The sequence below is a fragment of the Streptomyces laculatispora genome, assembly GCF_017353455.1.
In the GTDB taxonomy this organism is placed as follows: Bacteria; Actinomycetota; Actinomycetes; order Streptomycetales; family Streptomycetaceae; genus Streptomyces; species Streptomyces laculatispora.
In genome coordinates, this window is the sequence record NZ_JAFMPZ010000001.1 from 1 (window position 1) to 57,671 (window position 57,671).

The window sequence follows — 57,671 nt, forward strand, 5'->3', positions numbered from 1 at the left end:
GCGAAGACCGCGGTCTTCGCTTCGAGCCCCTGCGCAGCGAACTCTTCGAGCCCACCGCCATCCGCCTCATCGGCTCCCGCATCCTGGACCCGACCAGCGACGAGGACAACGACCCGCACTGGCTCGACCTGCGCCTGCGAAACTCCGCCCTCCACGAAGTGCTGCGCCTGCTCACCATGAAGAAGGGCAAGCGCGGGGAACGTGGCGGATTCATTTCCTACCGCAACCTGGGCATCAATCAACTCGGCGCCGTATATGAGGGTCTGATGTCGTACACCGGCATCATCGCCGAGGAAGAGCTGTGCGAGGTCGCCAAGGGCGGCGACCCGGAGAAGGGATCCTGGCTCATCCCCTCGCACAAGCAAGACCAGTACCCCGACACGACCCTCATCCACTACAGCGAGGACGACGCCCGCAAGGGGCTGCGCGGCGTCAAGAAGTACGACAAGGGCTCCTTCGTCTACCGGCTCGCCGGCCGCGACCGCGAGACCTCCGCCTCGTACTACACCCCCGAGTCGCTCACCCAGGTCACTGTCGAGCTCACTCTGAAAAACCGGCTCGACCAGGAACGTGACGCCGACGGCAACATCATCAAGACCCGCGCGTCCGAGCTCCTCAAGTACAAGATCTGCGAGCCGGCACTCGGCTCCGGGTCCTTCCTCAACGAGGCCATCAACCAAGTCGCCGACGAATACCTACGCCGCCGCCAGGACGAACTCGGCATTCCCATCCCCACCGCCGACGCGCTCACCGAGAAGCAGAAGGCCAGGGCCTACATCGCCCTACACAACACCTACGGCGTCGACCTCAATGCCACCGGCGTCGAACTCGCTGAGGTGTCCCTGTGGTTGAACACCATGCACCCCGGCATGCGAGCCCCCTGGTTCGGGCTCCACCTGCGCCGAGGCAACTCCCTCATCGGCGCACGTCGAGCCGTCTATACGGGTGAGGAGGTCGCTTCACCAGCCAAAGCATGGCTGAAGAACAAGGGCGCTCTGGCACCGACTCCGCTGGCATTCCTTAAGGACGGCCAACTCCAACCACTGCCCCATGACGCGGTACACCAGTTCTTGCTTCCCAGTCCAGGATGGGCTGCGGTCGCGGGCTCGAAAGAGGCCAAGCAGCTGGCCGAGGAGCACGTCAAGCAGCTGGCCGAGTGGAAGAAGGGCCTTCTCCAACGCCCCAAGCGCAGCACCGCCCACCTCAACAAGGACGGCAGCCCAAAACTTCACCCCACGACCAAGCTACCGAAGGCGGAAGCGCCGTCACAGTTCACACGGTTGCGGGACGCCGCCCGCCGAGCCGAGTTCCTGTGGTCGCTCGTCGTCAAGCGCATGGAACTCTCCGAACAAGAGATCGCGCGCAGGATCGATGTCTGGCAGGCCGACCCGACGGATCCCGAGTACGCCTTCCTCCACCACCCTGATCAGGCCGTCCCCAAGGAGAAGGTTCTGGAAGACCTCTTCAACTCTGCCGACACCCCTTATTGGCGGTTGAAGAAGGTCATGGACGCCTGGTGCGCCCTGTGGTTTTGGCCCGTCGGTAAAGCCGGCCTACTGGATGGCACGGATGGCGACTACGCGGTCCGCACCGTGGTGAGCAGCGACAGCCTGAGCGAGCTACTGGGTCAAGTGCCTCTTACCGGCGAAGAGCTCAAGGAACAGGTGGCTCCCGAACCGTTGGCTGCCCCGACACCGAAGGCCGAGCCACGCTTCGTCGAAGCGACGGCACTTTTCGCGCTTGGCGCCGAGCAGACCTCCTTCGAAGATCTCGTACTGACCGCCGACGACGAAGCGATCATCGAGACCAAAGAGATCGGACCGAAGGCAGCGAAGCAGGTCGGCGCAAAGCCAAAGGGACCGATGCGCCGCCCGGTCATCCCACTCAAGGAGCTGGACGACTGGCTGGACTTCTTGGAATCCATGCTTGGAAGAGCCGACGTACCTGACGGAACTTTCCTCGACAACTTCAAAACCCTGGCAGATCTCAAAACGTACGAAGAGGCGCTCCCCGGCTTCATGGGAATGGACACCGGAAACCCGGAGGACGTCTTTCCATGGCTGCGCATTACTCGGGACATTGCCGAGGAGCAGGGATTTCTTCACTGGGAGTTGGAGTTCGCTCTCGTATTCGCTCGCAGCGGCGGCTTCGATCTCCAGGTGGGCAATCCCCCCTGGGTGCGCCCTGACTGGGATGAGGCAAGCGTCCTCGCCGAGCACGAACCTTGGTTTGAGTTGGCGGACAGGCCGTCAGCAATCGAGCAGAGCAAACGGCGATCCATTGCACTGAATCAGCGAAGGACGTTCGATTATTACATTCATGAGCGCGAGAAGGTAAGCGGCTGCTCCTCGTTTTACGGGCATGAGACCACCTATCCCTTGCTCGTAGGAACTCGCCCAGATCTTTATCGGGCATTCATGCTTCAGGTCTGGTCTCATCAGTCTCCGTCAGGTATGGCTGGGCTCGTGCATCCCGATACCCACTTCACCGGCGACAAGGAAGGGGCACTTCGCGAGGCCGCATACCACCGCTTGTGCGTCCACGGAGACTTCGTGAATGCCGGACAGCGCTTCTTCCCTCCGCCCGTCGGACATGCAGCACACTTTGGCGTGCATATTTACGGCAGCCCTTCGGAAATCAATTTTGACCACATGTCATGGTTGGTGTCAGCGGACGCTCTCCGCGATTCAGCCGCACATGATGGCTCCGGGGAAGTTCCGGGCGTGAGATGGCAAAATGGCGAATTCGATGAACGCCCTCACCGGTCACGCGTCATTCACGTGAACCGAGATCTCCTCGCCGAATGGCAGCGCCTACTGGATGAATCACACCTTCCAGTTGAACAATCCCGCCTTCTGTTCCCTGTCAGCACAGCCGAGGCGTCTGCCATCACAGCTCTTTCTCAATACCCATTGCGGCTTGGTAGGTTCAACCCGCCGATCACGCGCGGGCTAATGGAAAGTGACGCAAAGGCTGCTGGGTTGATCGATTACAACCGCCCGAGCAGCCCCACCGGTCATCCCTACCAGCCCGAGAGGTGGCGTAATGTCATCTTGAAGGGAACTCAACTGGGTATCGCCACGCCAGTATTCAAGTGCCATGACGCTAATAGTAACGACCCTTACGGTCGGGACTTGACTACCCTTGCGTCAGACTTCGTCCCGGACACTGCCTATGTGCGTGCCCCCGGGATGGCGCAGTCGTATCTCGCCAAGCAAGATCGTTGGGTAGACGGCCGAGCCCTGGAGCGACTACGTTCTGACGGTAGGGCGGTATCCAAGGCGCGTTCGCAAATTGCATTGACCGACAACGTTCCAGAAAGCGATGTCGATCCCGCCAAGATTGATGCCCTACTCGAAGAACGAGCGCGTCGCCGATACGTGGTCTTCCCTCGGCTTGCCTGGCGTCGCCAGATCGCCCCGGACACTGAGCGTGCACTTTATGCCGCATTGGTGCCGCCAGGTGTAGCGCACGTTCACTTGGTACACAGCCTGGCCATGCCGAATCTTCGGCTAACCGCATTGGTAGCCGGTTTCTGGGCCTCGCTCCCGCTCGACTACTTCCTCCGCGCTACTGGTCGTGGCGACTTGCAAGTGAAGGGTGCTAAAGCGATGCCCTCACCCGCCGGCGATCACCCCCTCGCTTCCTCGCTACTCCTGCGAACATTGCGGTTGAATTTCCTTACCAGTGCTTACTCGGGGCTGTGGTCAGAACTGTACGACCCAACTTGGACCACACGTGAGTCATGGGCGTGCGACTGGACTGGCCTACCGGCGTTGCACGAGGTGTCGCCAGTCTGGCGTCCGGAAACACCGCTACGCACCGAGCGGGCACGACGTTCCGCTCTGGTGGAAATTGATGCTCTAGTCGCAGTGTGGCTCGGAATGGAAGCCGACGCTCTTGTCGCGGCATACAAGGGCCGCTTCCCTGTACTGCAGAAGTACGAGGCAGTGACTTGGTTTGATGCCGAGGGATCGAAGATCGCAGGCAACGCACGCACCTTCGGTCAGCGCCAGACCAAGGAAAGCTGGGGCCAATTTGAGGCGTATCAAGCCGACCCGAAAAACTTGCCCGTGCCTGAGGGCTATGTCGCTCCCTTCTCCAAGGCGGATCGCGAAACGGAGATGCGAGAGGCGCACGCCGTCTTTCAGAAACGACTAGATGCCGCAGTCGCTCGCGGCGAGTGGGACCTGGAGAAGCAGGAGGTGCCGAAGCCGTGAGGCCGACGCTGGAGGCACGGGGGCTCAAGGAGAGCCTGTTGCAGTATCTGTCGACGACGTACGCGTTGACGGATGAGGGTGCACGTGAGGCGCTGCATCGGTTCCTGGGTGATGAGACGTCGGGGATGTTCCGGGGCCCGTATCTGCGGATCCGAACACCGTTCACAGTGGCCGGCGAGGAGTGGCGGCAGCATCTGGAGTGGCAGCGCGAGGGGTACACCCCATACGCACACCAGGCCGTAGCCTTCGAGCGGCTGACGTCCGCGAACGGGCATGTGCCGCAGCCGACTCTGGTGACGACGGGGACGGGCTCGGGTAAGACGGAGGCGTTCCTGTACCCGGTGCTGGATCACTGTCTCCGCGAGCGGGAGGCGGGGAAGACCGGCATCAAGGCGGTGTTCCTGTACCCGATGAACGCGCTGGCGACTGATCAGGCGCAGCGCATCAACGAGCTGCTCTCGGAGAACGATGCGCTGAACAAGTTGTCGGCCGGGCTGTACATCGGTGACAAGGCGGCCATGAAGTACGACAACGTTCGTACGCGCCGCTCAGACATGCAGCTCTCGCCGCCGGACATCTTGATCACGAACTACAAGATGATGGATCTGCTGCTGCAGCGTGCGGATGACGCGCCGCTGTGGCGTGGGTCGGACATCAGGTACGTGGTGGTGGATGAGTTCCACACCTACGACGGTGCGCAGGGCACCGACGTGGCAATGCTGCTGCGGCGGCTCGCGGCTGCCGTGGGGGCGTCCGAGGAGGGGCGTCCGCTGGGTTCGATCTGTCCGGTGGCGACGTCGGCGACGCTCGCGTCTGGGACGGATGCAGACGGAGTGGCCCAGCTGCTCGAGGTAGCGACGCAGGTCTTCGGTACAGAGTTCACGGCGGAGTCCATCGTCGGGGAGAACCGGCTGTCGGTGGAGGAGTTCATCCCACTGGCGGACGTACGGATGCAGGGGCTACCGACGCCGGACGAGCTGCTGGCCCTGCCCGATCCCGCGACGAGCGATGAGGCGATGCTGGACCTCATCGAGTCGGTGACCGGGGTCCGCAACGACCACCCCCTCGTATTGGGCGAGAACCTGAAGCGGCACCTGTTCACCCGGGCGGTGATGCAGGCTCTGGACGGTGAGGTGAAGACCGGCGCCGAAGTGCTGGACATCATGTGGCGTGCAGGCGCGGCCGGTTGGGCGGAGGCGGTGGCCCGCCAGCCGGAGAAGGCCGCCGAGGCGCTCGCCCGATTCGTGGCCCTGTTGTCGTACGCACGTGACCCGAAGTCGCCGGCGGGAGAGCCGCCGCGACCGTTCGTGCATGTCGAGGTGCACCAGTGGGCCCGGTCGGTCTCGCGGCTCCTGCGCGGCGTACTGCCATGGCCCAAGGCGGAGTTCCGCTGGGATGTGGCCGGTGCGGCCGATGCCAGTGCGGGAAGCGGAAACCGTTCGGCACCGGTGACCACGGCCACATCGGGGCAGAGCGCGAACCTGTTTCTGCCAGCGGTCTACTGCCGGGACTGCGGGCGGTCAGGCTGGGCGGTGTTCTCACCGGAGAGCGACGACCACGAGGTCCAGTTCGACACATACAAGATCCGTCGTGCCTCCTTGGGTCAGGACAAGGCCCGGGTACGGAACCTGGTCTCGGCGACCGAGCGCGAAGCGCGCGAGGGTTCTGGGGCTGCGGTGCTGCCGGCCAGCGGTCGGGGCGGCAAGGGGACCACCGCCCTGCAGAGTGCGGGCGGTCTGCTTATGGTGCTGGACGGGGCGCGCAAGCGGCTGCGGCTGCCCGATCCGCTCAACGATTACGACAAGGAGTCCAAGGAGCCGCGGCTGACGGCCCGCGATTCGGCGTTCGTCCTGGTCAACTTCGGGGATACGGCGAATACCGCGGCCAAGGAGGACTGGTGCCCGGCGTGCGGTGAGCGCAACGCGATCCGCTATCTGGGTACTGGAGCGGCTGCGATGACTGCGGCGTCGATCACCCAGTTGTTCACGGGCGGGGAGCTCGACAAAGATCGGCACGAAGACAAGACGCTGATGTTCAACGACTCGGTGCAGGATGCCGCGCACCGGGCCGGGTTCGTCGCGAACCGTTCGTACACCTTCTCGTTGCGCGCCCTGCTTGCGAAGCACCTGCGCAGCGACGTGCCCACCGCGCTGAACGATCTGATCGCGAACGTGGTCGAGGCCACGACCGACAAGGAAACCCTGGCCGCGGTGGTGCCGCCGGATCTGCATGGTTTCAGGGGCGTGGACCGGTTGCTGTCCGGGCAGGGTCGCGGCGGGGATCTGCCGACCTGGCGGCTGATCGGTCAGCGCCTGGCCTTCGAAGCGCTGATGGAGTTCGGGTTCCGCTCCCGCAACGGGCGCACCCTGGAGCTGACCCGGACCGCAGCCGCGCAGGTACGCATCTCGGATCCGGACGGTGTGGTGGCGCTGGTCAAGCGGATCCACGAGGAGTTCGAGCGCGCCGATCTGCCGCTTCAGCCGCAGGACGACGCACGCTATCTGGCGTTCGTGCGGGTGTTCTTGGAGCGCCTTCGCACACGGGGTGCCATCGCGCACCAGTGGCTGGACAAGTACGTCGATGAGGCGGGCACCAGCCGGTACTTCATCTGGGGCAAGCGCGCACCCGGCATGCGCGCTTTCCCCAAGCGGGTCGCGGCTCCGGTGTTCTTGCTCAGCTCGCCCAAGAACGGCAGCGAATTCGACTTCGCGACGGGCCGGCTGTCCTGGTACGAGCGGTGGGCCGGGCGCTGCCTGGGGCTTTCGCGTGAGGCGGCGCCGGAGTTCTGGAGCCGCCTGCTGCCGGAGCTCGCCGCGATCGGACTGCTGTCGTCCCGTACGCCGAACGACACCTCAGTACGGGTCTACGGGCTCAAGCCGGGCAACGTCGAAGCGCTGCTCCTGGACGACGAACAGGTCCGGCACGCGTATGTGCGCTGCCCGGTGTGCTTCTGGGAACAGACGGTCCACCCCTCCCTTCTTGATCAGTGGCACGACCAGCCCTGCCCCTCCTACCGCTGCCGCAGAGGCCGTCTGGTGGCCGGGGACCGGCCCGAGCGGCTTGGTGTGCACCACCGCGACCGTGACTACACCCTCGACTACTACCGGCACCTGTACCGCAAGGCCGGGACGTACCAGGTGGTCACCGCCGAGCACACCGGCATGCTCACGCGCCCGCAGCGCGAGAAGGTGGAGGAGGCGTTCAAGCGCCGCACGGGCTTCAAGGACCCCAATGTCCTCTCCTGCACGCCGACGCTGGAGATGGGCATCGACATTGGTGACCTGTCCGCGGTGGTGCTGGCAGCGCTGCCGCGCCGGCCGGCCAGTTACGCCCAGCAGGTCGGGCGGGCCGGACGCCGGACGGGCAATGCGTTCTTGCTGACGATTCCCGATCGTCGACGGCGCGACCTGTATTTCCTGGAGCGCCCCAAGGATCTGATCGCCGGCACGATCGTGCCCCCGGGATGCCATCTTTCAGCGGTGGAGATCCTGCGCCGCCAGTACCTGGCGCACCTGCTGGACCTCGCTGCTGCCGGCCGTCTCGTCCGCGCTGACGGCATCGTGCTACGCGCCCTGCCGACCAAGGCACCCGCCCTGTTCGGTCCATCCGGCTACCTGATCGATTTGGTGGAAGTGGCCATCGCCCAGGGGGAAGAACTCGCCAAGGGCTTCCTGGAGATGTTCCCCACCGGCGTCAACGACCGGGCCAAGGACGACCTGCGCAAGTACGCGATGCACGAGCTGCGCGGCGCGGTAGAAGAGGCCGAGCGGGAGTGGCGCCGCGGCGATCAGGCGCTGCGCGCCCGGCTGGCTCAGATCGACGAGGCCCACGACGAGCTGCACGACTCCGACCCGGACCAGGCGCGGCAGAAAGCCGAACTGGACGCCGAGCGGCGCGGAGTGGGCCGACGCCTGCTCAATCTGGGCGATACAGCCGCCCAGAGCGCACTGTGCGACCTGGGGCTACTGCCGAACTACGCACTGATCGACTCGGTCACCACGCTGTCCGCGACGCTGTACGGCGAGGACGGCATCGACCCGAAGACGGGGAAGGCGAAGTTCACCTCCACCACCGACTCCTACGACCGGCCGCGCCGCTACGCGCTCTCGGAGCTGGCCCCGGGCAACTCCTTCTACGTCAACGGCTACCGGCACGAGATCACCGGCCTGGAGATCTCCACCGGCGGCCGGCAGGAATGGCGCACCTGGCGGGTGTGCCCGGGCTGCGGATTTGTGCGTACCGAGGACGCTACCGAGGACCGCTCGCCGTGCCCGCGCTGCAAGAGCGCCCATATCGCCGACGACGGTTCCTGCCTTTTTCAGATCGTGGAGCCCGCGACCGTGACCTCGCGGGACAAGCGCGAGGACGCCCGCATCCGCGACGACAAGGACGACCGCGACCGCCGCAACTACTCCGTCGTAGACGCGGTGGACATCCCGGTAGGCGACATCGAGCCCGGCTCGTGGCGTCACACGAAGCAAACGTTCGGCGTCGACTACTGCCGCAGTGCCATGATCCGCCGGATCAATGTAGGGCCGGTCCGTTACGACGCCCCGGCCCGCGACGACTTCGCCGGGCATCTGGTGCGGCTCAACCCGTTCCATGTGTGCACCGCCTGTGGGGCGGCCAGCGCGGACGGCAAGCCGGTCTTCGACCACGACACCGACGCTCTCGACTCCGCAGCCGCCCGCAGCCCGCAGCTCAAGCACCACCGCCCTTGGTGTCCACTGCGCCGCGGCAAGCGAGACGGGGCCACCCAGGAGCCGGTGCTGCTGGCCCATACGTTGAAGACCGAGGCTCTGCGGGTGCTGATCCCGGCCGCAACAGCGGACGTGGACGCCAAGGTTCACTCCTTCCGTGCCGCGCTGCGGCTCGGTGTGGACCTGCACTTCGGCGGCGACCCGCAGCACCTGGACACCACCGTGGCTTCTATGCCGGATGCCGAGAGCGGAGAGCGCCGTTGGTTCCTGGTGCTCTTCGATTCCCTGCCCGGCGGCACCGGCTATCTGGACCGGCTCACCGATCGCGTCGCCTTCCGCGAAACCCTCGCGGCGGCGTACGAGATGCTGAAGGAGTGTCCGTGCGCCGAGGAACAGCGCCGGGCCTGCCACCGGTGTCTGCACCGTTATACGCCCGAGCGCTTCCAGGACATCGTCTCGCGCCAGTCAGCGCTGAACATGCTGGAGTCGCTGCTGTTCACGGCAGAGGGTGCGGACGGTTGGGATATCGCTGACGTTGATCACACCGGGCTGGTCGGTCTGGACGCCCAAGTCGAATCGGACCTGGAGGCGCGCTTCCTGGCCACCCTGCGCGACTGGGTGAAGGTCACCGACGACGCCGCCCTGGACGAGGACGGCCACGCCAGCGGACATCTGCGCTTCACCGCCGGTTCCGACGTCACCCATTGGCGACTGACAGCCCAGCAGCAACTCCAGGGCACCCGGACTGATTTCACCTTCACCCGGGTCGACGGTCCGGCCCAGAGCGTCAAGGTCTATCTCGAAGGATTCCGTTTCCACGCCAGCCGTGAACACAACCGCATCGCCCACGACGCGGCTCAGCGCACCAAGCTGCGTGCCGAGGGAGAGATCGTCTTCCAGGTGACCTGGGCGGACATCGACCTGTTCGAGAAGCGCCCCACGCGGACCAAACCCGTCTGGCCGCCCTATCGAGGCACGGCCCAAGAACAGGCCAAGGCCGCCTACGAGCAGTACGGCGGACAGCGCGCCCACTTCGCGAACGCCGTCTTCGCCAACCCGATCGACACGTTGATCGCCTACCTGCGTGATCCTGACGCCGACCGCTGGGCCCGCCGCTCCCGCGCACTGGTCACCGGCCTGTTGAGTACCGCGGGAACCACTCCCGTCGCCGCGACCGGGCGCCGCAGCGAGCTGGTGGCGGCGCTGCGCAGTGAGCTGGCCACCTTCAGCAGCAGTGCGCGCCACGACAAGCCGGTTGTACCGGATGCCGCCGGGATCGGGCCCGTTCACGTGTTCCGGACCCAGGACGAGAACGGACTACCGATCCTCGTCACCCTGGATGCTGCCGACCCCGAAGCCCCACGGTGGAGCGCACTCACCATCCTGGATGACACCGATTCCGTCCTGGAGAGTGATGAGCACAAGCTGCGCTGGCGGTCGTGGTTGTACTGGAGCAACCTCACCCAGTTCCTGTCCCTGGCCGGAGGCGACGGCGTCCAGCTCGCCGCCAGCCGCGCCGCCGCTTTTGAAGTCGAAGTGCTCGCGGTATGCGGAGGGCTCGGCGAACTCGACTCCCTCATGGGCGCCCCTGTACCGGCGCCCGCCAAACCCGAGGCGCCCGTGCCAGCAGAAAGCGTCAAACCGGTCGATCCGAACCCGGGCCATGACTCGGCCGCCGAAGCTGTCATCGTCCAGATGCTTCGGGACGCCGTCTGGGACGAGGACATCCTGGAAATACTGCGCGAGGAACCCGACGAGGCACCTGACCTCCTACGTCTTGCCGAAACCCTCGCCGACCGAGGCAAGCAGGCTCCCGTCTTCGGCTTCGAACTCGGTGCAAGCCGCTGGCAAGCCGAATTCGCCTGGCAGTCCCCCGGACTCAAGATCGCCGTCATGACCGCCCACCAGGGCGAGGACGACGCCGAGGCCCAGCGCCGCGACGCCGCCTACACCGACGACGGCTGGCAGGTCCACACAGCCGGCGAATGGCTGACCCATCTGGACGAGTTGCTCGACCAGCTCCCCGACACGGAAGGCACCACCCGATGACCGCCCGGCTCAGCCTGTACCGCAAGGCCGAACAGGAGCTGTACAAGCTCGACCGCTCGGTCAAGGCCCAGTTCTACGACTTCTGCCACATCTTCCGGACCAACCCCGACCAGCCGGGGCTAAAGAAGCAGAAGCTCAAGGGCGACTCCCGTATCTGGTCCGCCCGGGTCAACCAGTCCTACCGCGCTCTGCTCACCCCCACCGGGGTCGACGCGGACGGTACGGAAAACTGGCTGGTCATCGCCGTACGCCACCGCAGAGACGTCTACGAAGAACTCCAAGTCGCCGTCAACCGGGTCACCGGCGAGATCGAGTTCGTCGACCTCGCCGTCGTCGGCGACAGTGCACTGCGCCGCGCCGGTATCACCCTCACCCCCTCGGAGCCCGAATCTCCGGCCGAGGCACCCGAGCCCGCCCCGGAACCGGTTCGGCACGTCGCCGGACCCGAGGCCGCGCCTGCGCTGCTCGCCGCCTACGACGCCGGACAGCTGCGCGACCTCGGTGTCGCCGACCAACTCATCGACCTTGCCCTTGCTGTCACCGAGAGCACCGAGCTCGACCAACTCCTCAAGGGCGCCCCGCTGCTGTCCAAGGACGTTCTGTACGGCCTTGCGGCCGGGATGGACATCGACGAGGTCCGTAAGGAGATCACCAAGCCGGTCGAGCTCGGCCAGCAGCCCGACCTTGACGACTTCGCCGCCGCTGTGACCCGCACCAAGGTCACCGCTGTCGACGACGACGTCCAGGCTGTCATCGACGAGGGCGACTTCCGCGCTTGGAAGGTCTTCCTGCACCGCACCCAGGAACGCATCGTCCAGCGCCAGTACAAGGGCCCCGCACGCGTGTCCGGCGGTCCCGGCACCGGCAAGACCATCGTTGCGCTCCACCGGGTCAAGCACCTCGCCGAGCAGCTGCCCCCGGGTCACAACAAGCCGATCCTGCTGACCACGTTCACCAAGAACCTCACCACTGATCTCCGCCTGCGACTGGCCTCCCTCGTCGAACCGGAACTCCTCGCCCGCGTCGAGATCGCCCACATCGACCAGCTCGCCGCCCGCGTCCTGGGCGAGAACACCGCCCCCGGCCGCGGCAAGCAGCGCGTCTACGACCACGTGGCGCTGAACGAGATGCGACAGCTTCTGGCAGAACTCGACGACCGCCGCTGGGAGCCGGAGTTCTTGTTGGAGGAGTGGGAGCAGGTCGTCCTCGGCCAGTCCGTCCCCACCCGATCTGCCTATTTCCAAGCCCGTCGGGCAGGCCGAGGGCGGGCACTGACCCGCCCCGAGCGCAACCACATCTGGAAGCTCATCGAGCAGTTCACCGCCCGCCTCGACAAGCTCGGCGTGGAAACCTGGGGTCAAGCCTCCGAGCGTGCCGCCCGCTTCGAGATCGAACGCGCCGCGAAGATCAAGTCCCGTCGCGCGTACAAGGAAGAGATCGGCGGCAAGGACCTTATCCATCGCGATAACAGCTCCGGCATGCGCTACCTGGGCTACCGCTACCAGCACATCGTGGTCGACGAGGCCCAGGACCTTCGCCCCGCGCACTGGAAGATGCTGCGCGCCATGGCCGACCCTGACCTCGCCAACGACATGTTCATCGCAGGCGATACCCACCAGCGCATCTACGACCACCAGGTCACCCTCGGCGCCCTCGGCATCAACATCCGCGGTCGCTCCTCCCGCCTGACCCTGAGCTACCGCACCACCAAGGAAATCCTCGTCCAGGCCATGCGCGTCGTCGACGACAAGAAGGCCACCTACGACGACCTCGACGACGGCACCGACAACCTCGCCGGTTACCGCTCCGTCCTCCACGGCCCCGCACCTACGTTCGTCCCGTACCGCACCTGGGACGACGAACTCGCCGGCCTCGCCACCACCCTGACCACGTGGCGCGACGAACTGTCCACAAACGAGAACGGTGCCCCCAGCGACCCCAGTGGCCGCATCGCCGTCTGCGTCGCCGACCGCGACATGGTCAGCCAGGCCATGTACTACCTGGTCACCAAGGCCGGCATCACCTGCGCCGAGCTCACCAAGGACGGCCCCAAGGGCGATGGGGAAGTCCATGTCGGCACCATGCACCGCTTCAAGGGACTTGAGTACCAGCGCCTCGCCATCGTCGGCGCCAGTGACGGCATCATTCCCCAGACCAGCAGAATCGAGCGCTACCGCACCGAAGACCCGCCGCGATACGAGCGCGAGCAACGTAAGGCCCGCTCGCTGCTCTTCGTCGCCACCACCCGCGCCCGTGACGCCCTGAGCATCAGCTGGCACAGCAAGCCCAGCCCATACCTGCCGGTCTGAAGTCGTCTCCGGACCCTGGCCAACGCACCAACGCTGGGGTCCGGAACGTCACACCGGAATCAGAAGCGCGACAAGGAACTCGCCTCGTAGCGCAGTTGGTAGGTACGCAGACCCTCGCCGTTCATCCGGTAGATGGTGATCACGGACAGAAACTGCTCCTTGATCTCCATGGTGCGCCGCCGCTCCTTCCCGTCAATGTCGCTGATCCACTGTTCGATGTGCTTCGGGAGCTTGAACGCCAACTCGTAGGAGCCGGGCGCCTCTACCGGAGCCAGTGTCCACTCCGCCACCGTCCCGCTGCCGCGCCTCTTGATGCGCACCGCATGGTCCGGTCGGGCGTCCGCGTACTGCAGGAACCGACTGTGGTCATCCGCAGCCAGCGGAAGGATGAAGGGCGCGGAGGGAAATCCGAGCAGCAGCTCCGTCTCACTGCGCTGGCGGAGAGCCGCAACCAGCTGGTCGAGCGCGGCGCGGGCGGCGTCCTTGAACTTCCCCTCAGCAATGTCAGCCGAGGGCAGGAAGTGCACCGGGGATGTCTCCAACGCTGTCCGCAGCTGTCGTCGCATCCACGTCACGGGGAACCCTGGGGGCTTGGGCAGGTACTTCTCCTGTGCCTGGAACAGGCTCCACGCGGTGCTGCCGATGGCGCCGAGCAGCCAGGTGAACGAGGCGCCGGAGAGATCCACCAATGAGATCTGGTGAGCCAGCGCATATCTCTGCGCATCCGCCGTGAAGCCGCCCGCGGAGAACAACGCGTACGAATACTGATAGCGCTGTCGGGGGCGTGTGCCCGCATGCGTCATGAAGTTCTCGTTGACGTCGTGGACCACACCATGGGCGTTGCGGACAATCTCCAGCCCACAGGGCTTCTGGTAGAACTTGGCCTCCAGAAACATCCGCACCGGCATGGAGAACGCGGGTGTGAAAGCGAACTCGCCGAGCACGTCTACCTGATGCAGGGCACCACGGCCGCGTACACGAAGCGCCCCCTCTTGATCAACCAGTTCCTCGGGGTCCTGGTCCTCGTGAACCAACAGCCGATACCCACTGAACCGCAGCAGCCAAGCTAGCGATTCCTCCAGCAAGTACCCCCGCAAGACGGCGTCCGTGGCCACCGCTCCCCCTCCCACCGATGCGACACCATGACCCTGCCTGTGATCATCTCATCCAGAGACCGAAGCGGGCAGGAAAGCAGCCCTCCACACCCTGAGGGCAGTTCTGGCGGCGACCCGTGCGCACATCGGGCATGGCGCACACCGCTCACCCGAGCGATTGAACAAACCACATGCGTGACGCGCCCTGGATACCGATAGTGGCTGCATGGATCCGGTTGTCGTCGCCCGCGCCGTAGTAGAGGAACGTCATCCTGTCGCTCGCGCGGCTTTTCTGGGGGGCAGCGTGCTGACGGAGCGCCGCACGGCCTTGTCCGACCTGGACATCGTGGTGCTGTTGCATGGTCCGCCGGCTCCATACAGAGAGAGCCTTCAGTACGGCGACTGGCCCGTGGAGCTCTTCGTGCACACCGAAGAATCCTGGCACGCATTCGTGGACCGGGAAATTCGCAAGCGCCGGTCCCCGCTCCTGTGGATGTGTGCGGATGGCGAACTGCTCTTCGACGTGGATGGGCTCGGCGTGAGTGTGGCTGCCGAAGCCAGGAAGCTGGCCCTCGCAGGTCCGCCAGCGGCAACAGTGGAAGAGATCGAGGACTTCCGATATTCGATCACGGATCTCCTGGACGATCTTGCTGGGTGCACCGATGAAGGTGAGCGGCTGTTCATCGCCTCAGAGCTGGCGAGACGGGCAGGCGAACTGGCGCTGGCGCTCGGCGGGGCGTGGGGTGGCGGCGGGAAGTGGCTGGCACGTCGCCTCGACGACGCAGCGCCCGGCCTCAATGTGCGCCTGCACCATTCTGTTCGTGGGGCGTTGAACGGGCAGACCGAAGCCCTTGTTGGCGTCGTTGACGACGTCCTGGCGCGGGCTGGCGGGCGACTGTGGGCCGGGTATCGGCGCAGTGGGACACCGTGACCGATGGGACGGGCTGCGATGACGCCGATCGACACCGTAAGCGGCTCATCGGCTCCACCGTGGAGCGATGGCTGAAGGTCTGGAGGGTCGTGCTCCGTTCCAGGTGTTGGTGCTGCCGTACCGGCGGACTGAGGGAGGACTGTTCTACGCCGTGTTCCGTCGCTTGGACTGCGCCTACTGGCAGGGTCTGGCTGGTGGTGAGGTGAGAGAAGCGCCGCCCCAGGCCGCCAGGCAACCGAAGAGGCTGGCCTGGCTGGCGACTTAGAGTTCATCGAACTGGATGCCCAGTCGGCGATTCCAGTGGTGAGTGTCACTGGCGAGTTCACGTGGGGCCGGAGGTCTTGGTGATTCTTGAGCATGCATTCGGTGTCCGAGCCGACACATCGGCGTTGGTGCTGTCCAGCGAGCACACCGAGTACAGCTAGTGCTCTGACCGGAAATGATCGCTGAAAGAGAACGACGGCTGACGTCCGGTCGGCTGATCGACGGTTGACGAGGGACGACCGACGACGGTGGCGACGCCCAGGTCCCCAGGTACCGTCACCGGCATGTCGGCGTCCCATGTTCCTCGTGGGCCGGCCCGGCCACCGCCATGGGATGATCAGTCCCATGGAGGGCACCGGCCTGCGGAGGACAGCATGAGTGACGGCACCGGGCATCTGTCCAAGCTCGTCTGGTCGGTGGCCGACCTGCTGCGCGGCGACTTCAAGTCTTCCGAGTACGGGCGGGTGATCCTGCCGTTCACGGTGCTGCGCCGGCTGGACTGCCTGCTGGCCCCGAGCCGACAGGCGGTGCTCGACGAGGCCGAGCGGACCGACGGCGAGCAGGAGCGGGAGCAGCGCCTGACGGCCGCCTCGGGTTGGCCCTTCTACAACTCCAGCCGGTTCTCCATGGAGAGCGTGCTCAGCGATCCGGAGAACGCCGACCGGTTACTCCTGGCCCATGTCGACGGGTACTCCCGGAACGTCAGGGAACTGCTGGACGGCTTCGAGTTCGAGCGGACCGTCACCCGCCTGCACCAGGCCCGACTCCTCTACCGCGTCGTCGCGCAGTTCGTCTCGATCGACCTGGGGCAGATGATCACCGACGACCACATGGAGAGCCTCTTCGAGGAGCTCGTCCGGCGGTTCGCGGAGAGCGGCAACGAGGCGAGCGGGGAGCACTACACCCCCCGGGACGTCGCCCACCTGATGGCCGGCTTCCTCGTATCCGCCGACTCGGACCTCCTGACGTCGCCGCATGCCGTCCGCACCATCCTGGATCCGGCCTGCGGGACGGCCGGCCTGCTGACCGAGGCTGCCTCGTACATCGCGTTGATGAACCCCCAGGCGAACGTCACGCTGTACGGCCAGGAGATCAACCGGGAGTCATGGGCGATCTCCCGTGCCACCATGATGACCAGTGGCCGCCGGGCCTCGACGATCGCCTTCGGGAACGTCTTCGCCGAGGATGGGCACCAGGGAACCGCCTTCGACTACCTCCTCGCCAATCCGCCGTTCGGCGTCAACTGGAAGAAGAGCGAGTACGCGGTCCGGTCGGAGCACGAGCAGCTCGGTTTCGCGGGCCGCTTCGGGGCCGGTCTTCCCCGGATTAACGACGGCTCACTGCTCTTCCTGCAGCACATGCTGGCGAAGATGAAGCCGGTGAGCGCCTCGGGCGAGGGCGGCAGCCGAATAGCGGTCATCTTCAACGGCTCCCCGATGTACGTCGGGGGTGCGGGGTCCGGCGAATCGGACATCCGGCGGTGGATCGTGGAGAACGACTGGCTCGAGGCCGTGGTCGCGCTGCCCGACCTCCTCTTCCCCAATACCGGCATCAGCACCTACCTGTGGGTCCTCAGCAACCGCAAGCTGGTACAGCGCAGGGGTCAGGTGCTGCTGCTGAACGCTCAGGACCAGTGGCAGCGGATGCGTCGCTCCATCGGCTCTAAGCGCAAATACATCACGTCGGACCAGATCGCCGAGATCACCGGGCTCTACCTGGACACCTTGTCCGCCGACCCCGCCCAGCAGCCGGACGACCGGGTCCGCGTGGTCTCCACCCACGAACTGATGTACCAGCGCGTCACGATCGATCAACCGCTGCGACTCCGGTACGAGCTATCCGAGGAGGTCCTGACTCGGCTCGCCGAATCGCGCGTGATCCAGAAGACCCGTGATCCCGCTGCCCTGGTGGCCGCCCTGCGTCCTCTGGTCGGCTCGACGTGGACGAGGGGCCAGGAGGCCGTCACGGCGCTGCGCCGGGCGGTCGCCTCGGCCGGCGTGAGCTGGCCGCGCGGGAAGGTTTTCGAGGCGGCGGTCCGCAAGGCCGTCGGTGTGCGCGATGGCGACGGAGAGCCGCAGCGGATCGGCGAGGCGCACGAGCCGGATCCCGAGCTGCGCGAGTTCGTCCACCTGCCGCTGCAGGTGGATCCGAGCGACCACCTCCGACGTGAAGTGCACCCGACCGCTCCGGACGCCTGGATCGACGACAGCAGGACGCGGGTGGGTTGCGAGATCCCATCAGCGCTCTTCTACCGACCGGAACTCGACGGCCAATTCGAACTGCTGCGCAGCATTGTTCGGTTGGAGACCACCCGGGTTCACCCGCCGCAGCGCGGCGAGGAGCAGGAGGACGGCGCAGACCGGCCCAAGCACCTGCGCGCCCAGGACCTCCACGAGGCGGACTCGGCCGTTGAGCTCCCCGACGCGCCGGAGGATGGGGGGGCGCTGACGCTGTGCTCGGGCGGCATGCTCGTCGGACGGCCGGGGAACTGGCGCCTGCTGCCGCAGGGCTTCGGCGAGGCGGCGACCTCGCTCTTCGTACTGCAGCCGCTCCGCGGCAGTGGCCAGGCGCTCTGCGAGTGGTTGAACTCTCGCAAGGACAAAGGTCAGTACCCCAGCGCTCGCGATCTGCTGGACACGCACGTCCCCGTCGACCTGGTGACCGACAGCGAGGTGGAGAGCCTCCTGGAGACCGTGCAGGAGGGACGGCGCGCACTGCGGACCACGATGTCGGGAATCCTGCCCAACGTCTTCGGCAGCGGCGAACGGGACGTCCAGGGGGTTCGCAACGAGATTAGGTTCGCCGCCCACGAGGCCGGCCTGATCGGCGAACTCGTGCGCCCGCTGGACGACCCGATCTCGCGCGCCGAGTGGAGCTTTCCGCACCACGCCGCCGCGCTGTCCCGTCGGTACCGGGTCAGCACGCACCCAGCGGAGCGGAAGGACGGACTGCTCAAGCTGGGCGAGGGCCTGGCCAGGGTGCTGGGCGTGCTGGCGCTCACCGAGCTGGCCGCGTCGAACGGCTTCTCCCGGAACCTGCGCAAGCAGTTCCGGACCGGCGCCACCTTCGGCACCTGGCTCTGGATCCTCGATCGGCTGGAGGCCGAGGGAATCGAGCCCCGCATCCAACAGCTCGCCACCGTGCGCGACCGGGGAAACGCACGCGCCCTACTGGGCCACATCAAGGACTTCAGGAACACCTCGCACCACGCGCACGGCGTCCGCGCCAGCCACCAACTGGCGGAAGACGTCGAGCGGCTGGAACCGCACATCGTGCGGGCGATCAGTGCGGTCAGCTGGCTCTCTGGGACGCACTGGGACTGGGTGGAGCGGTGCGAGTACCTCGACGAGGGCTCGTACCGGATAGTTGGGCTCCGGCTGAGGGGCAGCCATCCGAGCTGGGAGCCGTTCGAGCGGTCGAGTACCCAGCCGCTTCGTCCCGACCGCATCTACGTGGACAGTGCCCCGTACGGGGCTCCGGTCGACCTCTGGCCGTTCGCTGTCGTCAGCCTGTGCGAGGAGTGTCGGACCCGGGAGCTCTTCCTGCTCAATGAGGCCCGGGACGACCAACTGACGCTCCGCAGCCTGGAGGAGCATTCGCTGGAGATGACGTACGGTCCGCCCGAGTAGCAGCGGGGCGAGGCCGAGCGACCTGGCGCGGCTGCGCCAGGTGCGGGACCGGATCGACCGGGAGTACGCGGAGCCGCTTAAACACCTCAAGGATCACAGGAGACGGCGTGTTTCACGTATCGGGGAAGGTCAGCACACCCACACATGCGGCAGGAGAGCCGTAAAGCGAAGGGCAGACATCCACTTCAGTCTTTGGGCATGACCTTGGGCGATGAGCCTGGCCGCTGCTCATGCGCCAAGCACACAACCGCTGGTGTCGGCGTCCCGCACCTGCACTGATTAGGCAGTTTAGGTAGCCCGATCGACCTGACACCCCATCAGGAACACAGATCGCGGATGTAGTCGCGAAGCGTGCGGGTGTCGTTCTCGTCGTCCTAGTCAGAGGAGTCGGAGAAGCTCATGTCCAAGGACGAGCGTAAGGGCAACAGCCCGGACCCGGAACCCCACCCGACGCCGGATGGCGGATCGTCGAGGACTCGGTGGACCAAGCACGCCCGGCGGCCCCGCAACGAGGCCGGCCTGCATCTGCTCCGAGGGGCCGCAACCGCGGTTGGCGGCGCCGTCGTCGCGTACGGCGGCCTATGGATCCAGTCGCGCTGACCGCAGAAAGTGGGAAACGGAGCGTGGCCGACGGTAGCCGGGCGGCTTGTCCCGCCCGGCATCGCGCGAGCAACACCAGCCGCCTTGGTGAGGCGACAGCCCTGGCAACCCTCCAGGAGGCACACACCGGGACCGGGTGCGTGAGAAGATCCTCCGCCAAGGTTCACTTGCCCTGAAGGATTCCCATGGATGAGCAATTTCTCGACGCTGCGTCGAGTCATGAACTCGAGGAGATACCGCAGTCAGTGGATCAGCGCTTGGTCGAACATAACGGGTCCTACTACCAGGTGCGCCAAGCGGAGCTCGCAGGAGATGTGCACTTCCCACCCGTCAGGAATGGTCTGGACTACTTGGTCAGCGTGGCAGAGCACCTAGAGGGTGGAAGGGAACCAAGTGCAAGAGCCATGAAGTACGCCGTGCTGCACCTGGCTGCGGGCGCCGAAGTGCTTCTGAAGGCGCGTCTGCAGATGGTGCACTGGTCTCTGGTGTTCGCCAACCCCGGGGACGCTACGCGAGAAGCGCTCGAGAACGGAACGCTGAACAGTTGCTCTCCGGAAGAGACGCGTAAGCGCCTGACCAATATGGCGGGTATCAAGTTCAGCCAGAGTGAAAAGGATGCCCTCTCCAACCTGGCGAAACGCCGCAACGCTCTGCAGCACTATGGCTTGGTCGGTGAGAACGCCAAAGCTGGCAAGGTGGAGAGCACCACTGCCCAAGTGCTGAACTTCCTCATCAGTTTCGTCGGTGAGCACATTTTGGAGCACATCACGGATGAGGAGGAACGACGCCACGCGGAGATAGACATGGACCGGATCCGCGGAGGGGTCCGTACGATCCAGGGCTATGTAGCAGAGCGCATGAAGGACCTCGCTCCGGTGCTGGGCCCCGTCAGAGCGCGTACCCTCCAGTGCCCGCAGTGCCGTCAGTTCGCCCTCACTCCGACAATGATCAAAGGCGTGCCCGAGTGGTGCCAGTCGGACGCCAGCCTCTCCCCCTTGTACTGCCACCTCTGCGTGGAGGGCTATGGCGCTCTGGGCCTGGCGCTGGGCTACGCCGTCCACGTTCTCGACCGTGCCGCTCCTGATGCCTCGTACGACGGCGACGCCCCGAACCGGTGTCCCGTCTGCGCGATGAGCAGCCTGGTACGAGGGGCCCGAACCGCTGCCGCTCCAGAGACGCCTATCGACTTCTGCTTCCATTGCGCAGACGTGGTCGATGGGCTGCAAGAGTGCCAGCGCTGTGGCTTCATTTACACCACTGAGCAGGGTCATAGGTGCCGACTCGGTAACTGAATGCCTCGCGCATGAGGACGTCGTCCGCCGGGACGAGCAGCGGGGCCAGGCAGGGCAATCCTGTTCGGGCCCCGCTGTCGTCGGGCCAGCCGATAGTGGCTTTCGACCCGCTACACGGTTTCCGACAGAGCAAGGCCCGGACCAGACGTCCGGGCCTTCGTCCTGTCACTGTCCCGCCCGCCATGTCGAACTCACGCCGAAGGCCGTACCGATGACCCCACCCACCAGGCGGCAGGGGCACCGAACATACCGACCACCGCTACGCTGGACACGACACCAACGCCACCCTTGGGCCAGGCTGAAGCCTCACAGGGACGCTCTCACGCAGAGCCGCAGCAGGACCGCCGACCGCGCGGCGCATTCCCCCGCGGACGACACCACGCAGGTGTCCGCTGTCCTCGATCCCTCTGCTCAAGGGAGCAGCACCATGACCCGGGACAACGATCCCGCGCGCGTCCAGCCGCCCAACCTCGCACCCGTCCCGCAGCAGCCCGCTATCGGTGCCGGCCTGCCCGCCGCGATAGCCCAGGGCGCCGCCCAAGGGGCCGCCCGGGCCATCACGGCCCGGCTAGTGGACAAGTTCCTCACCAACCCGCCCGACTGGCTCAGAACCCTGTGGCACGCGCTACCGAGACCCTGGGAGTAGCCACCGCGGCCGGGCAGGACCACCTGCCCGGCCGTTGGGCCGCTCGGACATCAGAAGGCGCTGATCTCGTGGGCGGGTCCGCCGCGCCACTCCACCCACCGCGGGTCGTCCAGGATGGCATCGGAATCGGCGAAGCCGGTGCCCTCGAGGAACACGACCAGGTCGTGGTCGCTGTAGGCGGTCCCGAGGATCTCGTCCCGCCCGCTGCTGTGCACGGTGACTCCCCGGCCGCCCGTACGGGAGGGCCGGTGCACTGCGATCGGTGCCCTGGTCACGCCTCCCAGCGTGCCCCGGCCCGGTTCGGTGAGCGAGTCGGCCCGTAGCCCTGAGCACCGTACGCCAGGAAGGGCACGCGGGTATGTATAGCACCCGGAAGTACGCGTCGGGGACACCGCAAGCGCCTTCAGAACCTCGCCCCCGACTACCTCCGGGAAGACCCCGACGCCTGAGCGCCGCACCGAGATCGTCACCTGCCCGACCCGGGTTGGGGGACGACGTCGGTGCACTTCCTCACGGGATACCCGGTGCCGCACAGTAGTTCCATCCCTGTCCATCCGCGAGCCCCCCACGGAACCGGCCGATGGAACGGGCCGATCTCCTTCCACGACGACGGCACCGTCATGGCCCTCAGCGTCCTCCCCATCCGCAGAAGGCAACCTCACTGAACGCACCGCAGCGTCGCCACCGCCCGCCCCGAGCAGAAGGGACATAGACGCCCCGACCCGACAGGCCACATCGTTCGCCCCCCCAGAGAGACCCGCCGCGACACGCCCGTACCCCCGTCGGCACCTGCCGACGGGGGTACGCATCTCTCACATCGCTCTCACCAACACCGCGGACGCTCCTGGATCACAGCGGCGTGACCTGCACTTACGTGCCTTCCCTAGACCACCCTGGACCGCACAAGACACGATCTACAACCTGTGCCATGTCGTACCACAGGACTCGCACGCCAACACCACAGATCACGGACCAAGATCCGGACCAGGTGCGGACCAACTCGGCGAAGCCGCCAAGACGGCCAGCGACGACAAGCCGACTGCCGACGCGCCCAAGAAGGCGACCGTCCCCGACTTCGTCGGCATGGGCCTGCAGTCAGTCGAGGACAAAGCGCAGGGAGCCGGTCTCCATGGGCTCACATCCCACGACGCACTTGGCCGGGAACGTATACAGGCGTTCGACCGGAACTGGAACGTACGCAGTCAGACCATGGAGGCTGGCGCCTTCAAGCCGACCGACACCGACCTCGACTTCGGGGCGTTGAAGCTCAGGGAGGACTGCCCGGCGAAGAACGAGAAGCCGCCGACCGCTGAAGGCGGCAAGGTGCCGAACTTCGCCGGCGAGTCGGTCAAGGCCGCCCGCTCCGCCCTGGACTCCGGTGTCTCCCTCACGGTGAAGGATGCCCTGCCGGACGACCGCTGGGTACTGGTCGAATCGAATTGGAAGGTGTGCACGCAGGAGCCGGCCGCGGGCACATCGCTCAACGGGCAGCCGGTCACTCTCAAGGCGGTCAAGTTCGAGGAGTCCTGTCCCTGACCGTCAGTCGGGCTGCAGTAGGGCACACGACGCCACGTAAGTCACCGAGTTGATTGGGCAACCCACGCGATGAGTCTCGTCTCTGCTGGCTTGGATATACCCACCGCAAGTGACTACGCCTGCGACTGGGCGCTGATCGATGTAGAAACCTGAGTACTCGTACCCCGACGGGACCGAATGCTGTCCGTCGCTGTGGTGACGATCAGCCCGGAAGGCGAACAGTCCGGAGAGTTCTCGACCCTGCTCAACCCTGGATGCGACCCGGGGCCGGTCGAGGTACACGGGCTCATGGCTGAGCGACTGCGGGGCGCTCCGACCTTCGCCCACCTCCTCCGTGATCTTTGGCGGCCGGGAGCTGCCCGAGGTCGTCATGAGGCGATCGCATCCGGGCGACCAGCAACCCAGGGCATCCCTTGTCGGGGTTGGCCCGGGGATCCGTCCGGCCTGCCTCGTCCCTCATTCGCCACCCACCACCGTATCCCCGTCGAACCGCAGCGACATGATCCGCGACTCGCCGACCCACTCCCGGAGGGTGTCCAGTGCAGCGGGCTCAAGTTTCGTGGTGAAGAGGATGGCCAGATGCTCTCTGGCCCGTGAGCATGCCACGTAGAAGAGGTTGCGTGCCCTGATAAACGCCTCCAGTTCCTTGTCCATCAGTTCGTCGCGCCGGGAGAAGTTAGCCAGCATCTCGGGGATCTGGAAGCGGGAGTGTCCCTTGCTGACCACGGCGAGGACCCGGTTGAACTCCAGTCCTTTGACGCCGTGTTGTGTGGCGAAGGGCGTGCCGCCGCCGAGGTGCTCGTTCAACGCCAGCAACTCCGCGTACGGCACCTGGCGCAGTTGTTGGTACTCCTTCGACCACGCCGCCGCCCGGGCTTCGGCCTTGTCGTCACTCACAGCCTGCGGGTCGGTGCCGGATGGTGACACGGCCTTCCGGTGACGCTCGCGCACCTTCCCCAGGCCGTCGAAGAGCTGCTGCTCAAGACAGAGGTCGAGGACGTCGCCGACCGTGCCCGTCTTGCGGGCCTCCCCCAGTTTCGTCAGGAACGCCATCCATTCCTGCTTGTCGGCCGACGAGTTGATGGGTGGGCGGCCACGGGGGTCGAGTGCGTCGAACATCGCGCCGTAGCGCTTGTTCCGGTGGTGGAGCAGGGCCGGTTCCAGCGTGTCCATGAAGAAGGCCATGGCGTGGTCCTCCTTCCTCACGTAGGAATCGTTGCGCCGAAAGGCCCCGTGGAGCTTCTGATATCCCAGTTCGCCGGCGATCGTCTCGTGCGTGAGCATGAGGATCTTCGTGCTGGGCTCCTCCGCCCGCGCCTGGGCATCGTGACCGGATGCCCCGATGCTCCATAACCGGTCGCGGACGTCGTCCAGTACCCATTTCCGGGCCGCGTGGGCCGCCTCCCAGCCGAGCTGACCCTTCCGGTGGTGGGTGAGCCTCGTCCCGGCCCATTCGTTCGTGTAATAGACGGCGACGGTGCCCTCGCCAACTCCTGACGCCGTCGTCTGCGTCAGTTCGGGACGCATCGTGTTCAGGAGGTTCACGACGGCGCGCTGCGAGCGCCGATTGCGCCGTCTGAAGACCGGTGTCGGGCGGGCGTCCTCGAGTGCCCCGCACGCGTTGTCGTAGATCTGCTGCCAATGGTCCCCGAAGAAGCCGCAGAGGGGGCCGCGCGAGGTGGCCTCATCGCCCGGCGTGCCCAGCATGGCCTCCGCCAGACCGGCGGGGGTGTCCTGGTACTCGTCCACGAAGACGATCGGGAACCGGTCGGCAGCCAGGGCCCGGAACTTGGGAAGGGCGAAAAACGCCCTCGCGAGGACGGGCAAATCGTTGTGACCCAGCTGCACGCGACGGCTGTCGTGGTCCACTTTCTGGAAGCCGGTGCTGTAGTCGACGGTGTAGCCGTCCAGTGAGGTGTGGCCCTCCATCTTCGACAGCATGAGGTCCAGCTCGACGATGTGGCGCAACAGGTGCTTGGGGAAAGGGGAGAGCAGCTGCCACAGGAAACCATGGATGGTTTCGGCGAACACGTACGGGCTGCGGTCGGTACGGCTGATGATCTCGTCGCGGGCCACATTGGTGTAGGTGACGCAGGCGATGCGCTGGTGGGGCCGCGGGAGGTAGCGGGGGCGGTCAGCCAGGATGCTCTGGAGCACCTCGATCAGTGAGCTGGTCTTGCCCGCACCGGCACCGGCCTCCACCTTGAAGTGACGGCCCGCCTGGAGAGCCGTCAGGATCGTGTGCGTGACGTCTTCCGCCTCGGTCGTCACTGGACGTCCGCCTTCGTCGCCGTCCCCTCCTGTGCCATGAGCCACTCGAGGCCGCGCCTGATGTACTTCGGGACCTGCCAGTCGTGGTCTCCGAGGACGTGGTCGAGAGCGAAGTCGACCTTGCTGCACCTGGTCTCCACGCTGCTACGGGCCTGTTGTTCCAGTTCCTCGGCGGGAGCGGCACCCGTGGGGATACCGAACAGGGCCCGGTTGGCCAACGCGAAGGCGTCCTCGAAAGTGCGGCCGCACGGACCGCCGGGCTCCTCCGGCACCTGGTAGGCGAGGCACATGCTGCCGCCGACGATCGGCGGGTCCGTCTCGGCCCGCTGCAGCAGCTCGGCCACCGTGATGTCGGCCATCTCGGGGGACCACGCCCTGATGGACTGGTTGGACGTGCGTCCGGATTCGGACACCAGGCATTTGCGGATCTTGGGCTCCCTGTCGTCGACGGGATCAAGATCCGTGATGATCAGGGCTGGGATCCCGAGAACCTTCAGCAGCGGATAGAACCTGTGGGCATGCGCCCCGCCGACCTCCATCAAGGTCACGTACTGGTGCTGGGGCGTCTCTCCGGGCCTCCTCGCCGCCAGCTTCTCCTCCGCAGCCGGGACGAAGATACGCTCGCTGGCGCCCTCGACGAGGATGGCCTTGTCCGCGAAGTAGAGGTCGGCCCGGGTGAGGGTCAGGTACTTGCGGAGGAACCTCTCGTCGCCGGTCACCTGGGACAGGTCCTTGATGACAGTGCGGGCCGGCCCCGGCTCGCTTCCGCTCTCCACGGTGTCCTCCTCCTTCCGGAAGTACCGGATGTCGGAGAAGTGTCCTCGGTTGGCCACGTGTGCCGAGTGGGTGGTCACCACGAACTGAGCGTTCCACCGGGGGCTGCTGTCGATTGCGGTGCTGCTCTCCTCGACCGCTCCCTTTTGCCCGGGCATCGTCGCTCTCATCTGCGCGTCGATCCGGGGGAACAGATTGACGGAGTACGTGAGTCGCTGGATGAAAGCCTCCTGCATCTGCGGATGCAGATGGGCCTCCGGTTCCTCCAGGAAGACGAGATGGATCCCCGACTCCGGAGAGGTCGCCGTGTGGTCGCGGTAGCAGGTGAAGAGCCTGAGCAGAATCATCACCAAGTTCCGCGTACCGAGGCCGTTGTACGACTCCGGGAACCGCACACCGGCCACTCCCGGATAGTGAATGCGCGCGAAGTTCCTGAGCAGCCTCTTGGAGTCCAGCCGGGCGGCCGTGACGAACTCCTGGTTTGCCAGACCCGGATAGCCGAATGCCTTCAATGTCGGCGCCACCCGTTCGCGGACCTTCTGGAGGCTACTGTCGAGACTGCCGGAGGTGTCCACGAGTGTCCTGTCGATGTTCGCGGCGAGCTCCTCCAGCCACGTCGCGTTCTGGCTCTTCTCCGCCGCGGTCAGCAGTTGCTCGAAGACCGCTCCAATTGGTGCGGCATGCCCGTCGCTCTCGTCGTCCAGCCCTCGCTGCGCCTCGACGAAGTCCACCCTCACCAGGGTGCGCACGTCCGCGAGGTCGACCGGTCGGACGTTCGCCTCATCGGTCGGGTCGACCGCCATCACCGACATCTCGAAGTGCTTCGGGATGCCTCTGCCCAGCTGCTCAAGCGTGGCCGTGGCATCCGGCCCCACCGGCACGCCGCCGAAGAACTCCTTCAGGGCACCATCCCCCAACGCGAAGGCGAACCTGATCACCACCTCGGAGCAGTCGGGGTCGAGATCCACCACGAAGGGGGCCAGGGGTCCGTACTGGCCGCAGTCCTTGTCGTAGGAGATGTGGAGGGTGAGGGTGACTGCCGGAACCGTGTCGCGCGCCTGCTCCGCCTCACCCGAGGCGAAGAGGCGATGGGCGGCGAGGAACTCCTCGTAGCAGTCGGCGGAGAAGTCTTCGATGCGCAGCGCGGCCTTCTTCCTCGCCACGAAGAATTCGAACAGTTTCGCCAGCGAGGTCTTTCCCGTGTTGTTGCGGCCGACGCACAGTGTCACCTTGTCCGTGAAGGAAAGCTCGGTTCTGCGGAGCAGCCGGAAGTTACGGATGACCGCCTTGGTGAGCCGGGGCGGCACCGGGACTACGGTCCCGTGTGGTTCGGCGGAGCCGTCTCGCGGGCCTGGGATGGCACGCGGATCACTGGGCTGGGTCATCGCGGCTCCTTGCTGCGCTCGTACACACCCTGGGACGTCCGGCGGGAACACACAGCAAAGGGAGCCACAAGCCCCATGAGATGCCGTCGCCCCCTCAGGATCTGGGGCCGCATCTTGTCACCATAATTCTCTAAATGCACAGCGGTCGCATTTGATTCAGTTTCGGTCGCCCATCGATCTGAATCAACTCCCAAATGTTCGAGATACGGCGCCCATGCGGCCACCACCTCATAGGCCGACGGACCGTGTGAGGGATGGCCACGTACGAGGCGCACAGCGTGACCGGTGCTCAGCAAAGGCGTTGCGCCAGGAGCGGTGAATGGGTCCGCATCAGGCCCGATGCCAGCCCATGTCCAGTCCCGTCGAGTCCTTGAGGACCTGGTTCAGCGCTTCGACCTGTCCGACGTCGTCGAAGAGGCTGCGGGGAAGGTGGTCGTGAGCGAGAGGGCCGACGCCGTGCAGGATGTCGTCGTACGCCGACGCCACGGCGGCACCTATCAGCAGGTCCGTCGCCTCATCGAGGCCCACGTGCTCCGCCGGCCACCGGTACTCACCCTGACTCACCTGGAACACCGGGAACAGCCACTGCATGTCCCGGTCGGGCTTGATGAACCTGGTCACTCTCTCGCCCAGGAAATTGACGCCGTAGTGCGAGATCGAACAGACGTCTCTGTCCCGCAGGGCAAGCAGACGTGAAGCGCACATGAGGGACACGGCAGGCGTACGCGCGGACAGGTGCATGGGGGTCGTGGCGGCTTCCCGGAGGGTCGAGAGGTCGGACAGACGGGAAGCCACGCTTCCCATCCGGAGCCCACTGCGCTTGGCCAGCATGTGCTGGAAGTGGACCGTCGCCTCGTGGCTCGGATACTGGAACTCCAGGTCCGTCTCCCAGCCCGTCATCGCCTTGGCTGCCGTCACGAACCGGTAGGGAGGGTAGAGCTCTTTCCAGTCGACGGACGGGTCGTCGGAGTTCAAGCCCGGCACCACAGGGTTCAGTGCGAAGTCGATGAGAGCCAGGACGGTACTTCCGCCCAGGGTGCGCCCTGCGAGAGCACGTGCCAGGCGACACGGCATCCCATACTCGCCGTTCAGCACCTCGAGCAAGAACTCGCGCAGCGCCGGGTCAGCTTTCCGTATGAAGGCGCCCTCGAACTGGAAGAGTTCGTCGAGCACCGCCGCGCACTCGAAGAGGACGCGAGTGGTGAGCGGGCCCTCGGAGGTGTGCATGAGCTTCAGGGGCCCGTCGATGCCGACGCGTACGCCATCGGGACACTCGACCATCTCCATGCCCGCACCCTGGCGCCACATGTCTTCGAGGGAGTGCTCCATTGCCGCCCGCATGTCCCAGGTGGCGGTGTCGAACTCCGTCAGACCCTCCGGGTCCAAGAGGAGGTAGTAGGCGAAGTAGAGGTTGAGCCAATCCAATTCGCTGTATTTCAGTTCCCCTTGGGCGTGCTTGGGGTAGCGCTCGAAGGAGAAAAAGGGGAGTCCGCTGCTCCGGTCCTCGTGGAGATGCTCCACGTCTTGCCGGGGCAGGTGAGAGATCGTGTACGCGGCCAACTGGTCCCTCGTGCGCCGCAGCAGGCTCAGAAGAATGCCGACAGTGGATCCGTGATATCGCGCCCAGTGGCTGCTCTCGTGGACGTAGGTCTTGTGCCAGGAGCCGACCGCCGTCACAAGATCGCTGGTGCGCGTGCGGGTCTGATCCTGGAAGAGGATCTGGCTGCGCAGATTCAACTCGGCGCCACTCGAGTTCCGTAGACGTGGAGAGTGGACGGTCACCGGTTCACCCCTTCCGAGCCGTCCGCACCCTGGTCGTCGTCTTCCAGTCGAGGAGGCGCCTCCTCCACGGGCCCCCGATCACGCGCCCGCTCGACCAATGCCTTCAAGGCGTCATACAGGGTGTTCGTGGCCAGTCCGGCGGCGACGGAGATGGAGATCTCCGCCCAGTGGGCGTGGCGTAAGGAGTCGCGTCTGTTCTGCTGCAGGGGCGTGAGGGCGAGGGAGCACTTTCCGGCGAGGTGCTGATCCGCCTCTATTTCCCGTGCTAGCACCTTCAAGTTCGCGGCTTCGCCACGGTATTCAAAGATCGGCATGGCGGGAGCCTACAACTGGCCTCCGGTTCCCGGATCGGGACTCGGACACCGCCGTCATCGCTGGAGGACCGCGGTAGCGCAACGTCGGGTGAGTTCGCCCCCGGGTGGTCGTTTGAGGCCGACGGCGACGTGGGAGGCCGGCGCCGGTATAGGCGCGGTCGGCGAGGCCAGGGATGCCTTGTCGCTCACAGATCCGGATGATGTGGTGGCCAACGCCGACGCTCACTTTCCAGCAACATACGGCTGTCGTGGGTCGCTTCGGTGACTGATGGCCGGCGCGGTCCGACGCGCCCGTCGCCATCAGGGCGGCACGCGGACACAGGCGCCTGACGTGGCTGGAGCCATGCGGCGAGTTCCCGGGGGATCGCTTCCGTCTCCGCTGATGCCGGGGCGGACTGCGGACCGGGGTGATAGAGAGATGCCGGTACGACGATCCTAACGGTCTGTGCATGACGGCCCTGAACCCGGAAAGCGGCGACGATGTTCTTCAATGGCCCCGCGCACGTGCGCACCGATGCCACGCTCTTCCCGGCCAGTACCGGCGTCCCCGTCGAGCAGGATCTGCCAGTCCTGCCGCAAGACTTGGCGCGCGCGTTGTTCATCACGGGCAGGGCCCCGTACGACCAAACCAAGCACGGGAGGTCATCGGCGTACGAGTGGTGCCACAGGGTGGCGGTCCTGCCCGCCTATCTCAGCTGGAGCGATGATCCGGTCCGTCGCATCACACGTACCGACCTCGCCCGCGAACTCGACCCCTCCGAGAAGGGCATGCTGTCCTACACCCTGGGGCAGGCCATGTGCCAGATCTTCGCCGAGAGGCAGCTATCCGTCCGGTTCTTCATGCACGTCGCCCGCTACGCCTCCGCCTACAATCTCACCTTCGCCCCCGGCCGGAGCCGGGCGGACTTCTTCGGAGAGTGGACCGTCGGCGGTTATGTCGTCGCGGAAGCCAAGGGCCGCTCAGGCCCGCTGACGAAGGAGCTGCGCGAAGCGATGGAGGAACAGAAGAGGACAGTCAGGACCATCAAGGGCGAAGTGCCGAAGATCGCATACGCGAGCGCGGTGCACTTCTGCTCCCCCCATAGCCCCATGCGTCTGACGGCGATCGACCCGGACATAGCCCACCCTCGCGCCGTAGACCTTCCCGTCGACCCGGACCTACATGTGCTGGCCTACTACACGCCGTTCCTGGACGCCTTCGCCCATCAGGAACCACTCATTCTGGGCGACTACGTCGTGGCTGGCTTCGCGGCGCTCGGCGTGACGCTCGGGGTCTTGGCGCCGGTGCTGCAGCGTGTGGAACGGGCGGCTCGGCGCAACGAAATCGCGGGCCTTCACGACGACATCCTGGGCCTGCTCGCCCGCCACCGGCCTCGCCAGGAGCGCACGCTCTACATCGACGGCACTCTTTTCGCGGCAGACTGGACGGTTCCTGAGGACCGGCGCCGCCCGGGCCGTCGGGACAGCGAGGTGCAGGACTCCACGGTGCTGGCCTATCGGCGGTTGTCGCCAATGAGTTCGAGGTAGCGGGCATAGTAGACGTCAGATTTCTCCCGATTTCGGATCAGGGTGCCCTCCTCCACCCGGTAGGTGCGGTCCGGATCACCCTTGAAGGAGAGCCAGTTGAAGGAGGTGGTCACCCAGGCATCGTCGAAGAGGAGGATCTTGGCATGGTTGCTCTTGAGGCGCGCCACGTGCAGCTTCTCGGGGTATCGCGCAGCGAGGTTGTTCAGCCTTCTGATGGCATTCGGGTCGGTCCTATTCTCGCTGTCGTCATAGCCGTAGGCGATGTCGACCTTCACGCCACGCTGCAGTCGGCGTTCCAGTTTGCCGACGAACGCCGTGGTGACGATCGCGCCGGTGATCCACGGTGAGATGATCAGGATGCGTTTCCGGGCGCTGGTGAGGGCTTCGTCGAGGAGCTCCGGGTGCTCGAAGACACCGATTGCTCGAATCTCCTCTGCCTGCGACTCTAGGGCCTTCGGCTCTGCAGGGAGGGGTGCCGGGGAGTTGAGCTGGACGGCGGCCTGCTCTGCGCGTTTCTGAGTGACCTCCTGCAGGGGGATCCGGGCCTCTTCGAGGTCGGGTTCCAGCAGGGGGCGCTCAGGCTCGGGCTCTACGTTGATACCGAGGCCCTTGGCGCCGCCGAAGCCGATCAGTTCGATCTCATGGCGGTCGCTCAGTTCGCCATCGATGACGACACCGAGCTCGATGTCAGCGCGTTCAGCGTCCGCATAAACGAGGAGCTTGACCGGCAGGACATGACGGGTTCGGGTCTGGACGATGCTTTTGACCTGCAGGACTTCGCGGGTGGTGGTGCCGTTCTCCTGAAGTAGGGAGGTGATCTCCTCGGCGGTCACCTCGCCGTCCTCGACGGGACCGGAACGCGCGGCAGGCAGCATGATCATTCCGGCTTCGGTGGCCACGTCCCGGGCGATGGTGCTGCGGCGGCTGTAAGGGGAGGCCCGCCACAACATCTGGTCGAAGACGAGGGACTGGCTGACCCGGACCGGGACGATGGCAGCCGCCTTCGTCGCGGTGAAGCGGCCCTTCTCGGTCAAGCGCAGCCGCGGAACGGGCGCTGTGCCGGGCACGGGAGCAGTCCATCGCAGGTCGTCGGAGCCGAAAAGGACCGCCACGGTCTGGTTCACCATGGCGACGTCCAGGCCGAGGAGCCCCGCGATGGATTCCGGTGTTCTCTCCCCTTGCTCGACGAGCCGCAGGACGTACTCCTCCAGCAGGGGGATGTCCTTGCTGTCCTGGGCGAGGACCTCGGTGGTGATGCGGGCGACGGGCAGGGCCGCGTCGACGATGCCGACGAGGTCGAAGCCGGTGCGGGCATTTCCGAAGCGGACGGCCAGCAGGCTGTCCTCACTGAACGTTGACATCGCGGATCTCGCAGTCTTCCGGGTGGCTGCTCATATAGTCGAGGACGTTGCGCAGGGCGCCGGGTTTGCTGCGGCAGAAGCCGGCGTCCCCGACGATGATCAGCCCGAACCGGGCGCGGGAGAGAGCGACGTTGATGCGCCGCCAGTAGGGCTGCCCCAGGAACCCGAACCGGCCGTCGGAGTTGCTGCGGGTCACGCAGAAGACCGCGAGGTCGCACTCGCGACCCTGCACGGCATCCACAGAGAGCACCTCGGGCGTGAAGTGCCTCAGCTTCTTCTTGGCTAGCTGCTTCTTGAGTGTTTCGACCTGACGGCCGTAGGGCGCGATGACCAGAACCTCCAATGGCTTGCCGCCGGGCGGCTGGACCACCCCCTTCCCGATCGCATGGTCGATGACCTCCAGACGTTTCTCTGCGATCTGCGCTTCAAGCCGGTTGGAGACGCTGGTCTCGGTGCCTGATCGCTCCGTCTCACGCCGCCCCGGATGAAAGCTGGTGTCCATCCAGAGCACAGGCCGGTTGATGCCCCTGTACCCCGGTAGCTCGTGCGGATTGGGAGAGAGCAGTCCGTTGTCGTAGAAGCAGCTGCTGATCATGTTGCCGATGGCAGGAGTCATCCGGTACTGCTCGCGCAGCAGGTGCTTGACCGGCAGCTGCGTATTGTCCGCCAGGTGCTGGAACAGCGTCGTCTGCACGATCTCCGGGGTCAGCTGGTGGTCTTCCATGGCCTTGCCATTGCGCAGCAGGTCCTCGTCGATCGGCGGGAGCTGCTTGGTGTCCCCCACCAGCACCCACCGCTTCGCCCGGGCCAGCGGGACCAGCGCCTCGGTCGCGGTCGCCTTCGACGCCTCGTCGAAGATGCACAGGTCGAAGTCCAGGGAACGTGCTGCCGGATGCCCCAAGAAGCCCAGGGCCGTGCCACCCACCACATTCCGGGTCCGCAAGAAACTGGCGATCAGGTGCGGGTCGCTGCCGATCCGCTTGAGCCATTCGCCCTGCAAGCGCAGCAGCCGCATGAGGTTCTGTCCGGGACCATCTGCCGGAAACAGAGCCTCGACGGCGTCCCGGCACTCCCGCGCGGTCATGGTCTCGCGCAGGGTGAGGTCACCGTCCAGGGCACTCTGGATCTCGACGACCAGGGCCGCACGCTGTTCGAGGAGTGTCTCCCGGCGGGCGCCGACGGTGACCGCTTCCTCTCCCAGTTCCCGCGCGGAGGTGGTGCGGTCGGGCAAAGGCTGAGCGGTCAGTTCCACGAGGCGGCCCTCAACGTGCGCGAGGTCGGTGGCGACGGCGGCCGCCTCCTCCAGCAGGAGTGCCGCCTTCAGGTGCCGTGCCTCCAGCTTCTGCCGGATCGCGACCGCTTCCAGGTGCCTCTCCGCCCGGGCCCGAACACTCTGCGTCCATCTCTTGACCTGCCGGTCCAACAGCAGCGCTTGCGCGGCGGGATCGATACGCGGATCGTCCGGGCGCCCCAAACGCACCAGGCCGTCGATACCCGCCTCCTCCAGACGGCGCAACGCGTTGTCGATGGCGATGTGGGTCTGGCTGACGATGAGAATTCGTGCGTCCGGCTTGCGGCTGAGGGTCTGCTCAACGATCTCCGCGATCACCGTGGTCTTACCAGTGCCAGGCGGCCCCTCGACCAGGACCAGGTCCTGCGTCCCCAGCGCGCGCACGACGACATCCCGTTTGCTCTGGTCAAGGTCGGCGCGGACCCAGGAGGTGACCTCGACCGGAGGCAGGACCGGCATCTCCTGCGGATTCTCGATGATCTTGCCCAGGTGAGGGTTACTGCTCTGCTCGGCGGCGACCGTGGACAGCGCGTCGCGCTGCCGGTTGATGGCGCTCTGGCTGGGGCCGAGGAAGGGCAGCAAGTAACCGCGGCGTGGCAGCGCCGTCTTGGCACGAGTCATCCGGAGCTGGACGGTGTCCTCGGTCCGACTGGTGACGACACCACGGTCGATGGGCCGACTGTAGGGGTATTCCACGACCGACCACTCGTCGCCGATCTCCATCACCGTTTCTGTGGCACCCAGACGGAAGGACCGCGTGTACGAGGTGCCCTCCGTCCTGTCGTAGGCGACGGGCTGCCGCCCGTTCGCCGCGATCTCCTCGCGGGCCTCCAGGACGTGCCGCCAGCCATCGAAGAGGTCCCCGAGGTTCTGCCGCCGGTCTTCGCGACCCTTCTCCTCGCGGGCCTCGACATGCGTGTTGAGGCCCGCCAGCAGCACGTTCAGCCCGCGGTTGGCCGGGTCCTCGCCCGGATCGTAGAAGGTCCAGCTCAGAATCGGATCAAGCTTGAGTGCAGACTCCCGGCGCTTCGCCAGCCATTCCTCCGGCCGCTCTTCTGCGGACACGATGACGCACCGGTCGGAGTTGTTGTCGTCGCCGGCCATGCGCAGGAACAGCTTCCGGCCGAAGACCCGCACCGTCCCGGTGTCGACCTCTTTCGTGGCCGGGTTCCAGCCGTAGTCGACATGCACCGTGCCCGAGATGTCGGACATCACCTCCGACTTGGCGCGCGCCATGACCTGGTCGAGGCTCAGTCCCTCGCCCTCCGGCACGGTGACGAGCTTCTCCGCGGCGTTCTTGGTCATCTTCAGCCACACCGAGTTGCGCTGCCGCGCGTCACGGTTGCCGCACCGTCGCTCCACCTCCAGCAGTTGGTGCTCCAGCACGATGGCGTTGGCCGGCCTCTTCTGCGGTTCGAGGTCGATGCAGGACTTCAGAATCGCGCGGACATCGGTGTCCATCTCTAGCTCGTCCAGCGCGGACAGCAGTCCGGGGTAGTCGCGGGCCTTGCTGTTGGACAAGATCTGGATGGCCAGGACGGCGTACGCGTAGACATCCCTGACCCAGCCGACGCTGCTCTTCTCCAATGGCTTGTACAGGCTGGAACCGTAGTCAGCGACCGTGTGATCCGTCACGGACGCCCCCGCCGTCTCCACGACCTTAGCGATCCCGAAGTCGGCGAGCTTGACCGTGCCGTCACTGGTCAAGAGGACGTTTCCAGGCTTAATGTCTCGGTGCTCCACCCGCTGCTCGTGAGCGTAGGCGAGAGCAGATGCCAACGGCCGCCCGATCCGAGCGAAGTAGGCCGGCCAGTCCAGCGGACGGCCCCCGCTCATCTCGTCCTTCAGGCTCCTGTCGACCCACTCCAGGACGATGAAGTACTGCTCCAGCTCTTCGTCCCAGCCCGAATCCAGCATCCGCACGATGTTCGGATGGGTCAGCGCCCGCAACGAGGCGGTCTCACGGTCGAGGAAAATCCGCGTGCTCTCCTCGTCGTCGCGCCGCTTGAGCAGCTTCACCGCCGCGTAGGCGCCCTCCGGGCTCAAGACATCCACTGCCTTGCGCACCTCGGACATACCGCCCTGGCGCTTTTCCGCCTGCGGCAGCAGATGAAACCGCCCGTTGATCATGCCGGTCACACGCGGCTCCTCACCCATCAACTGCCGTGCATTTTCGCGTCCTTGACTATCCTTTCAATAGATCATCGCCTCCGGGTCGACTTCGTCCACAAAGCGGCAAGGAAACGCCCCATCGGGTACGAGCCGACACCCCCCATCCGCCACCGCGTGCGGCACTACACGGCCCCGCCGCCGGCCCTGGCTGACATCCAAGAGCACGCGCGAACAGTGTCCACAGGTTCTCCACGGAGCAGGGACATGTAGGCCGTGCACAGCCGGCGGACCAACTGGCCTCTGCCCAGGGCCACCAAGGCCAATATGCGGACCAGGCCCGGACCAACTCGGTTGCGCATTTGAGCGTTCGACCCATTGCCGCAGGTCAGAGGTGGATAGGCCCGTGTACCACCAAGAGACGAAGAATCTGCTGGTGTCGTACTCGCCGAAGAAGCTGGGCTTCTTCTAGACGCATGCGAAAAGGCGCCTGACCTGGGTTTTTACCCGTCAGGCGCCTTTCGCTCAAGCCGCTCTCCTCGGCTGGGTCCGCTCCGGAGTAGAGCCAGAACGAGATCCCAGCGTGCCGGAGACCGTAAGGCCGCTTGGCCAGGCGCGAAGTGCGCTCAGCACGAGTCAGGGCGTGCTCCCGGGCCCGTGCCCACGTGATGCCGTAGGCGGCAGCGTCCACGTAGTTGCCAGCCTGGTCGCGAAAAAATGGCCCACCGTTTGGTGGCTTCCCGCAGCCAGGGCTGCACGATCCTGCTGAAGCGGAGCCGGCCGGGGTGCCCGAAGACGTGCAGGTCCCAGGTGTCCTTCGGGGGCTCGGTCGCGGGCGAGGAAAGGGCTCGCTGGTGGGCCAGGCGGAAGGGCTCCAGCACCTGACGAGCACGCATGCCCGGCTGCGTGTCAACGAGATCGTCGAGCGAGTCCGACTGACGCCCCCGGAGATCGTTCACCAGGGGCCGGACCTCGCCCAACCCGGTTTTCATCTCCCGGCGGCAGCGTTCGTAGAGCCCGTAGAGAACTTGTGCCTGTGCCAGCGGCGTCAGGCCCCGCAGCGTGACGTTGTTCATGTCTTCGATCGCCGGCTCCGAGCGGCACCATGTCGTCCTGTCCAGGTGCGGGTCGCGCTGGAACTCCTGGCCCCAGCACGTCCCGTGGGCCTTGCAGAAACCGGACCTGGAGCCGTACCGAATGCGGTCGCAGGCAACAACGTCGCACTCGCCGAATCCGGGCAGTGGGATCACCGAGGGATCGGCGAGGAACTCCTCCAAGGTGACCTCGGGGGTTCGTTTCCGCCGGTGGAGATGAGCTTCGCAGAGCGGTGTGAGGCTGCTCTTCCACGGCCGCCGGCAGCCGACGGCGCACCGGCCGACGCCGCACCTGGCGCTCCTCGTCCCAGCCGATCTCGGCGAGGAAGTCGGCAGGGATAAGCCGCCGCAGGAAAGCTGCCGGATCAGGCGTGGACGATGCCGAGTGCAGGGTCGCCAGCGTCATCGCGGGCCCTCCACGGCGATCCGCGGGCTGCCGACGCGATCCACGGCTTCCCTCAGCCGCTGCCGACTGGGGTGCAGGTACGGCCTCGCCGAGGCGGGTGAGTGTTGACCGAGCAGAGCCTGGATCATGTCCAGTCCGCCGCCGGCGTCCGCGACGTTGCTCGCGAAGCAGTGTCTTGTGTCCGCAGAGGCCGTGTGCGGATGAGTGTGTGGCCATTGAGCAGGCGGACCCGGATGGCTGCGTTCGCAACGCTGATCGATGGGTGTGTTGCATTTCGGCGACATCGCTATGGCGCACATCAGCATCTGTGTGCGAGTGGTCCTGCAGGGGTGGAACATGACGCGCCCGTTCATTGCGCTGAAAGAGCCTCAGCCCACATCATCCGTGTGGGCCCCGGCTCATGAGATGAGGTGGCAGGGATGGTCAACGCGGAACCCGCTCAGGTGAGATCTGGCTGGTGAGGCGGGTGTAGTCCTCAACCCCCAGATGCCAGCGTCATTCAATGACGCTGGTTGCGAGGGCGTATTCCGCCTCACCGTCTGTCTCCGGCCTACTGTCCGGGACACTCATTCAAGAGTGGGGTATCTCAACTGCATTACCCGGTAATGGCCGTTCGGGCCGCAGGCAGCCGGGTCACGCGGGTCGTTCCGGCGGAGACATCGCGGAACTGGAGGATCTCGTCGTGCTGGGCGGCGAGCCGGGCGAGGGCTTGGGTGCGGAACTCGGAGAGCTCCTCGATGGTGCTCTCGGACCGGACCAGCAGTTCCTTGAGCTTGGCGTTCTCCGCCTTGAGGCGGGTGATCTGGGCTTCGCGGGAGTCGGGGATGTCTCAGGCCTGCTGCAGGGCCTGCAGGCGTCGCTCGAACTCGACGCGGAGGTGCGCGTAGGGGCGGGTGCCGTAGAAGGCGGTGCGGTCGACGCCCCCTTCACGAGCGAGGGTCTTGACGTCGCACGGGTCGATGAACCAGCAATAGTTCGCGGGCCCGAGGTGAAAAACCTTGGCGCGCTTGGTCAGCAGATTGAGCACGTCACGGTCACTGCGCTGCGTCTTGGGTGCCGTTGCTGCCGTTGCTGCCGTTGCTGGCGTTGCGTCGAGCTTCTCGTCGATTCCCGGGCGCCGGGGCCGGCTGGGAGGATGCCCTGCTGGTAATTTTGGAACTCTTCCAGTACCAGCCAGTGTGCGACGCAGTCGCCTCAGATTGACCTGTCTCGATGACGACCCACTCGTCGTCGGTGCAGGCATCGGACCTGTTCTCCCATCGGCCGAGGCGATCACGCCTGGCTTCAGGGCCGCACAGAATGCGGTTCAGCTCAGTGGCCGGATCGCCGGGTCACCCACCTTCTGCCCACTCCTCGGGCGCCGCGTCGAGTAGCTCGGCGAGGCTGGCGCGGTCCGGCAGCGGGCCGTGGTCGCCGGTCACCCGCAATGCGGCGCCCGCCGTCAGATGCCCCAGCCGCAGCGCCCGTACGGGTTCCTCGCCACGCAGCAGCCCGGCGAGGAACCCGGCCGCGAACGCGTCACCGGCGCCCACCGGTTCGATGACCTCGACCTTGGGCGCGGGCACGGTGTGGACTCTGGAGCCGTCGAAGGCGGTGGCGGCCCGTGCACCGTCCTTGACGACGAGGACGGGCGGTTGTGGCAGCAAGTCCCGTACGGCGAAGGCGTCGGTCAGTCCGTCTCCCCACAGGGCCTGTGCCTCGTCGAGGCCCACGAACGTGATGTCCGCCCGTCGGGCGAGCCCGAGCAGCACGGTGGCCGCCGCACCGTCCGCCCACAGAGCGGCCCGGTGGTTGACGTCGAAGCTCACGGGGCACGGGCGTTCAGCAACGTCGGGCTCGAGCAGCGCGGTGACCAGGTCCCGGCAGCCTGCCGAGAGCGCCGGGGTGATGCCGCTCAGGTGGATGAGGCCTGCGGAGCGCACGGCGTCGTCGTCCAGGAGGTCCGGGGTCAGGGCCGAGGCGGCGGAGCCGCGGCGGTAGTAGTGGACCCGGGTGCCCTCGGTGCCGGGGTCCTTGACGAGGAGTCCGGTCGGGCGGTGCGGGTCGGTGCGTACGCCGCTGACATCGACACCGCATGCGGCCACCTCGGCGCGGATCCGGTGTCCGAACGGGTCGTCACCGAGCGCGGAGACCCAACGGGCGGGCACCCCGTGGTCGGCGAGGTACATCGCCACGTTGGACTCGGCGCCCGCGATCCGGATCCCGAGCAGACCGGCGCCGTCGAGCGGGGCGGCGGGTTCGGGGATCAGCGCGGCCATGGTCTCACCGATACAGGTCACCGGTCCCGTCACCGGCCGCCGGCCGGTTTCGCGGGACGTGTGAATCTTCGTCACTCGGTTCTCCCGGGGTGGTAGGCACACGTGGGCAGGCCCCGGACGCCGACCCGGGTGGTGAAGACCGCACCGTCCAGCGGTCCGGGTGCAGCGAGACCGTGCCGCGCGCTGGTGACGTACAGGCTGTCCCCGTCGAGGCACAGCCCGGCGGGCTGCGTCGCAGGAATTCGGATCTGCCGGTCCAAGGTGCCGTCGGCGCGGTAGCGGTGGACGGTGCCTGTGCCCCAGACCGCAGTCCACAGGGCGCCCTCGGCGTCCACCGTCATACCGTCGGGGCTGCCGCGGTCGAAGGTGGCGAAAGTGTCCGGCGTACCCGGCAGCCCGGTGTCCGGGTCGACCGGGTACCGGCGGATGATGCCCTTGGCGCTGTCGGCGAGGTACATCACGGTGCCGTCCGCACAGAATGCCGGGCCGTTGGGAACGGTGAGGCCGTCCAGCACCCGGATCACCGTGCCCTCGTGGTCGACACGGTAGAGGGAGCCCGCGCCGTCCTCGGCGTCGTAAGCCATGCTGCCCGCCCAGAACCTGCCGTACGGATCGGCGGTCGCGTCGTTCATCCTCATGGCCGTGGCGGCCCTGTCCTCGGGGCGCGCGAGCCACTCGGTCCGCCCGTGCGCGGTGATCAGGCATACACCGGTGCCGGCGGCCGCGATCCAGGTGCCGGGGCGTGCGTGGACGGGGGAGACCGCGCCCAGGGGCACGGACAGCCGGGCGAGTTGCGTCAGCGGAGCTGAGCGGTCCGCGGGTCCGGCCAGCAGCCGCCCGGTGAGGATGTCGACGAGGACGATGCCGTCGTCGACCGCGCGTATTCCTTCACCGAGCCCGAGCCGGTCCTGCCAGCAGACGGCCGGTGTGCCGGCGGTCATCGGCCGGCGTCCGCGAGGGCGGCGGCGCGTACGGCGTCGCGGAACGCGCGCGCCCGCTCGCGGAGTGCTTCGAGGCTGCCGCCGTCGGCCGCGTCGCTGATCAGCGGCGAGCCGACACCCACCGCAGTGGCCCCGTGCGCGAGATAGGTTCCGGCCGCGTCGGCGTCCACTCCCCCGACCGGCACGAACGGCGCGTCCGGGAACGGGCCGTGCAGTGCCCTCAGATAGCCGGGGCCGCCTGCCTGCGCCGCGGGAAAGATCTTGAAGGCGTCGGCGCCGAGCCGCTGTGCGGCGACGATGTCGGTGGGGGTCATCACCCCCGCGAGCACGGGCAGGCCGAGGAGCTTGGCCTCCGTGACGGCCTCGCAGACGGCAGGGGTGACGACGAAGTCGGCTCCCGCGTCGCGTACTGCATGTGCGTCGTCGGAGGTGAGGACGGTGCCCGCACCAAGGGGTGCACCGGGGCCCAGGGCGGCGCGGGCCCGCCGGATGACGTCGAGTGCGTCCTTTCCGCTGAGCGAGACCTCGATGAGCGGGAGGTGCTCCTCCACCAGTGTCAGTACGGTCCTGAGCGCGGCGTCCGCGTCGTCGCCGCGCACGATGGCGACGATCCGGTGGGTGCGCAGCGAGGTCAGCAGATCCACGTGCGAGTTCCCTTCCTGTCTGTCTCTTCTGATGCTGTGTTGGTTTCCGGCTCCGTCCGTGGCGCTGGTTGTGCCCACGGCTCCGGTGCCTGCGCGGCCACGGTGAGACGCCAGCGGACCTCGCCGCTGCGCGGGACGCAAGCGGCGTCCCCGTCCTCCGCGGCCGCCAGGTCGAAGACCCGGCCGAGCATGGGCTCGACCCCTACGGACCGGTACGGCTCCGGCTCGGGGAAGCCGCCGAGGTTGCGCCACAGCGCTACGGACACCGGCTGCCCTTCGGCCTCGACGGCCATACGCAACGTGGCCGCGCCGTCGCGTACGTACACCCGTGGGGTGTCGACGATCGCGCCGACGGCTGTCCCGTCATCCGGCCCGAGCCGGTCGAGCCCGGCCGTCCGTCCGGGCTGCGACGGCCAGAAGCAGGGGATCCACCGAGCGCCGCTGTCGGGATAGAAGCGGGTCGGCGTGCCGTCCCTGATCCCGATACGGGCCTCCTCCGAGAGATCGAGCAGCGCGTGCGCGGCCCACAGGAAGCGGTAGCCGGGTTCGGCCGTGAGCCGGTAGTCGGCCACTGCGCGTTCCCCGTCGCTGCGTACCCGGCGGCTGAGCCGGAAGTCCGGGCAGTCGACGGACTCGGTACCGTCGGCCCGCTGCCAGGGCCGGGCCCAGGCAGCGCCGTGGTCGGGTGCGCCGCGTACGGTCGGTACGCATTCCTCCAGCCCACCGGCGTCGGCGAAGGCGTCGCCCGGAACGGCGCCGGGGCGGCGTGGCTCGTCGCGGTGCCAGAGCCATTCGCGGTCGGCCGCACGCAGGGACGTCCACCGTCCGCCGTGGGCCGGGTCGGTCTCGATGCTGAGGGTGGTCATCGTGCTCACCACTCGGCGAAGGCGCCGTCGTCGTGCCTCCACACCGGGTTGCGCCAGGCGTGTCCGGTCCGGTCAGCCGCGCGTACGGCGTTCTCGTCGACGGTGATGCCGAGCCCCGGCAGGGCCGTGCGCCGCGCCCGTCCGCCGACGAAGCGGAACGGGTCGGTGTCCACGACGTACGAGAGCAGGTCGGCGTCCTTGTTGTAGTGGATACCCCGGCTCTGCTCCTGGATGAGGAAGTTCGGGGTGGCGAAGGCGATCTGGAGACTGGCGGCGAGTGCGATGGGGCCGAGGGGGCAGTGCGGGGCGAGTTGCGCACCGTAGGTCTCGGCGAGCGATGCGATGCGGTGGACCTCGGAGATACCCCCGGCGTGCGAGAGGTCCGGCTGGGCGACCGCGATGCCGGCCGTGAGGGCAGGCAGGAAGTCGGCGCGCCCGTAGAGCCGTTCGCCGGTGGCGATGGGTACGGAGGTGGCAGCGACCAAGGAGGACAGCAGGTGTCCCTGGTCGGGAAGGAGGGGTTCCTCCACGAACAGCGGGTGCAGGGGCTCGATGGCCTGCAGAACGCGGCGCGCGCCGGCCGGTCCGAATCTGCCGTGCATGTCGATGGCCACATCACGGCCGGGGCCGAGAACCGCGCGAGCGGCGGCCACCCGGTCGACGACGGCAGCGGTCTCGGCAGGGGTGGGGAGAGGTGGTGTGCGGCCTGCCGCGTTCATCTTGACGGCGGTGAAGCCGGCCTCGACCTGGGCGGTGATCTGCTCGGTGAGCTCGGCGGGTTCGTCGCCGCCGACCCAGGCGTAGACCCGTACCTCGTCGCGGACCGGGCCGCCGAGCAGGGCGTGGACGGGGGCGCCGTAGGCCTTGCCGGCAATGTCCCACAAGGCCTGGTCGATACCGGCGACGGCGCTGGAGAGTATCGGGCCGCCCCGGTAGAAGCCGCCCTTGCTGAGCACCTGCCAGTGGTCCTGGATGCGCAGCGGGTCCTGGCCGATCAGGTATTCGGCGAGGACATCGACGGCGGCGCGGACGACCTCGGCCCGCCCCTCGATGACGGGTTCCCCCCAGCCGACGACGCCCTCGTCGGTCTCGATCCGGCAGAACAGCCAGCGTGGCGGTACGAGGAAGGTCTCGATGCGAGTGATCTTCACCGGTTCACGGTCCCCTCGTCGGTGGCCGGCCGGGTGCCGTGGGCCCGGTCGAGGTCGCGTACGGCCTGGTCGAGCAGGTCCCGCATGGCGCGTTCGGCGGCAGCCTGGTCCTGGTCGCGTACGGCGTCCAGCACAGCCCGGTGACTGGGTACGGGGTCCTCGCCGTGCGGCGAACTGTGCACGATCTCGTCGCGGTGCGCGAGGCCCGACTCGATGACCATCTCCATGCGTTCGAGCAATTCGTTGTGGGTGGCCGCGAGGAGGGCGCGGTGGAATGCGAGGTCCGCCTCGACCGCGTGGGCCGCGACGCCGTCCTGCTCACCCATCGCGGTGAGGGCAGCTTCGAGTGCGTCCAGGTCGGTATCGGTGCGGCGGGCGGCGGCCAGCCGGACAGCGGCCGGCTCGATGATGCCGCGCACCTCACCGAGGTTGTGCAGCAGTGCCGGATCGGTGCCGGAGACGGTGCCACCCGCGAACTGCCAGCGCAGCACGTCCGCGTCGAGGAGGTTCCAGTCGGCACGGGCTCTGACGAAGGTGCCGCGTTTCTGGCGCGCGTCGACCATCCCCTTGGCGGCGAGGACCTTCAGGGATTCCCGCAAGGCGGTCAGGCTGACGTCCAACTCGTCCTGCAGCGCCACGAGATCGAGTGTCGCTCCTTCGGGGATCTCGCCGCTCAGCACCCGGCGCGCGAGAGTCTCCACGGTCTGGCCGTGCACTCCGCGGCGCGCGTATGGCGTCATGTCTGTGTGCCTTTCTGGTGCGCGATGGGTACGGAGACGGTCAGGCCGAGGCTTTGACGACGGACCAGCCGCCGTCCACCAGCAGGCTCGATCCCGTGATGTAGGACGCCTCGTCGGCGGCGAGAAATGCAATCGCCGCCGCGGCCTCCTGGGGGGTGCCGAAACGCTTGGCGGCAGTCTCGGTGACGCTCTGCCTCCGGTCCTCCTCCGAGACCCGGTCCCATGCCCCGGTGAGGATGGGGCCGGGCAGGACGGCGTTGACCCGCACCTCGGGTCCGTACTCCACCGCCAGTTGTCCGCACAGAGAGAGCAGCGCGCCCTTGGACGCCGCGTACGCGGGATGTCCGGGGATGCCCTTGTGGGCGTGGACCGAGGAGGTGAGCACCACGGCGCCGCGGCGTTCGCGCAGGTCGGGCAGGACCGCACGGAAGCCGAGGAACGCTCCGGTGAGGTTCACTGCGAGCTGGCGCTCCCACGAGGTGACGGTCATCTCGTGCGCGGGGGTGACGTCGACCGTGAAGGCGTTGCTCACCAGGACGTCGACGGGGCCGAAGGTGTGCGCCGCGGAGATGATCCGTCCCCAGTCGCCCTCGTCCGCGACGTCCGTGCGGACGAAGAGGGCCCGGCCGCCCGCTGCTCGGATGCCCGCGGCCACACGCTCGCCCGCGTCCTCGGCGATGTCGGCGAGGATCACCGCCGCGCCTTCGGCGGCGAGCCGTTCGGCGGTGGCCGCGCCGATGCCCGACGCGGCTCCGGTGACCACTGCCGCCTTGTCGGCGAAGCGGGTGTTTCCGTTCATGGGGCTGTCGGCTCCTCGGGTGGTGAAGCTGTCGGCGATTCTGCCGGTGGCGCCGTTCGGACGGTTGGCTACTGCCTCACGCGTACGACGAGTTGGACTGCGGGGTGACCAGAAAGGTGCGGCTCCGTGCTGTGCCGAGGTGTGCCTGCGACTCCGCATGCGCGCCCACGGAACGAGGCCCGGCCTCCCGACCCAGGCGGCCGGGCCTCGTTCGGCTGATACAGACTGACGGGGCAACCGGGCCACCGTCAAGATTAATTACTAATTTATCTACTGACTTTGACTGGGCCGGTTCCCTGCCCCGCGGCTCTCGGCCGTGCGGGTCACGAGAGTCCGATCCGGTTCATGGGTATCCGCTGGTAGCCGGGGAGTTGAGCGGCGATCAGGTCGTCGTTGCCCAGGGTCGGCTTCCCGTCCACGACTGTCACGACGCCGGGATCGGCAGTGAGTGTCAGATTGTGGTCAACCGTTCCGTACGTGCGCGCGGACGGGGCGATGCTCAGCGCGGCGACGGTGTAGAGCGCGTTGTACTCGACGACGTCGTACTTCGGGTACGCCGGCTGGTCGTCGGCGATGTTCACGAGGTTCGGATAGCGCGACCGCCAGGGCTCTTCCTGGTAGGGAACGGCGGCCAGCATGTTGTACATACCCCAGGCGCCACCGGGCGCTACGTTCGCCGCCGCCCAGTTGAGTCCTCGTTCGTCGAGCGTCACCGAACGGCCGGACGACAGCATGATGTTGTTGCTGATGACGTTGTCCCGGCCGCCGCCGATCTGGAAGGCGGTGTCCACCTTGTAGAAGATGTTGCCGAACGCCGTCGTTCCGCAGAAGCAGTCGTCCAGGTAGACGCCCGAGGCGAAGTGGGATCCGCCGCTGCCCACGATGTCGTGCAGGAAGTTGTAGCGGATGACCGTGCCGCGTCCGGTCCACTCCCGTCCCGCGTAGATGGCGCCGGCGTCGTTGGTCTCCTTCACCACATCGTTGATCTCGTTGTACTCGATCACGTGATCGTTGCCGCGGAAGAGGATGGCGACGTGCGGCGCATCGTAGATGTGGTTGTTGGCGACGTGGTTTCCGACACCGGCGAGTTCGACCGCGGGGCTGTACGTCAACTGGAGGCGGCTGTAGTCGTGGATCTCGTTGCCGACCGCCCGGTTGCGCGCCGGGGTGAGGGTGGCCCGGTCACCGCCGGCGAGGGCGATGCCACCTTGGCCGGTGGCCTGGATGTGGCAGCCGCGGACCTCGTTCCCCGATCCGCCGTGCGGTCCGGCCGAGACACTCGTGTCACCGATCGTGACCGCGCGACCGCCCAGGAGCCGCAGGGTGCAGTCCGCGACCGTGTTGGACGTGCCGTCGGTGATGACGATGCCGTCGCCGCGCGACCCCTCGAACGTGAGGTTCGAGAACGTGACGTTCGAGCAGCCGTTGAGGACGGCCATCGGGTCGGCGAGCAGCGACAGTTGCACCGACGCGCCGGTCAGGTCACTCGGCGGGTACAGGTACAGCTTCCCGGTGGCCCGGTCGAGGTACCACTCACCCGGCGAGTCGAGTTCCTCAAGCACGTTGTAGTAGTAGTAGCGCTGGCCCGCCTTGACGCTGTACATGCTGGCGGTCTTGGTGGAGACCGTCTGCGCCGCCGGGTCGATCGCCTTGATCTGAAGGTTGCCGTCGGCCCACTCGTAGAACCAGTAGCCCTGCATCCACACGTCACTGGTGTCGGTCCAGGTCGACGGCCGGGGGTCGGTGTACTTGAACGTGGCCCCCTTGGCGAATTCGGCGGCCATCTTGTCGGGGTCACCGAGGACGCTGCGGGGGTTCCCGCCCGGGTCGATGACCTGGCCGACGGCGAGGAACCCGGTGCTCGGGTAACGGGCGAGGGTCATCGCCTCGCTGTTGAAGAACAGTTCGGGCGGGGTGACCGTGCGCGGCAGGCCGTATCCGGTCTGGACGATCTGGCCGTAGTCGGTGATCCCGAGCGCCTTCAGGTCGAACTCACGGACGATGTCACGTGAACCGACCGGGAGACGGTTGCGTATCGCCTCGTCGCTGACCGCCTCGAACCCGGTAGCAGGCAGGTCCACGCCGCCGACGAGCCGGACGTGTTCGCCGTTGTAGGCGGCGTAGGTGACCGGCCGGCCCGGCGCACCGGAGTCCTGCGCTTCGAGGGTGAAGCTTCGCGTCCGCCGGTACGTGCCGCCCCGGAGGAAGACGGTCACCGGTGCCGTGGCACGGCCCGGCGCACCCTGCCGCCAGGCCCGGATCGCGTCGCGTGCCTTCTCCGGCGTCGCGAATGGGGCGGCCTGCGTGCCCCGGTTCGAGTCCTTCCCGTCCGTTGCCACGAAGAAGGACTTCTGGTCCTCGGCCCGTTCTCGCCGGTCACCGGTACCGGCGTGGGCCGGCCCGGCGATGAGGGCTGCCGACGCACCGGCACCGACGGCCCCGGCGGCCCTGAGGAGATCACGTCGAGAGAATCTGGACATGTAGTGCCTTTCGTAGGTGCCTACTGGAACCGGGCCCTCGGTCCGGGCGCACAGCGCCTCCGGCGGGGCCCTCGTTGCACGATGCTGCGGCTAATCGATAATCGCTGAGCGACAAGTAGTGGGTCGGCGGCAGCGAGTGTCAAGGGGTCTTGCAAAACCCGCTGAAAGAAGCCGAGTTCACCCGCCACGTAGGTTGCGAACGGGTAACGCTGCCGTTGCCAGCTCTTGACCGCTGCCCGGCAGGTCCTCGATGGTGAGCTCGCTATCGATAAGCGATAAGCGATTAGCGATCGATGGAGGTTTCGATGGTTTCGGGTTCTCGCCGGCACCTGGTCAAGCTGGGTGCCATCGCCATATCCGCCGCACTGCTCACGGGCTGCTCGACCGGCTCGGACTCAGCAGGCGGCGACAAGAACATCCGCATGCTGGTCAACATCACTCCGGTGCTCACCAAGCAGTTCTACAAGGACCTGGTGGCGGGGTACGTCGCCAGTCACCCCGGAGTGAAGGTCACGATCGAGGCGCCCACCGGCAGGGGCATCGAGGACACGCTGAAGCAGCAACTGGCCGCGGGCAGCCCGCCCGACATCCTTGCCGGCGGGCAGAACACGGCTCTCGCCGGACAGATGGAGCCGCTGCCCGACGAGCAGTGGGTGAAGGACGCACCGTTCGCGGAGGTGTCCAAGCTGGACGGCAAGGTGTGGATGGCCGGTACCGGCGTCCAGCTCCAGTCACTGGTGTTCTACAACAAGGCTGCCTTCGCCAAGGCCGGTGTCACCGGGACGCCCAAGACGGTCGACGAGTTCACCGCCGCGCTGCGCAGGCTGAAGGGCGCCGGTTACACGCCGCTGCAGACCGGTGGTGAGTGGACCACCGGCGCGCAGGCCCTGATGATGGCCAACCCGAACGTGATGAACACCGAGCCGCAGTGGTACGCGAAGCGGAACAAGGGCTCCGTGACCTTCGCCGGCAGCAACTACGCCAAGTACCTGGGCGTCTACCAGTCCTGGATCAAGGACGGCCTGGTTCCCAAGGACGCCAACGGCATCAAGTACCAGGACATGATCAACAACTTCACGGCCGGCAAGTCGGCGACGATGGTGATGGGCAACTGGCTGGCGGCCTCGCTCGCCGAAGCGAAGCCGGGCATCGACGCGGGCGTGTTCCCCGTCCCCACGTTCGACGGCTCCACGCCGCCACAGGCGGCCAACCCGGCCATGCCGTACTCGGTGCTCAAGAGCTCCAAGCACTCGGACGCGGCAATAGACCTGGTGAAGTACCTGGTCAGCGACAAGAAGGCGATCACGAAGGCGCTGAGCGCGGAGGGCAACTTCCGTACCGGGTACAGCTACGAAGCCTCCCCGCTGACCAAGGACATCGCGAAGCTCCTCGACGAGGCCGGCGGCAAGACCGTGGCGGTCGGCCCCGGCCTGGGCGACAACTCCTCCCCGTCGGGCTTCCCCGCAGAGTTCAACACCCAGGTCCAGAGCATGTATCTCGGGACGACAGCCGATCAGGTGGCGGGTTCCATGGACAAGTGGTGGGCCGCGAATGCGCCCAAGTAACGTGACGCTCAACGCTCCTGGACCGTCGGACAACCCGCCGGTCCCCGAGCGCCCCCGTCACACTCACCACACTTCCCCGCGCCCGCTGCGCGTACGCGCCGCCCGCAGCCTGCCCAGCATCTTCATGGTCGGCCCCGCACTGGCGGCGATCGTGGCCTTCATCCTCACCCCCGTCGTGGTCGCCGGACGGCTCAGCCTCACCGACTGGGACGGTTTCTCCGACAACTCCAAATTCCTCGGCCTGGACAACTACGTTCAGCTGTTCCACGACCCGGACGTGGCGAGCGCGGCATACGTCACGCTCGTGATCGCGGTGGTCGGTACCGTGGCCTGCAACGTCCTCGGCCTGGGCCTCGCGGTCATGCTCAACGGCCAGGGGCGCGTCAAAGCGATGCTGCGGGGCCTGTTCTTCTACCCGCACGTGCTCGGCGCGGTCATCATCGGTTTCCTGTGGTCGGCCATACTGAGCAGCGAAGGAGCGGTCAACACCCTCCTGACCGCGGCGCACCGCTCGAAGATCCCGTTCCTGTCCGATCCGCAGTGGGCGCTCGCAGCGGTCGTCTTCGTGGTGATCTGGTCGACGTTCGGGGTGAACGTGGTCCTCTACCTCGCCGGGCTGCAGACGATCCCTGAGTCGCTCCTGGAGGCGGCGCGCATCGACGGCGCCTCACGCTGGCAGACGTTCCGCCAGGTCGTGCTGCCGATGCTGGCACCCACGGTGACGATCAACGTGGTCCTCGTACTCGTCCAACTGCTTCGGGTCTACGACCTGGTACTGGCGATGACCGACGGTGGTCCGGCCGGCCACACGCAGACGTATGCGTACCTGGTCCTGTCGGAGTCGTTCCTGAACGGGAAGATCGGCTACGCCTCGGCCCAGAGCATCGTCCTCATGGTCGTCATCGCGGTGCTTGCCGTCGTGATCGTGGCGCTGCGCCAGCGCAGCGAGAAGGCGGTGGAACTGTGAACCGCAATGCAGGCAGCCGGGTCGGCTCGGTCATGCTCGGTCTCTTCGCACTGGTCATGCTGGCGCCGCTGTACCTCGTGATCGTCAACGCGTTCAAACCGGAATCGGCGATCCGTCAACGGCCGTTCTCCGCCGACCCGGGCGTGCTGTCCACGGACTATCTCCGATCGGCGCTGTCGTCGCCGGACTACAACATCATCAAGGCGTTCGGTGTGACGGTGCTGTTCGTGGTCCTGGTCAACGCGCTGTCTCTGGCGCTTGCCGGTCCGGCCGCCTACGTCATCGCCCGGGGTACCCGCCCGTGGCACAAGGGGATGCTGCTGGTGTTCCTGGCCGGGCTGTTCATCCCCGGGCAGGTCCTGGTCATCCCGGTGATCTACGTGCTGCGCTTCACGGGTCTGATGGGCACGATCCCCGGCTTCGTCATGTACGAGGCGACGCTGACCCTGCCCCTGTCGATGTTCCTGTTCGTGGGCTACATCAAGTCCATCCCCCGGGAGCTCGACGAGGCGGCGCAGATCGACGGCGCGGGCCGGCTGCGCACCTTCTGGCAAGTGATCTTCCCGCTGATGCGGCCGGTCGTGGTCACCGCGGTCGTCCTGCACACCATCGGGGTCTGGACGGACTTCGTGAACCCGCAGATCGTGCTGGGTCCGACGTCGGGCCTGTATACCGTGATGACCGGCGTGTACTCCGCGATCGGTCTGCACACCACCGACCTGTCCGTGGTCTACCCGACGCTGCTCCTGGCGATCGCACCGGTGCTGGTCTTCTTCGTGATCATGCAACGCAAGATCGTCGGTGGCCTCACCGCCGGCGCGACGAAGGGGTGACCGTGGGCAAGCACATGGTGAGCGTGACGGCGTCCGTGCCGGCCTGCGAACCGCCGGCCTGGGCCGTACTGCAACGACAGCTGTTCTCGGTGCTGGACGAGACATGGCGGGTCTTCGAGGACCGGTACTGCCACCCCGACGGCGGGCTGCGCTTCGACGGGGAACTGAAAGGCCGTGACGGGGCGGACGACTTCTACGAACCGTTCTTCAACTGGCCGATGCTGTACATGCTCGGCGGGGCGGACGACCTCCTCGACGCCTGCAAGAAGCACTGGAACGGGATCACTCGACAGCTTTCCGAAGCCGGGTTCCTGGTCGATGAGTACGAGCGCGGGTACGACTGGTTCCACCAGGGCGAGTCGCTGCTGATGTTCTACGGGATCTGCGCGGCCGACCCGTCCGACGACACGTTCCGCGAGCGGGCGCTGCGCTTCGCCGACCTCTACCTGCCCACCTCGCCCGTCGGCAATGTCGACGGCTCGCAGCGGATCATCCGGGCTCCGCACACCGGGGCCGGCGGACCGCGCCGGGGCGTGGACGACGGATGGGCGCAGGGGTTCGGCGCCGGACTGACCAACATGAAACCGTACGGCCTTCCCCTGGAGGATCTGCCCGGCATCGACACCTGGGACGACCTGGCCGACCCCGTCAACGCGCGGCGTATGGGCGAGGCGATGAACCGGCGGCTCGGCGACGGCGACGTCGCGGTGAACCTCGCTTCCACCTCGCTGATCGCCAACGCGTGGCTGTACACGGGCGAGGACCGGTACCGCGACTGGCTCGTCGACTACGTGCAGGCCTGGCGGGACCGGGCCGCCGCCGCGGGCGGCGTCATCCCCGACAACGTGGGGCCCTCCGGGGAGGTCGGTGAGCTGCACGACGGCCGCTGGTACGGCGGCCCGTACGGCTGGACCTGGCCGCACGGTCTGCACAGCGTCGGCGCGGTCGCGGTCGTCGCTGCCATGAACGCCGCTCTGGTGACCGGCGACAACGCGTGGTTCGACCTGGCCCGCGCCCCACTGGACCGGGTGCTGGAAGAGGCGACGCGCGGGCCGGTTCGTGACGGTGACTCCAGCATGGCCTCGACCTGGCTCCAACGCCTCGGCCCTGATGCCGACAGCGACCTGCAACTGGTGCCCTACCGGTACGGCCTGCACGGCTGGTTCGACCACCAGCCACTGCAGATCGCCTTCCCGGCCTGGATCTGGTGGTGCTCCGGCGACCCGCAGGACCGGCAGCGGCTGGACCGCGTGGAACGCGAATGCGGCTACGACTGGACGACCGTGCACGCCTTCCGTGACAAGGAGGAGGCTGGACACGAGGCGCCGTGGCTCGCCTACCTCGACGGTCGCAACCTCGACTACCCCGCCCGGTCCCTCGGCATGGCGCTGGGTCAGGTCGCCCGCAGGATGGCACTCGTCCGCGAGGACGCGTCATCGGTCCGCACCGATGACATCCACTGGTGGCAGCGGCTCAATCCCGTGGTGACCGAGATCCTGGTGCAGCTGACCACCGGCGCTCCCGCCGCTCCTTACAACGGCGGGCTCCAGCAGTCCCGGGTGCGCTACTGGGACGCCGACCGCGGCCGTCCCGGCCTGCCGGCCGACGTCGCCGCCCTCGTCGAGGGGCTCGACGAGACCCGGGTCGGCGTCCAGTTGGTCAACCTGAGCACTACGCAAGAACGCCGTGTGGTCGTCCAGGCCGGCGCGTTCGCCGAGGACGGCATCGACCACGTCGTGGTGGATCAACTCGACGACGGCTACCCCGGCCCCAACCGCGCCTACCGGGCAGACGAGTTCACGACCAGTACCCGGCGCATCGACGTGCGCGACAACCACCTGCTGGTGATCCTGCCGCCGGGTACCCGGCTCGGCCTCGACATGCAGGTCCGGCGCCACCAGTTCACCCCGAGCTACCCCACTTTCGACCGATACCAGGAGAAGCAGAATGACGACCGATGAACAGGCCCAGCCGGTGTTCCCCCTCCCGGTGCGCGGCGACGCGTACCAGCGTGCCGATGCGGGACTGGTGGGCCAGATGGGCCAGGTGAGCAGCGCCACCGCGTGCGCGAAGCTCCACGGCATGGGCATCAGGCGCACGTGGATGGAGGGGCCGCAGCCCCTCGCGACCGGGCAGAAGATCGCCGGGTCGGCGTTGACGCTCCAGTTCATGCCGCAGCGCGAGGACATAGCCAGCGGCCTGGCCCAGGAGGCCGTCGAGCGCCAGACCGCCCTGTGGGCGGTGCTGGAGGCGGTACAGCCCGGTGACGTCCTCGTCATCCAGGCGTACGGGTCGGCGTTCAGCGGCTGTGTCGGCGACATGCTCGTCCGCTACTTCAAGCGCAAGGGCGGCGCCGGGATCGTCGTCGACGGCCGGATCCGGGACGCTCCGCGGATCCGCGAGCTCGGCGTGCCGATCTGGTGCACCGGCACCACCCCGCACTACGCCTCCCAGTCGGAACTGTTCCCCTGGGCCTACGACGTGCCGGTTGCCGCCGGCGGAGTGCTGTGCCTGCCCGGCGACATCGTGGTCGCCGACGACGACGGCGCCGTCGTCGTCCCCCAGGCGACCGCACCGGAGGTGGTCGCCACGGCCCAGGACCACCAGGAGTGGGAGGTGTTCAGCCGGATGCGCCTCGACCAGGGCGCCAAGCTCGGCAACTACTACCCGCTGACCTCGGAGTCGCGCGCGGAGTACGAGCAGTGGCGCGACCAGCAGCGGTCGTCGCAGCGATGAACCAGGTCTCGGGCCCGGGTGTGCTGGGCCGCACCGGTCTCACGGTCGGCAGGCTCGGCCTGGGCTGCGCGCCCCTGGGCAACCTGTACGAGCCGGTTCCGGAGCAGGACGCCACCGGCACGGTGCATGCCGCGCTGGCGGGCGGGACGCGCCTGTTCGACACCGCTCCCCGGTACGGCAACGGCGTGTCCGAGCAGCGCCTCGGCCAGGTGCTGGCCGGGGTGCCCAGGTCCGAGGTCGTCGTCGCGACCAAGGTCGGATACCTCCTGACCGGCGACGGGGCCGAGCCGGACTTCTCCTACGACGGCACCATGCGGTGCCTGGAGGAGAGCCTGACCCGGCTAGGCCTGGACCGGGTGGACATCGCGCATGTGCACGACCCCGACCACCATGAGCAGGAGGCCCTCGCGGGGGCCTTCCGCGCCCTGGTCGGCCTGCGGGAGCAAGGCGTGGTGTCGGCGGTGGGCGCGGGCATGAACCAGAGCGCCATGCTGGAGCGGATCGTCACGCGGGTCGACGTGGACTGCGTGCTGCTGGCCGGCCGGTACACTCTCCTCGACCAGGAAGCTCTGACGGGCCTGTTGCCCGAATGCGAGGCTCGCGGTGTCGGGGTCGTCCTGGGCGGTGTGTACAATTCCGGCCTGCTGGCCGATCCGCGACCCGGCGCGAGGTACGACTACCGGACAGCCGAACCGCACAAGGTTGCCGCCGCGCTGGCCATCGCGGAGATCTGTGCCCGCCACGGGGTGCCGATGAAGGCGGTGGCCCTGCAGTTCGGGTGGGGGCATCCTGCCGTGTCCACTCTGGTCGTCGGAGCCAGGACGGCCGATGAAGTGCGGGAGAACCTCGCCATGGCGCAGACCACCGTCCCCGCCGACCTGTGGGCAGAGCTGCGCGCGGCGGGGCTGCTCCCGCAGGAGGTGCCGACGCCGTGACCGCCCTCGACGCACATGTCCACCTGTGGGACCCCGGCCTGCACGACCACGCGTGGCTGCGGTCCGCGGGCGAACTGAACCGCCCCTTCCTCCTCGACGACCTCACCGCGGCCGCCGGATCGGTGACGGCTGTGGTTGTGCAGGCCGGGCGGACCGTGGCCGAGGCCCGTTGGCTGCTGAGCCTGGCCGCGCGGTCCGCACGGCTCTCCGGCGTCGTCGTCCACGCGGATCTCGCCGATCCGGCCGCTGTGGACACGATCGACGCACTCCGTGCGGAGGACGGGAGTTCGGCGCTGGTCGGGGTCCGTGACCCGGTCGGGGCAGGCGAGGGCGCCCGTCTCGGACTGCCCCAGGTGCGGCGTTCACTCGCGGCTCTCGGTGAGCGGGGCCTGACCATGGACCTGCTGCTGGGGCACGGGACTCTGCGTGAGGCATACGCGGCGGCCAGGGACCTGCCGCAGGTGCGGTTCGTCGTCGACCACGCCGCGATCTCGGCCGTCAATGTGCGGCGCGAAGGCCTCGGCGAATGGGCCGCGCAGCTGACGCCACTGGGCCGACTGCCCAACGTGGTGTGCAAGTTGTCCGGACTCGGCAAGGCCACCGCCGAGCCGGGCGGAGTGCCCATGGATGCCGTTGCTCGGGTGCTGCTCGACGTGTTCGGGCCACGCCGGCTGATGTTCGGATCCGACTGGCCGGTCAGCACCCAGTGGTCGGCATACGAGGACGTGGCCGGGGCCGCGGCCGGTGTGCTGGGCGCGCTGACCGCGGACGAAGCCGCCGCAGTATGGGGCGGAACGGCCGTCGGGGCCTACGGAATCGATCCGGCGGGCACGTCCACCATGGACAGGATGACAATGATCCGGCAGAGGGAGCACTGATGACTGGTCTGAACGATCTGCTCGAACAGAACAGGGGTATGACGTCGGGCGGGCTGCTGTCCGACCGCGTCTACCGGCTGCTGCGTTCGGCCATCCTGAGCGGCGAGATGGCGCCGGATCAGCGGATCGTCGAATCCGACATCGCCAAACGCCTGGGCATCAGCCAGGCTCCCGTGCGCGAGGCCGTCAAACGGCTGGTACACGAGAGCCTGGTCACCCACGTGCCACGGCTGGGCAGCCGGGTCGCCAGCATCTCGATCGAGCAGGCCGAGCAGGCACGAGAGCTGCGCGGTCTGCTGGAGGAGTTCGCCGCCCGAGCCGCCGCCCAGCGCCGCGCCGAGGGCTACGTCGACCAGCTGAAATCGGTGATCGACGACATGCGACGGGCGGCCCTGCACGACGACCCGAGCAGCTTCCGCGACAGCGACATGGCTTTCCACCGCCTCGTCTGCCAGGCCAGCGGCAACCACCTGCTGCCGCGGTTGTGGGAGGTGATGGAGCCCAGTCTCTGGACGCTGCGCGTGGTCTCCAACCCGTTCTACACCGGCAGCCGCGACAAGCTGGTCGACGAACACGCGCGCCTGCTCGACATACTCGTCAACGGCCGGGAGGACGACGCCGCAGAGGCCTTCCGTCGCCACGCGACCGGCGCGGCCAAGCCGTCGCAGCGCGACGAATAGGACCATCCGGCTGCAAGCCGGTAGGCGGGCGCGATCCTTACCGCGACCGTGTTCACCCATGTCCGCGGTGAACGATACGGGTCGCTGTCGGTTGTACGGGGAACCGGTGGGCGCGGGCGACGCGTTCGCCAGCGGCCACCGGTACTGCCCTCTCCCGGCGCTGACTTGGGTGGCCCTGCTACGGCTCGGCCACCTGATCGCCGGCGCCGGGGCGTGACCGGAAGGCCGGGCCGCTGCCGGTCATGGACGCCGCTCAGTCACGCATCGAACGACATTGGAGGTTCCGCATGCCCCGGGGCGCGCACGCCACCGGCTCCACCGATACCACCCGGATTCTGCTCACGGGCGCCGCCGGCAGGGTCGGCACGCAACTGCGGCCGCTGGCGGCGCGGGAGGGCCGCACGCTGCGGCTTCTCGACATCACCACGCCGGCCGCCGTCGAAGGGAGCGGAGCGGAGGAGACCGTGATCGCCTCTCTCACCGACACCGAGGCGCTGCTGGAGGCATGCCGGGGCGTCAGCGCGATCGTCCATCTCGGCGGCCAGAGCGTCGAGTCCACCCTGGACGACGTACTGGACCGCAACGTGCGCGGCACACTGAACCTCCTGGAGGCGGCCCGGCTGGCCGGCGTGCCCCGGGTCGTCCTCGCCTCCTCGGCACATGCCGTCGGCTTCCACCAGTACGACGGCACTCCGGTCGCCGCAGACGCACCGGCCCGCCCGGACACCCTCTACGGCTGGAGCAAGGCCGCGATCGAGTCCGCCGGGCGCCTGTACCACGACCGCTTCGGCATGGACATCATCTGTCTGCGCATCGGAAGCTGGTTCCCGACGCCGAACGGGATGCGCGGGCTGTCCACCTGGCTGTCACCGGCCGACGGGCACCGCCTCGTCGAAGCCTGCCTGAGCTGCCGCGAACCCGGCTACCGGATCGTCTGGGGAGTCAGCCGCAACACCCGGGGCTGGGTGAGCCTGGCCGAAGGTGAGGCGATCGGGTACCACCCGCTCGACGACGCCGAGCAGTTCGCACCCGAGGTGATCGGAGAGTGCGGCCTGCCGGACCCTGCCGACTCGATCACACCCCGGCTCGGGGGCGACTGGTGCGCCATCCCGCTGGGGCAGACCTTGTGACAGCCATCCGTTCATATCAGCCATCTGCTCGTAACAGTCGGCCGGGTACCGCCTCGGCCGAGGTAACCCTTGAAGTGGAGATTCATCCATGAATACCGTGAAATGCGATGAACGAACAACGCGGCTCTCGGGACTGCTCTCCTTTCCTCTGACTCCCTTCGACGACGCCGACGAGGTCGACCTGGACGTCTTCGCCTCCCACCTCGAGGCACAGATCGCCGCCGGACCCAGTGGGCTGTTCGTGGCGTGCGGCACCGGCGAGTTCCCCGCGCTCGGGCTCGACGAGTACCGGCAGGTCGTGGCCACCGCGGTGAAGCAGGTCGCCGGACGCATACCGGTGTTCGCCGGGGCGGGCGGAGGCCCGCGGGTCGCGCGGAAGTTCGCGCTGACCGCGCAGGAATGCGGCGTCGACGGACTGCTGTTGCTGCCCCCCTATCTGCTGACGTCCACCCCGCAGGGGCTGGTGCACCACATTCGCTACGTC

General features: G+C 67.2%; 37 protein-coding genes and 2 pseudogenes (1 of these 39 running past the window's edge). 20 read left to right on the forward strand and 19 right to left on the reverse strand.

The window, feature by feature from the left end; translation table 11 throughout:
• Positions 1–158 precede the first annotated feature (158 nt).
• From J1C73_RS00005 to J1C73_RS00015, 3 genes are read left to right on the forward strand one after another with little or no spacing between them, the layout of a single operon-like run.
• Complete coding sequence (locus tag J1C73_RS00005; protein ID WP_207314479.1) at positions 159–4,220, forward strand: class I SAM-dependent DNA methyltransferase; 4,062 nt, start codon at positions 159–161, stop codon at positions 4,218–4,220.
• The gene (locus J1C73_RS00010) at positions 4,217–10,969 is read left to right on the forward strand and encodes a DEAD/DEAH box helicase family protein (RefSeq protein WP_207314480.1); all 6,753 of its coding nucleotides are present in this window, start codon (positions 4,217–4,219) and stop codon (positions 10,967–10,969) included. The genes J1C73_RS00005 and J1C73_RS00010 overlap by 4 nt, the downstream gene beginning before the upstream one ends.
• A complete protein-coding gene (locus J1C73_RS00015) occupies positions 10,966–13,278 on the forward strand; it encodes a UvrD-helicase domain-containing protein (RefSeq protein ID WP_207314481.1) in 2,313 nt (770 codons plus the stop codon). Before J1C73_RS00010 ends, J1C73_RS00015 begins: the two co-directional genes overlap by 4 nt.
• 59 nt (positions 13,279–13,337) lie before the next feature.
• On the opposite strand, the gene J1C73_RS00020 is transcribed toward J1C73_RS00015, so the two are convergent.
• A complete protein-coding gene (locus J1C73_RS00020; protein ID WP_207314482.1) occupies positions 13,338–14,393 on the reverse strand; it encodes a PDDEXK family nuclease in 1,056 nt (351 codons plus the stop codon).
• A 205-nt stretch (positions 14,394–14,598) separates the two neighbouring features.
• Here J1C73_RS00020 and J1C73_RS00025 point away from each other — a divergent pair, with 205 nt between their 5' ends.
• The 4 genes from J1C73_RS00025 to J1C73_RS00040 all read left to right on the forward strand — a co-directional run bounded on the left by J1C73_RS00025 (position 14,599) and on the right by J1C73_RS00040 (position 21,734).
• Positions 14,599–15,303, forward strand: a complete 705-nt coding sequence (locus tag J1C73_RS00025; RefSeq protein WP_207314483.1) for a nucleotidyltransferase domain-containing protein — start codon at positions 14,599–14,601, stop codon at positions 15,301–15,303.
• Between the two features lie 638 nt (positions 15,304–15,941).
• Positions 15,942–19,196: a type I restriction-modification system subunit M gene (locus tag J1C73_RS00030; protein WP_207314484.1), complete on the forward strand. Its 3,255-nt coding sequence runs from the start codon at positions 15,942–15,944 to the stop codon at positions 19,194–19,196.
• Positions 19,197–19,981: 785 nt separating this feature from the next.
• Positions 19,982–21,088 (forward strand): hypothetical protein, encoded by a 1,107-nt coding sequence (locus tag J1C73_RS00035; protein WP_207314485.1) that lies wholly within the window; start codon positions 19,982–19,984, stop codon positions 21,086–21,088.
• Between the two features lie 427 nt (positions 21,089–21,515).
• Entirely contained in the window at positions 21,516–21,734 is a 219-nt protein-coding gene (locus J1C73_RS00040) for a hypothetical protein (protein WP_207314486.1), read from the forward strand.
• Positions 21,735–21,784: 50 nt separating this feature from the next.
• Here the strand turns inward: J1C73_RS00040 and J1C73_RS00045 are convergent, their stop codons facing one another.
• Positions 21,785–22,009 carry a hypothetical protein gene (locus tag J1C73_RS00045; protein WP_207314487.1) on the reverse strand — a complete coding sequence of 75 codons (225 nt, stop codon included), beginning with the start codon at positions 22,007–22,009 and terminating at the stop codon, positions 21,785–21,787.
• A 934-nt stretch (positions 22,010–22,943) separates the two neighbouring features.
• On the opposite strand from J1C73_RS00045, the gene J1C73_RS00050 reads away from it, so the two are divergent.
• Both J1C73_RS00050 and J1C73_RS34315 read left to right on the forward strand, forming a co-directional pair.
• Positions 22,944–23,270, forward strand: a complete 327-nt coding sequence (locus J1C73_RS00050) for a PASTA domain-containing protein (RefSeq protein ID WP_372446631.1) — start codon at positions 22,944–22,946, stop codon at positions 23,268–23,270.
• 69 nt (positions 23,271–23,339) lie between these two features.
• Positions 23,340–23,591 (forward strand): annotated as a pseudogene (locus J1C73_RS34315) (DNA polymerase III); the annotation flags it as partial.
• Positions 23,592–23,726: 135 nt separating this feature from the next.
• On the opposite strand, the gene J1C73_RS00055 reads toward J1C73_RS34315, so the two are convergent.
• The 5 genes and pseudogenes from J1C73_RS00055 to J1C73_RS00075 all read right to left on the reverse strand — a co-directional run.
• A complete protein-coding gene (locus J1C73_RS00055; RefSeq protein ID WP_207314488.1) occupies positions 23,727–25,541 on the reverse strand; it encodes a UvrD-helicase domain-containing protein in 1,815 nt (604 codons plus the stop codon).
• Positions 25,538–27,700 carry an ATP-dependent nuclease gene (locus J1C73_RS00060; protein WP_207314489.1) on the reverse strand — a complete coding sequence of 721 codons (2,163 nt, stop codon included), beginning with the start codon at positions 27,698–27,700 and terminating at the stop codon, positions 25,538–25,540. The genes J1C73_RS00055 and J1C73_RS00060 overlap by 4 nt, the downstream gene beginning before the upstream one ends.
• A 330-nt stretch (positions 27,701–28,030) precedes the next feature.
• Positions 28,031–29,437, reverse strand: coding sequence for a hypothetical protein (locus J1C73_RS00065; RefSeq protein ID WP_207314490.1), 1,407 nt, complete (start codon positions 29,435–29,437; stop codon positions 28,031–28,033).
• A 41-nt stretch (positions 29,438–29,478) separates the two neighbouring features.
• Entirely contained in the window at positions 29,479–29,796 is a 318-nt protein-coding gene (locus tag J1C73_RS00070) for a hypothetical protein (protein WP_207314491.1), read from the reverse strand.
• An 87-nt stretch (positions 29,797–29,883) separates the two neighbouring features.
• Positions 29,884–30,004, reverse strand: a pseudogene (locus J1C73_RS00075) (IS5/IS1182 family transposase); the annotation flags it as partial.
• A gap of 272 nt (positions 30,005–30,276) precedes the next feature.
• Between J1C73_RS00075 and J1C73_RS00080 the strand changes: the two are divergent.
• Positions 30,277–31,323, forward strand: a complete 1,047-nt coding sequence (locus J1C73_RS00080) for a hypothetical protein (protein ID WP_207314492.1) — start codon at positions 30,277–30,279, stop codon at positions 31,321–31,323.
• Here J1C73_RS00080 and J1C73_RS00085 read toward each other — a convergent pair.
• The 12 genes from J1C73_RS00085 to J1C73_RS00140 all read right to left on the reverse strand — a co-directional run bounded on the left by J1C73_RS00085 (position 31,290) and on the right by J1C73_RS00140 (position 47,463).
• Positions 31,290–32,684: a phospholipase D-like domain-containing protein gene (locus J1C73_RS00085; RefSeq protein ID WP_207314493.1), complete on the reverse strand. Its 1,395-nt coding sequence runs from the start codon at positions 32,682–32,684 to the stop codon at positions 31,290–31,292. The genes J1C73_RS00080 and J1C73_RS00085 overlap by 34 nt on opposite strands.
• Entirely contained in the window at positions 32,668–36,105 is a 3,438-nt protein-coding gene (locus tag J1C73_RS00090) for a serine/threonine-protein kinase (protein WP_242643502.1), read from the reverse strand. The genes J1C73_RS00085 and J1C73_RS00090 overlap by 17 nt, the downstream gene beginning before the upstream one ends.
• A gap of 605 nt (positions 36,106–36,710) precedes the next feature.
• Positions 36,711–37,361: a hypothetical protein gene (locus J1C73_RS35370; protein ID WP_207314495.1), complete on the reverse strand. Its 651-nt coding sequence runs from the start codon at positions 37,359–37,361 to the stop codon at positions 36,711–36,713.
• 1,052 nt (positions 37,362–38,413) lie between these two features.
• Positions 38,414–38,611, reverse strand: coding sequence for a hypothetical protein (locus J1C73_RS00100; RefSeq protein WP_207314496.1), 198 nt, complete (start codon positions 38,609–38,611; stop codon positions 38,414–38,416).
• A 304-nt stretch (positions 38,612–38,915) separates the two neighbouring features.
• Positions 38,916–39,917: a sugar kinase gene (locus tag J1C73_RS00105; RefSeq protein WP_307797556.1), complete on the reverse strand. Its 1,002-nt coding sequence runs from the start codon at positions 39,915–39,917 to the stop codon at positions 38,916–38,918.
• The gene (locus J1C73_RS00110; RefSeq protein WP_207314497.1) at positions 39,914–40,783 is read right to left on the reverse strand and encodes an SMP-30/gluconolactonase/LRE family protein; all 870 of its coding nucleotides are present in this window, start codon (positions 40,781–40,783) and stop codon (positions 39,914–39,916) included. Before J1C73_RS00110 ends, J1C73_RS00105 begins: the two co-directional genes overlap by 4 nt.
• Positions 40,780–41,427 carry a bifunctional 4-hydroxy-2-oxoglutarate aldolase/2-dehydro-3-deoxy-phosphogluconate aldolase gene (locus J1C73_RS00115; RefSeq protein ID WP_124285977.1) on the reverse strand — a complete coding sequence of 216 codons (648 nt, stop codon included), beginning with the start codon at positions 41,425–41,427 and terminating at the stop codon, positions 40,780–40,782. The genes J1C73_RS00110 and J1C73_RS00115 overlap by 4 nt, the downstream gene beginning before the upstream one ends.
• Positions 41,415–42,293, reverse strand: a complete 879-nt coding sequence (locus tag J1C73_RS00120; protein ID WP_207314498.1) for a hypothetical protein — start codon at positions 42,291–42,293, stop codon at positions 41,415–41,417. Before J1C73_RS00120 ends, J1C73_RS00115 begins: the two co-directional genes overlap by 13 nt.
• A gap of 5 nt (positions 42,294–42,298) precedes the next feature.
• On the reverse strand, positions 42,299–43,444 hold the full coding sequence (gene dgoD, locus J1C73_RS00125) for a galactonate dehydratase (RefSeq protein WP_123465628.1): 1,146 nt from the start codon (positions 43,442–43,444) through the stop codon (positions 42,299–42,301).
• A complete protein-coding gene (locus tag J1C73_RS00130) occupies positions 43,441–44,184 on the reverse strand; it encodes a FadR/GntR family transcriptional regulator (protein WP_207314499.1) in 744 nt (247 codons plus the stop codon). Before J1C73_RS00130 ends, dgoD begins: the two co-directional genes overlap by 4 nt.
• A 40-nt stretch (positions 44,185–44,224) precedes the next feature.
• Positions 44,225–44,983 carry an SDR family NAD(P)-dependent oxidoreductase gene (locus J1C73_RS00135; protein WP_207314500.1) on the reverse strand — a complete coding sequence of 253 codons (759 nt, stop codon included), beginning with the start codon at positions 44,981–44,983 and terminating at the stop codon, positions 44,225–44,227.
• Between the two features lie 323 nt (positions 44,984–45,306).
• Entirely contained in the window at positions 45,307–47,463 is a 2,157-nt protein-coding gene (locus J1C73_RS00140) for a right-handed parallel beta-helix repeat-containing protein (protein WP_207314501.1), read from the reverse strand.
• 305 nt (positions 47,464–47,768) lie between these two features.
• Here J1C73_RS00140 and J1C73_RS00145 point away from each other — a divergent pair, with 305 nt between their 5' ends.
• From J1C73_RS00145 to J1C73_RS00190, 10 genes are all read left to right on the forward strand, one after another.
• Entirely contained in the window at positions 47,769–49,028 is a 1,260-nt protein-coding gene (locus J1C73_RS00145) for an ABC transporter substrate-binding protein (RefSeq protein WP_207314502.1), read from the forward strand.
• Positions 49,015–49,995 carry a carbohydrate ABC transporter permease gene (locus tag J1C73_RS00150; RefSeq protein ID WP_242643497.1) on the forward strand — a complete coding sequence of 327 codons (981 nt, stop codon included), beginning with the start codon at positions 49,015–49,017 and terminating at the stop codon, positions 49,993–49,995. The genes J1C73_RS00145 and J1C73_RS00150 overlap by 14 nt, the downstream gene beginning before the upstream one ends.
• Positions 49,992–50,828, forward strand: a complete 837-nt coding sequence (locus tag J1C73_RS00155; RefSeq protein ID WP_266750906.1) for a carbohydrate ABC transporter permease — start codon at positions 49,992–49,994, stop codon at positions 50,826–50,828. The genes J1C73_RS00150 and J1C73_RS00155 overlap by 4 nt, the downstream gene beginning before the upstream one ends.
• A gap of 2 nt (positions 50,829–50,830) precedes the next feature.
• The gene (locus J1C73_RS00160; protein WP_307797559.1) at positions 50,831–52,789 is read left to right on the forward strand and encodes a DUF8034 domain-containing protein; all 1,959 of its coding nucleotides are present in this window, start codon (positions 50,831–50,833) and stop codon (positions 52,787–52,789) included.
• The gene (locus J1C73_RS00165) at positions 52,776–53,564 is read left to right on the forward strand and encodes an RraA family protein (protein WP_207314503.1); all 789 of its coding nucleotides are present in this window, start codon (positions 52,776–52,778) and stop codon (positions 53,562–53,564) included. Before J1C73_RS00160 ends, J1C73_RS00165 begins: the two co-directional genes overlap by 14 nt.
• A complete protein-coding gene (locus J1C73_RS00170; RefSeq protein WP_207314513.1) occupies positions 53,561–54,499 on the forward strand; it encodes an aldo/keto reductase in 939 nt (312 codons plus the stop codon). The genes J1C73_RS00165 and J1C73_RS00170 overlap by 4 nt, the downstream gene beginning before the upstream one ends.
• Entirely contained in the window at positions 54,496–55,377 is an 882-nt protein-coding gene (locus tag J1C73_RS00175) for an amidohydrolase family protein (protein ID WP_207314504.1), read from the forward strand. Before J1C73_RS00170 ends, J1C73_RS00175 begins: the two co-directional genes overlap by 4 nt.
• Positions 55,377–56,057, forward strand: a complete 681-nt coding sequence (locus J1C73_RS00180; RefSeq protein WP_242643498.1) for a GntR family transcriptional regulator — start codon at positions 55,377–55,379, stop codon at positions 56,055–56,057. Before J1C73_RS00175 ends, J1C73_RS00180 begins: the two co-directional genes overlap by 1 nt.
• A gap of 287 nt (positions 56,058–56,344) precedes the next feature.
• On the forward strand, positions 56,345–57,187 hold the full coding sequence (locus J1C73_RS00185) for an NAD-dependent epimerase/dehydratase family protein (protein WP_207314505.1): 843 nt from the start codon (positions 56,345–56,347) through the stop codon (positions 57,185–57,187).
• 88 nt (positions 57,188–57,275) lie between these two features.
• Positions 57,276–57,671, forward strand: the 5' end (the start) of a protein-coding gene (locus J1C73_RS00190; RefSeq protein ID WP_207314506.1) for a 5-dehydro-4-deoxyglucarate dehydratase. Its footprint extends 567 nt past the window's final position; 396 of the gene's 963 nt are visible here — the first part of the coding sequence; its start codon is at positions 57,276–57,278; its stop codon lies beyond the right edge, outside the window.

Bases quoted from the DNA above. Each gene is read 5' to 3' on its own strand.
- J1C73_RS00040 (WP_207314486.1), top strand. From the start codon at position 21,516: ATGACCCGGGACAACGATCCCGCGCGCGTCCAGCCGCCCAACCTCGCA.
- J1C73_RS00060 (WP_207314489.1), bottom strand. From the start codon at position 27,700: ATGACCCAGCCCAGTGATCCGCGTGCCATCCCAGGCCCGCGAGACGGC.
- J1C73_RS00025 (WP_207314483.1), top strand. From the start codon at position 14,599: ATGGATCCGGTTGTCGTCGCCCGCGCCGTAGTAGAGGAACGTCATCCT.
- J1C73_RS00165 (WP_207314503.1), top strand. From the start codon at position 52,776: ATGACGACCGATGAACAGGCCCAGCCGGTGTTCCCCCTCCCGGTGCGC.
- J1C73_RS00090 (WP_242643502.1), bottom strand. From the start codon at position 36,105: ATGATCAACGGGCGGTTTCATCTGCTGCCGCAGGCGGAAAAGCGCCAG.
- J1C73_RS00135 (WP_207314500.1), bottom strand. From the start codon at position 44,983: ATGAACGGAAACACCCGCTTCGCCGACAAGGCGGCAGTGGTCACCGGA.
- J1C73_RS00170 (WP_207314513.1), top strand. From the start codon at position 53,561: ATGAACCAGGTCTCGGGCCCGGGTGTGCTGGGCCGCACCGGTCTCACG.
- J1C73_RS00030 (WP_207314484.1), top strand. From the start codon at position 15,942: ATGAGTGACGGCACCGGGCATCTGTCCAAGCTCGTCTGGTCGGTGGCC.
- J1C73_RS00180 (WP_242643498.1), top strand. From the start codon at position 55,377: ATGACTGGTCTGAACGATCTGCTCGAACAGAACAGGGGTATGACGTCG.
- J1C73_RS00140 (WP_207314501.1), bottom strand. From the start codon at position 47,463: ATGTCCAGATTCTCTCGACGTGATCTCCTCAGGGCCGCCGGGGCCGTC.
- J1C73_RS00035 (WP_207314485.1), top strand. From the start codon at position 19,982: ATGGATGAGCAATTTCTCGACGCTGCGTCGAGTCATGAACTCGAGGAG.
- J1C73_RS00120 (WP_207314498.1), bottom strand. From the start codon at position 42,293: ATGACCACCCTCAGCATCGAGACCGACCCGGCCCACGGCGGACGGTGG.
- J1C73_RS00130 (WP_207314499.1), bottom strand. From the start codon at position 44,184: ATGACGCCATACGCGCGCCGCGGAGTGCACGGCCAGACCGTGGAGACT.
- J1C73_RS00185 (WP_207314505.1), top strand. From the start codon at position 56,345: ATGCCCCGGGGCGCGCACGCCACCGGCTCCACCGATACCACCCGGATT.
- J1C73_RS00110 (WP_207314497.1), bottom strand. From the start codon at position 40,783: ATGACCGCCGGCACACCGGCCGTCTGCTGGCAGGACCGGCTCGGGCTC.
- J1C73_RS00145 (WP_207314502.1), top strand. From the start codon at position 47,769: ATGGTTTCGGGTTCTCGCCGGCACCTGGTCAAGCTGGGTGCCATCGCC.
- J1C73_RS00015 (WP_207314481.1), top strand. From the start codon at position 10,966: ATGACCGCCCGGCTCAGCCTGTACCGCAAGGCCGAACAGGAGCTGTAC.
- J1C73_RS00150 (WP_242643497.1), top strand. From the start codon at position 49,015: ATGCGCCCAAGTAACGTGACGCTCAACGCTCCTGGACCGTCGGACAAC.
- J1C73_RS00050 (WP_372446631.1), top strand. From the start codon at position 22,944: ATGGAGGCTGGCGCCTTCAAGCCGACCGACACCGACCTCGACTTCGGG.
- J1C73_RS00070 (WP_207314491.1), bottom strand. From the start codon at position 29,796: ATGCCGATCTTTGAATACCGTGGCGAAGCCGCGAACTTGAAGGTGCTA.
- J1C73_RS00080 (WP_207314492.1), top strand. From the start codon at position 30,277: ATGTTCTTCAATGGCCCCGCGCACGTGCGCACCGATGCCACGCTCTTC.
- J1C73_RS00085 (WP_207314493.1), bottom strand. From the start codon at position 32,684: ATGTCAACGTTCAGTGAGGACAGCCTGCTGGCCGTCCGCTTCGGAAAT.